Origin of the sequence: Polaribacter sp. BAL334 (genome assembly GCF_015767435.1) — a bacterium.
In the GTDB taxonomy this organism is placed as follows: domain Bacteria; phylum Bacteroidota; class Bacteroidia; order Flavobacteriales; family Flavobacteriaceae; genus Polaribacter.
The window spans coordinates 1-57,671 of record NZ_JADWOV010000268.1; the positions used below are offsets into that span (position 1 = coordinate 1).

Sequence of the window (57,671 nt, forward strand, 5' to 3'; positions counted from 1 at the left end):
ATGGCAACAATCTGGTTTTCGGTAAATTGGGTTGTCTTCATAAGTTTTCGGCTTTAAATTTAATAATTTTTACTGAACGCGCTCCTGCGTCGCTTGTCGAATTCTATTTTTAAATGGCCGAATTTTGGGGAAGCTTACACAATGTCATTAAGTTAAAGAAAACGGACACTGTTTTGTCATTCCGACGCAGGAGGAATCTCATTGTTTGTTTACAATTTGTAATTGTAAGTATTATTCAAAAAACACAAATAAGGCCTTAACTTAATGACATTATTCGTGCGGTAGCGGAGTGAAACCATCTAAAATTAAAATAATCCACGAGCATATCGATCCATTGATATATCAATCCATTGTTATATCGATACATTGGCATATTAATACATTGATATATCGTTACATTATTACATTGTTAAACTGATACATTGATATTTTTCGTAAATTCGCAATTCGTAAGTCGCATGAAGATAATGAACAATACAAGGATAGCAATCATAGGATTAGGATATGTGGGATTGCCACTCGCAAGGTTATTTGCAACAAAATATCCTGTAGTGGGGTATGACATCAAAAAGAAAAGAATCAAAGAAATAGCCAGTGGTCTTGATACCACTCTAGAAGTTGAAAGTGAATTGCTACAACAGGTTTTAGTATCAAATCCAACTGAGGAGAAAGGCTTATATCCTTCATATGAGGAAGAAGATTTAAGACAGTGCAATCATTTCATTGTGACGGTGCCTACGTCTGTGGATAAAAATAACCAGCCGGATTTACAACCCTTACTTTCCGCTAGTAAAAAAATAGCCAAGTACCTTCAAAAAGGAGATTTGGTCATCTACGAATCCACAGTGTATCCGGGAGCCACTGAGGAAGATTGCATTCCTGTGTTGGAAAAAGAATCTGGGTTGGTGTTTAATACTGATTTCTTTGTAGGATATTCTCCAGAAAGAATCAGTCCGGGTGATAAGGTAAAAACCGTTGAAAACATCCTGAAAGTAACTTCGGGTTCCACCCCTGAAATTGCGCAGCAAGTAAATAATTTATACAAATCGGTACTCACTACAGGGACTCATTTGGCATCATCTATCAAAGTGGCAGAAGCAGCGAAAATCATTGAAAATTGTCAGCGCGACATCAATATTGCTTTTGTCAACGAATTGGCGAAAATCTTCAGTTTGATGAACATCAATACGTCTGAAGTATTGGAAGCTGCCGGAACCAAATGGAATTTCCTGCCTTTCAAACCAGGGTTGGTGGGTGGACACTGCATTGGGGTAGACCCGTTTTATTTGGCACAAAAAGCGCAACAATACGGTTATTATCCTGAGATTATTTTATCAGGAAGACGTGTCAACGATAGTATGGGAACGCATGTAGCCTCCGAAGTCATTAAGCTGATGATTGACAAAGAAGTGAAAGTAAAAGGCGCAAAAGTATTGATACTCGGCATCACGTTCAAAGAAAACTGTCCTGACATCCGAAATACCAAAGTCATAGACATGATTCTTTCTTTGAATAGTTTTGGAGCCAAAACGGCGGTATTTGACCCATGGGCATCCAAGAAGGAGGTAAAACAAGAATACGGAATTGAGCTCATCAAAGAGTTGTATAAAAATAAATACGATGCCATTGTGTTGGCAGTTTCTCACAATGAATTCAAAACCATTGACATGGAGAAATTGAAAAAGAAAAAAGCAGTAGTGTATGACATTAAGAATTTTTTGGAGGTGAAGGATAAGAGTCTTTAAAAAAAATTTTTAGTGTTGAATCTTTAGTTTTTAGTTGAAAGTTGAAGAAATAAAAAAAATGAAATTTATTAAATACCTAATAGCCAACAGCTAAAAGCAAACAGCTAGAAACCATGAAAAACTTCGCACTCATAGGCGCAGCAGGATACATCGCCCCAAGGCATTTACAAGCCATCAAAGAAACGCAAAACACCCTCTTAGCGGCACTCGATAAATTTGATAGCGTTGGCATCATGGATAGCTATTTCCCGAATGCTGATTTCTTTACTGAGTTTGAACGCTTTGATCGTCATATAGAAAAACTCAAAAGAAATGGAGTTCTATTGGATTATGTGAGTATTTGTACACCTAATTACCTGCACGATGCCCACATCCGAATGGCATTGCGAAGCGGGGCTCATGCCATCTGCGAAAAACCATTGGTATTGAATCCTTGGAATGTGGATGCGCTGCAAGACATTGAAAACGAAACCGGCAAAAAAATAAATACCATCTTGCAATTGCGGTTGCATCCCAGCATCATAGCCTTGAAAGAGCGCGTGCAAAATCAACCCCAAAACACCAAACACGAAGTCGATTTGACCTATATCACCTCTCGAGGAAAATGGTACGATATTTCATGGAAAGGTGATGAGAGCAAGTCAGGGGGGGTTGCTACCAACATTGGCATTCATTTTTACGACATGCTGTCTTGGATTTTTGGAGCCGCTCAAGAAAACAAGGTGCATCTCAGAGAAAAACACAAAGCGGCTGGCTATTTAGAATTCGAAAATGCACGCGTTCGTTGGTTTTTGTCTATTGATGAAAACGACCTTCCGCAAACCATTCAAGAAAAAAAGCAACGCACCTATCGTTCGATTACGGTAAACAACCAAGAAATTGAATTTAGCAATGGCTTTACTGATTTGCACACCCTCAGTTATCAAGAAATCCTCAAAGGCAATGGTTTTGGGTTATCAGAAGCAAAAAACTCCATTAATATTGTACATGATATCCGAAATAATGGCATTGTAACTCAGGGAGAGAAACATCCGTTTTTGAATGTTTAAAGGTTTAACTGTTTAAGGGGGGAGAGGTTAACTGTTTAGGGTTTAGGGGTTAACTGTTTAGGGTTTAGGAGTTAATTGTTTAAGGGTTTCTGTTGTTTCTGTTGTTTAAGTGGTTAGCTGTTTGTCAAATAACCAATTAAGCAATACCCACCAAAGTCATAGTTTTTGGTTGATGATTTTTTGATCATCGTCTATCGATCATCGATTATCGGTAATCGATGTTTAGGGTTTAATTGATGAAATCAGTGAAACAATGTAACAATTTATCAATAAATCCCTCCCTTGGCCTTTGTCCTAAGCCTTTGCCTTCGTTTCTGTTGTTTAGAGGTTAACTGTTTAGAGGTTAGAACTTAATTCTTTATTCTTGCTACTTTATTCTTGCTTCTCTATTCTAGACATTCAATATTCAAAATTCAAAGTTGAACGGTTTAAGAATGTATGTTGCTTAAGAGTTTCTTTTGTTATAAAGATTCCGATTTATAGCCTTTGCCTTCGCCTTTTGCCTTCGTCAATTTGTTTCTATTGTTAAAGAGTTCTTACTATTACTAAGGTTATAATTTAGAGAAACCCTACATTGCTACATCAAAAAATTGCTACATTACTTCATAAAATCAAAGTCCAAAAAAACTCTTTACTTTTGATTTCTTTTCTTGTTCTACATAGCCATACCCATAGCCATACCCTCTTCCAGATTCTGTATCGTTTAATAATAAAGCCATGTTGGGTAATTTCTTTTCTTTGTATAATGTTTTGGGTACAATCAACATTCTTTTTTCTAAGTAGTTCGCTCTAGTAACATACAAAAATAGGTCAGCATAAGCAGCTATCATTAAGGTATCTGTTACCAAACTTACAGGGGCAGTATCTGCTATGATGTAATCATAGTCTTTTTTGACTTCTTCAAAAAGAGTTTGAACCTTTTCATGAAATAGCAATTCAGCCGGATTCGGTGGTATCAATCCCGAACAAATAAATTTGACATGTTCCATTTGTGGAATGGTATGGGTAATGTCGGCTATAGAAAGCTTGTCATCCAGTATATAATTTGTAATCCCTTTTTTATCTGTCATTCCTAAATATTCTGTAATCTTAGGGGCTCTTAAATCCAAACCAATCAACAGTACTTTTTTATTTGACAATGCCAACGTTGCTGCCAAATTGATGGAAACAAAAGACTTTCCTTCACCACTAATGGTTGAGGTTACAAATATTGTTTTGGCAAGTCCACCCTTATTCGTTTTGGGCAGCATGAAGTTTAAGTTGGTACGTAACAATCTGAAAGCCTCAGCAGTGCTCGTTCTAGAGTCCTTTTTGATGATCATTTTATCAGCACTCTCTGCATGTGGAATGTCACCAAGGTAGGGGATTTGTAAAGCATCTTCCAAGTCTTTGCGATAATGAATTTTAGTATCCAATTCGTGTTTTGCGTATAGAATCAAAAAAGGAGCTAACAAACCTACTAACAAGGCAATGAGATACACATATTTTTTCTTTGGAAAAACCGGAGTATCATCTGCATAGGCCACATCAATGATTTTGGCATTGGGCACTGTAATTGCTAAAGAGATGGCAATCTCTTCTTTCTTTTTTAATAGATAAGAGTATAGCTCCCCATAAATTAATTTTTGACGTTGAATATCAATCATTCCTCTTTCAATTGATGGAATTGCTGCGACCTTATAAAGTGCTTTTTTAGCCGATTGATTGGCTTCCCTCAATTGTATTTCTAGGGATTTTTGTAAGTTGTTAAAATTGGATTGCAAATTTTGTTTCATCAATTTCAGTTGCTTGATTAATGTAACCATATCAGGATTTTTGGCACCTGCATAACGCTCTAGCCGCATTTTTTCTAGAATCAAGTTGTTGTATTCTTTGACCGATGTTGCTGTAATTTCGTCCGAAAAGCCCAAATTGGCAGGTAATACCTCCAACTCTTGGGCAGTTTTATCAATTTCTTGTTGTACCCAACTTAGTAAATTTAGTTGAGTTTGTAAGTTGGCTATTTTTTTGTCACTTTCAGCAATACTTTCAATAGCGATGGCACCCTCAGCAGGATTACCACTGATGCCTAAATTCGATTTGAAGTTTTTAAGGCTGTCTTGAATTACACCCAATTGAAAACCGATATTTTGCAAACGCTCGTCAATAAAATCTTTGGTTTTGTTCGATACGATATTTTTGTCTATCACCGCATCTTGGTTGTATTGTTTGATCAACTCATCCAAAATATTTTCGGCTTTTTCTTTATTGGCATCGGTAACCGACAAGCTCAATATACTTGAATCATCATCCAAAGCAGTAATTTCAATTCGTGATTTGTAAGCACTGACGGTTCTTTTTCGAGACGAAATGACCACCAAAATATCTGGATTAGAGGTGGTTGTTTTGAATTTTTTAGGATTGTGGATGATTTTAAATTTGCCTAACTTCTCTTTTTCCAACACCTCATCAAAGGCTACCTCTTCTATAAAAACTCCTTCATTATCCTTTAAATGCAATTTATGGTCATTGATTTTTGAGAGGATGAACGTGGTGTCGGTATATTGCAATAATGAGTCTTTTTCAGTAAACTCTAAAAAATAGGGACTGTTCGCATAGGCTTCTTCATTTTTAATATCCCCTTCCCAAAAATAGCGGATGTTTAGCGATAAAGAATCTACCATTCGCCCCACAATTTTACGAGATTTAATAATAAAAATCTCGTTGTCGAGGTTGTTCGTAGAGCTGGTACCCACAATTCCCAAATCCGAAACCGCTTTTAATTCTTCAGAAATCCCTGATTTTAGGTTGTCTTTGATCATAATATAAGCACTGGCATTGTACTGCAGTTTGACAAATTTCAGATACACAAAAGCAACCCCAAGAGCGATAAGCACGCCAATTACAAACCAGCGCCAATAGTGAAGATACTTTTCAAAAAGAGCTTTAAAATCGAGGGTATCCTCGTGTTCTCCATTGCTAAAATCGAATTTTTCGTCTGTCGGGGTCATTCGTTCAAATTCAAGTTGTTCATAAATGCAGTATTATTCGGATTTTTGGCACAAAAACAGCGTACAAACCACAAAAAAAATTGGCTTTTTTTAGATGTTGTAGGCAAACCAAGTACATACTTTTCAATGTGTTTGTGCAATTTTCATTTTTAAGTTGTCAAATATATCACTCTTTTGGAAATGATTGAAAAAAAATGATTTTTTATTTGGGATTATTTTGTGTGTTGGAGAGTGTTTTCGATATGCTTGAGCTTCGCTTTGGCATTCGAACTGACAAGGGTGTTTTTTTCGATGTTCGATGTTCGATTTTTGTTTAGGGGTTAGTCTTGGGTTCAAAGTTCTAGATTCAATATTCAAGGTTGGTTTCGAGATACACCTACGCTGCGCTTCGGCACTCGAACTGAGAAGGTCTTTTAGAGTTTAAGGGTTTCTGTTGTTTTTGGGGTTCAAAATTTAATATTTAATATTCAAGGTTGGTTCTCGATACACCTTCGCTATGCTTCGGCACTTGAACTGACAAGGTCTTTTAGGGTTTAAGGGTTTCTGTTGTTTTTGTTTAAACATACAATCACACGAAAGGATTCGTGCGATTAATGACATTAAGTTAGGAAGTTATTTGTATTTTTTGACTAATACATAAAAACGCAGGATGTGAGTAAACAAATGAGATTCCTCCTTCGTCGGAATGACAAACTAGCGTATATTTTTAACCTTATGACATTGTTGGTGCGGTAGCGTAGATTCGTGCGGTGGCGGTGGAGGTAGCGGGGCAAAAAAAAAGGCCCTCAATTGAGGACCTTTTTGCGATAGGGTGCTTTTTGGTTATTGCACACTTATCAATTTTAATGCATTGTATGTTCCATTTTTTAATGGATACAGCGCTGCATTGAATTCTTGTACAAACTCTACTTTTAACAGATGCATTTCAGTGCCCGTCCCTGTAGCAGGTGTTGTGAAACTCAATGTTACGTCTGTTATGGTTTCATTGATTGCTATTGTTTCTACATTGCTTACCACCAAATCACTTTCTTCTGTTGCAAAATCGAGTTTTGCATGGGCAGCTACTACTCTTACATGTGTTGCTCCTTCTGGAGCCGCCAACATTTTGTAGGGATTGAAGCCAGTGATTGTAATTTCATTGGTTGTCGTATTCAATGCATACTTTGCTAATAAAACAGCATCTAAAGGAGCGTTCTTATTGAATTCGAAGTTTGACAATGCTGCTTTACCCTCTGGTGTTACGATGCCAATACTCACTTTACGCTCGCCCCTTATTGAGCCGGTATCAAAGCTTTTTACTTTGAAAAGCACACTCGACATTCGTGTACTTTTAGATCGGTCTTTTACGTCTGCCATTACTTCAATCAGGGAGCGTCTTAGCAACTTTCCGCTTTTTGAAACATCCGCAAATTCCTGGTTGTTTTCTCGAGTTCTTTGAAAAGCAGCGTCTTTTTGGATTCTGCTTTTGTCAACTCCTCTTTTTGCTCTTACTTGGTACACCCCGTCGGCATTCTTGTAAAACGACATCCCATCTAGGGAGCCTTCCATTTTTAATAGCGATGTTAGTTTTGCCATTTTTTTTAAATTTAAAATTAATACTTCATTTTTACCTTTAGGATGGTCTTGTTTCTCCTGTTTTTCTGCAGCAAAGCATTTGTGAATAACAAGATTGCTTCCTAATGATGGGGTAAAATTAGTGAGGGCATTTTCTTGCTATCTGTATTCTTTGGGATGGGTTTGTAAGATTTGGATTGGTTTGGTATTGTTCTCTTTTTATGCTCTTTTTTCCGTTTTTTCCTTATGTATCTATTCTCTAAGTATCGAATTATTAACGGACTACTATCGGCTTTGTATTGGCTTTGGGTTGGGGTTGTATCGGGTAGGGGTTGAGTTTAAAGTACAATGTTAGAATTACAAAGTACAAGGTACAAAGTTGAAAGAGGTTTAGAGGTAATTTGTTTAAGAGTTTAAGGGTTTCTATTATTTAAGGGTTTAAAGTTATACAGATTGCTTCAGTCGTTCCTCATTTCCCGAAACAAGTTCGGGACGGGCAGCAATGACGCTTTCACGAAGTGTCCGGAACGGGTTAAGAGTAACTACAATTGGTTTGCATTCACAACGTCTTTGCGAGGACGATAGGACGAAGCAATCTTTTTATTGCAATATACTGCATTTTGAGAGTGGGGGAGGTTTAATTGGCAGATTGCCGCGCTCGTGCCTCGCTCGCAATGACGGGAGTATAGGGAGGTTGAAAATACAGATTGCTTCACTCCTGCGTCGTTCGCAATGACGTGCTGTGATTGTACGTCGTTTCCCGAAACAAGTTCGGGACGGGCAGCAATGACGAGACAGGCTGCAATGACGGTGGAGTTTTTATAGAATTACTGTTTTTATAATCAAGTTTTTTTTATCTTGTGCCTTGAAAAGAAACTTTTATACTATTGCTATGATATTATCCATTGATTTTTATGATGAGGATCCTTTCCGTAAAGAAGCTATTTTTCGTGTAGCAGGTGCTGCTGCTATGGATAAAGATAATTTGTATGCGCTTTTTTTAAAGAATTTTATTGCTTTTGTGGATCAGTATACCAATTGTACGGATTGTATTGATGAACAGTATGGAATATTGTATGAGTTTGAAATTGATCAACCTTTTCTTTTTAAAAATTATTTGAATGGTTCTTTGAAGACAATGTATGAATTTCCTGATTGCAGCTCTCATGTTTATTCTTATTGTGAGCGTGAAATTGAGGATTTGTATTTTATTGAACATGAAGATTGCCAAAGCTATTTATCATTTCTCACTACAAATACGGATGTTTTTAAACGAATTGATGCTTTGGTAAATAAAGAATATGATCCTTCTGCAGGTACCTCATTTATGACTTATTTGAGTACTTATGGGTTGATTTTGCCTCATTCAAATATTTTACAAGTAGGTATCGAATTGGATCATTATTTTATTGCTGTTTGCAGTGGTTTGTTACATTCCTATATACAGCAATTGGATGAGTCATTGTTTATGGAAAAAACGCATGATTCTTATTTGAAAGATATTTTTTTAGCCATGAATTATGATTTGCTGGATGAAGATGACCAGTCGCAATTGGTGAAGTTAAGCACGCGCTGGCTTACCCAACGTTTTAAAACGTTTGCAGTTACTTATGATATGTTGCATGCTATTGGGGGCTCATCAGGAGTATTTCTTTTTCAACCTTTTATAGATTTATTTTATGAAAGTTTTTCTTTCGGTACTTCTATTTCTGAGGAAAAAAGTTATCCAACCACTATTTTTTCATCCTGGGAAGGCTACCATTTGTTTGATAGCATTGCGCAAGGACTGAGCATTAAAGTTAGTGTGAGTTATGTATATCGCTTGTTGGAAGAGAAAGGACATATCATAGTGAAAGATGTTCCTTTTCGGAATTGGTATAATGCACAAGGTTATCCGTTGCAACTGAGTACTGCTACCGAAACTTTGTTGAATTCAAAAAGTGCTGATAGAGAACAATTTGTAGGTATTGTGGCAAAATTACTTGGAGTAACTCTTTGATTTTCAACTAGTAGAAAAATGGCTGAGTAAATTCAGCTATTTTACGTAAAAACTCATTTTCCTTCTTTTGCCTTTTTTTTTGATGCGTTTTATTTTTGTGGTGAACTTTAAAACGTTTTACCAATGAAAGTATTTACTACCTCTGTTGTCTTTGAAAAAGAGTTGACCCTATTTTTAAATTGTCATCGAAAAACTGGTAAAAAGTATTATCAGCAAATTTTGGCTCATTATAAAAAAGCCCCTTGGGGATTGTTGAGTTTGCAAGAGGTTGCTGCCTATTATCACTTGTCTGTAGATGATTTAACTTCCTTTGAACGCTAGGAACACCTCATGAAAAAACGACCACATCCACTTTCTCAAATCACTCCACACGAAATTGCTAGGTATCGTGAGGTATGTTATGAGACTGCTCGTAAGGAATACAATGCCATATTGCATTATTACGAACGGCCTGTGCGTTTTTTGACTTTTCGAGATTTGATTTTGTATTATGATCCTTTTGAAAAGAATACGGAGTTGTTTTGGGAGCGTTATGAGTATTTAGCAGGAAGGGGAGGTTTTTGAAAGGGTTCAAGATTCAATATTCAAAATTCAAGGTTGGGGTAGGTTTGAGGGTTTCTATTGTTTCTGTTGTTTTTGGTTTCACACTTGCCTGCGGCAGGCAGGGAGTTTCACGGTGTTTTGCACAGCTGCCTGCGGCAGACAGGGAGTATCACAGAAGTTTTGTTTAGGGGGTAGAGGTTAGCGGTTAGGTTCGTTACTACTCACCATCTTTGAGCTTGTCACCCTGAACTTGTTTCAGGGTCTTTTAGAGTTTAAGGGTTTTTGTTGTTTAGGGGTTAGAGGGTTAGAGATGGGTTCAAAGTTTTAGATTCAAGATTCAAGGTTTTATTTATGACTGAACACTGTGACTGAAAACTGTTTAAGGGTTTAACTGTTTCTCAAATAACCAATTAAACGATTACCCAACTAATCAATTCAACCAAAGAGACCATAGCAGCATTTCAATTGTTGATAGTTTTTCTGTTTTGTTACAGAGGACTAACGACCAACGATCAAACATCAATATCTAAAAATTCCCTACAATCCGTAAACCTGTAAATTCTGATGAAAATTGCGGAATGTAGTTCAAAGTAAGTCTTTGGTTTTTGTTTTTCTCCAAAATACCGCGAGCTCTCCAGCTACTGCGCACAATAGAGCGACCAATCAAAGTACCTACGACACCTCCCAAAACCATGTCACTTATCCAATGATTGTGTGCGCCAACATTAGTAAAGAATACAACAGTCATTAAACTATATGGTACCCAATAATTATCATATTCCATTTGCAATACTTTAGCCAACGCAAAATACGTAGTAACATGCATAGATGGGAATGCTGATCCTCTAGGATGAGATAAGATATATTTATCGCGACCATTAAAAAAATCCCAGTTATTATTTGTGAAACCACCATTTGGAAATTCTGGTTGAGGAGAAATGCCAGAGTTCAAGGGTTCGTCGGGTCTATTTCTACCAAATACTGTTTTTAAAGTAACTTGAGTAATTAAGGTAGAATAGGCAATCGCTTTGAAGGCATTTACTCCAACATATTGCCCTTTTTCATTATTAGCAATCAATGAGCCTATGTATACTCCTATTACAGGGTAAGTGAGATATGCATTTACTCCTTTTATCCACTCGTTTTTAGAATCTCTTAAAAAGTGAGGTGTAATATTAGGCAATCTATAATCAATAGTTTTTTCTACATTGTCCTGCCAAAATTTGGTAGTGATTTTATCAGTAGCAATCAAGCCTAAAATACCCGCTGCATAGTAGCCTGTTTTAGCCCAATCATCTGAAAATTCTTTGCCTAAATACACAAAATCACTTGGAATCGTATTGAAACTTGTTTTGACCACATGTCCAAAGGTTTGCAGGTGGTTTCTGTCTTTTGGTTGATTTTGGGAAAAACTAGCGATGGTTACAAATAGCAAGCATAGGTGTAATAATGTTTTCATAAATACAATTTTAGGTTTCTACAACAGCAATAAACTAATTGCAAATATTCATATAAAAATTCATAAATAAAATAATTTGTCCATGAATTTTGTTTATGGATGGTATAAGGGTTTTTAATTTCGATTACCGATTATCGACCATCGACTTTCGATTACCGATTACCGATTACCGATTACCGATCATCGACCATCGATTTTCGATTACCGGACAACGAAAATCGGACAACGAGATTTACTAAAACGTTTTATTAAAAAATTGCTATATTGCCCTCTATAAATTTTGGGTATCCATATTAACCTCATATATTTGCACAAAAGAAAAAAAACATGAAGAAAAAGGCAATCATTGTCTCGGGATATTTCAATCCCATTCACAAAGGGCATCTAGAATACTTTAACAATGCCAAAGCCCTCGCCGATGAACTTTTTGTGATTGTAAACAGCGACCACCAACGCGCCTTGAAAGGCTCCAAAGAATTCCAACAAGAAGACGAACGTTTATTTATCGTACAAAACATCAAAGCAGTTGACAAAGCATTTTTGTCTATTGATCAAGATCGTACCGTATGCGCCAGCATTGCCGACATTCATCAACAATTTGGAACTGAATATGACTTGGGCTTTGCCAATGGTGGCGACCAAAACAACCATTCCATTCCAGAAGCCCCTATTTGTAGTGAGTTGGGGATTCAGTTGATTGATGGGTTGGGGGATAAGATTCAGTCTTCATCTTGGTTGTTGAAGGGGAAGGAATAAAGTTTTAAGTTTCGAGTTTTGAGTTTTTAATGATGAGTTTAAAATAGGAGTTAGCGAATAGGAATTTGCGAAAAACAACAGAAACTATAGAAATTATAGAAACTGTGTAGAGTTCAGAGTTTAAAATTTAAAGTTCAAAGTTTAAGAATATATATAATTTGCGAAACGCTAACAGCCAAAGGCTAACAGCGAATAGCTAACAGCAAAAAGATACTAAAAATGAAAATAGGAATAACATTCAGCTCTTTTGATTTGCTCCATGCAGGGCATGTAAAAATGCTTGAGGAAGCTAAAACTCAATGCGATTATTTGATTTGTGGGTTGCAAACAGATCCAACACTAGATCGTCCTGAAAAAAACAGACCTGTACAATCGGTAGTGGAACGATATATTCAATTGAAAGGCTGCAAGTTTGTGGATGAGATTGTCCCTTATGCCACTGAACAAGATTTGGAAGACATTTTACGCTCTTTTAAAATCGATGTACGAATCATTGGAGACGAATACATGAATAAGCCCTTTACGGGTCGTGAATATTGCGAAAAAGCGGGTATTGCTTTTTTTTTCAACAAAAGAGAACACCGATTTTCTAGTAGTGGACTAAGAAAAGAGGTTCAGGAGAAGGAGAATTTGAAGATGAAAAATAGATAGTATATAACTTATTATTAGAATACCTAAAAAACGTTTTAATAAATAATTATAATTGACATTTTTCTCTTTAGTCTTTTTTAAAATAAAATTTACAATCTACTAGTTTTAAATTTTAACTAAATATTCTAAATTGTTAGGAAAGAAAACAACAAATAAGAAATAATTATGAAAATACTCGTAACAGGTGCTGCCGGGTTTATTGGTTTTCATTTATGTGAAAAATTAATAACACAGGGTCATTTTGTAATAGGCATTGATAATATCAATGACTATTACGATGTAAATTTAAAATTTGCTCGATTGAAAGAGTTGGGCATTGATAGAACACAAGCAGAAGTGTTTTTAAATTTATCTTATAGTGAAAGATATTTTGATTCATTTAAATTTGTAAGAATGAATTTAGAAGACCGTTTCAATTTGCCTATTCTCTTTAAAGAGAATGAATTCGATTTGGTTTGTCATTTAGGGGCTCAAGCAGGAGTACGTTATAGTATTGAGAATCCTGAAACTTACATTGATAGCAATATTGTTGGTTTTTTAAATGTTTTAGAATGTTGTAGACATCATAAAATTAAGCATTTGATTTATGCGAGTAGCTCAAGCGTTTATGGAGAGAACAAAAAAATTCCTTTTTCTACAACAGATAGTGTTGATCATCCAATAAGTTTATATGCTGCTACTAAAAAGAGTAATGAATTAATGGCTTATACATACAGTCACCTTTTTGGAATACCAACAACAGGTTTAAGATTTTTCACTGTATATGGACCTTGGGGAAGACCTGATATGGCACCAATTTTATTTGCAAATTCCATTTCTAAAAACGAACCAATTAAAGTATTTAACAATGGAGATATGAGTAGGGATTTTACATATATAGATGATATTGTAAATGGTATTCAAATCATTGTAAATTTTCCAAAAAATATTATACCCAAAAATGAATTATATAAAATCTTTAATATAGGTAATGGAAGCCCAGAATCACTAGGAAATTTTATAAAAGAAATTGAAAATAGTTTTGGAGTAGATGCAAAAAAAATCTTTTTACCGATGCAAGCAGGAGATGTACCCCGAACTTGGGCAGATATAAAGGAAATTGAAAAATTAGGCTATAAAAGTACTACTAAAATCAATGAAGGAGTTAGTAAATTTGTTGATTGGTATAAAAAATATTACAATTGCTAATGGATTTATCAACAAAAATATACATCGCAGGCCACAAAGGCATGGTAGGCTCCGCAGTTTGGAGAGCACTGACTAAGCAAGGATACACCAATTTGATAGGGAAAACTAGTAAGGAGTTGGATTTGCGCAATCAACAAGCCGTTACCGATTTTTACGCTATTGAACGACCGGACGTAGTCATTGATGCGGCTGCCAAAGTAGGAGGTATCTTGGCAAACAACGATTATCCCTACCAATTTTTAATGGAAAACATGCAAATACAAAATAACTTGATTGATGGGGCCTACCAAGCTGGAATCAACAAGTTTATTTTTTTAGGGAGCTCTTGCATCTACCCCAAGTTTGCACCACAACCTTTAAAAGAGGAATATTTGTTAACAGATTCGTTAGAGCCTACCAACGAATGGTATGCCATTGCTAAAATCACGGGCGTCAAAGCCTGTCAGGCCATTCGCAAACAGTTTGGCAAAGACTATGTCAGTTTGATGCCCACCAATTTGTATGGTTTTTTCGATAATTTCGATTTACAAACCTCACACGTGTTGCCAGCAATGATTCGCAAGTTTCACGAAGCCAAATTGAATGGCAACACCCCCGTTACCTTATGGGGAAGTGGCACACCTATGCGCGAGTTTCTATTTGTAGATGACATGGCAGAAGCGGTAGTGTATGCCTTAGAAAATATTTTACCTGAGCATTTGTACAACGTAGGTTCAGGAACTGATGTGACAATTAAGGAATTGGCAGAAACCATTCAGAAAGCGGTAGGACACCAGGGCGAAATCCTATGGGACGCTACCAAACCGGATGGTACGCCGCGTAAATTGATGGACGTCTCCAAAATGAAAGAAGTAGGGTGGCAATTTAGTACCGAATTAAACGAAGGTATTGCAAAAACCTATGAGTGGTTTTTAGAAAACATAGAGAGTTTTAAACAAGTAAAAATTTAAAAATTATTTAATTGTTAGGTATTTAATTGTTATAATAATTTACCAAAAAAATATATGAATAGTTGAATCTTAAAAAATGATAAAAATAAAAAATATTTGTTGTATTGGAGCGGGATATGTAGGAGGACCTACAATGACGGTTATCGCCGACAAATGCCCTCATATCAATGTCACAGTAGTTGACTTGAACAAAGAACGTATAGCGGCTTGGAATGATGAAAATTTGGACAACTTACCGGTGTATGAACCAGGATTAGACCAAGTAGTGGCAAGAGCACGAGGTAGAAACTTATTTTTTTCTACCAATGTGGATGAAGCCATTGCCAACGCCGATATGATTTTTATTTCTGTAAATACCCCTACCAAAACCTATGGGAAAGGAAAAGGGTTGGCTGCCGATTTAAAATATGTGGAATTGTGTGCACGCCAAATAGCAGCTGTGGCAACCACGGATAAAATCATAGTTGAAAAATCGACCTTACCTGTTCGTACAGCAGAAACCATTCTTACTATTGTTGAGAATACAGGCAATGGTGTAAATTACCAAATTTTATCCAATCCAGAGTTTTTGGCAGAAGGAACTGCGATTGAAGATTTGTTTCATCCTGACAGAGTGTTGATTGGTGGTGACACCAGTACGCCAGCCGGTAAGGAAGCCATTCAAGCATTGGTAGATATCTATGCTGCATGGATTCCGAGAGAGCGTATTTTAACTACCAATGTATGGTCATCGGAGTTGTCAAAATTAACAGCCAATGCCTTTCTAGCACAAAGAGTTTCTTCTATCAATTCCATTTCGGAATTGTGTGAGGTCACAGGGGCAGATGTAGGAGAATTGGCAAGAGCCATTGGTACTGACAGCAGAATTGGGCCAAAGTTTTTAAAAGCTTCTGTAGGTTTTGGAGGGTCCTGTTTTCAAAAAGACATTTTAAATTTGGTCTATATTGCAAAGTCTTATGGATTAGACAAAGTAGCCGATTATTGGGAGCAGGTGATTATAATGAATGATCACCAAAAGCAACGTTTTTCAGACAATATCGTAAAAACACTTTTCAATACCGTATCCGGAAAAAAAATAGTTTTTTTTGGATGGGCATTTAAGAAAGATACTAATGATACTAGAGAGTCAGCAGCCATTTATGTTGCTGATCACTTATTAGATGAGCATGCAAACATTGTGGTTTTTGATCCCAAAGTATCTGAAGAGAATATGCATAATGATCTGGCTTATCTAAACTCTCGCGATGCAGATGCTAATAAAACATTATTAAAAAAATCGAATGACCCTTATCAGGCTGTTAAAGATGCTCATGCAATTGCCATTTTAACCGATTGGGATGAATTTAAAACTTATGATTGGGAAAAGATTTATGGATTAATGAAAAAGCCTGCCTTTATTTTTGATGGTAGAAAAATACTTGATAAGGCAGCTATGAAATCGATTGGTTTTGAAATATTTAGTTTAGGAACAAGTGTACAATAAAAATACTTATATAAAACATTAATATGTAGCTATTGATTAGATGCTATATTAAACATAAAGAAATTAAAATTAAAAAAACAATAATAACGAAAAACGACTACTAAATAATTTACAACGAATATGGGAAACAAACAAAAAGTCGCACTAATTACCGGAATCACTGGCCAAGACGGTTCTTATTTAGCAGAATTATTATTACAAAAAGGATACATCGTACATGGTATCAAGAGAAGATCCTCATTATTCAATACCGACCGTATAGATCATTTATACCAAGACCCACACGACCCCAACCAACGATTGAAATTGCATTATGGGGATTTGACCGATTCGATGAATTTGACAAGAATCATTCAAGAAATTCAACCAGATGAAATATACAACTTAGGTGCGATGAGTCATGTAAAGGTATCTTTTGACATGCCGGAATATGTGGGTAATGTAGACGGATTGGGAACCTTGCGTATTTTGGAAGCAGTGCGTTTGTTGGGATTGACCGAAAAAACACGTATTTACCAAGCCTCTACATCAGAATTGTACGGAGGATTGGAAGAAAATAAAAATGAGCGTGGTTTTTATGACGAAAGTACGCCTTTTTACCCACGTTCTCCTTATGGAGTAGCCAAGATTTATGGATTTTGGATTACCAAAAACTACCGTGAAGCCTACAATATGTTTGCTTGCAACGGAATTTTATTCAATCACGAATCTCCAAGAAGAGGTGAAACTTTTGTAACACGTAAAATCACTCGTGCTGTAGCCAAAATTGCGATGGGCTTGCAAGACAAAGTATTCCTAGGAAACTTAGAAGCCAAACGTGATTGGGGACATGCCAAAGACTATGTGCGTATGATGTGGATGATTCTCCAAGCAGACAAACCTCAAGATTGGGTTATTGCGACGGGAGTAACTACCACAGTTCGTGATTTTGTTCGTATGGCATTCTCAGAAGTAGGAATTGAAGTGGAATTCAAAGGGGAAGGTGTTGATGAAAAAGCTTATGTAACTGCTTGTAATCACAAAGACTACCAAATTGAAATTGGTAAAGAAGTTTTATCCGTTGACCCTAAATATTTCCGTCCAACGGAAGTAGATTTGTTGATTGGTGACCCCACGAAAGCGAAATGCGAATTGGGTTGGGTGCCTGAGCATGATTTGGTTTCTTTGGTACACGATATGATGGAAGGAGACATTGCTTTAATGAAAAAAGATGTAGATTTGCTAAAAGCTGGACATGAAATTTTGAAACAGGCAGAATAAAAATGTTATATTTAAATAAAATAAATGAATTTTATGTTTTATTTAAAACTTTAATAAATTAAAAATTATCACTGTAAAGCAAATGCAAAAGAACATAGTTCTAAATAGTAATAAGCAAATAGTAAATAATACTATAATGCTGTATATAAGACAAATATTAGTTTTATTAGTAAGTCTATATACAGTTCGTATTACACTAGATGTTTTAGGGGTTGAAGACTTTGGTCTTTATAATGTGGTAGGTGGAATTGTACTTTTGTTATCTTTTTTAAGTGGTACTATGGCTTCGGCAACACAACGTTTTTTTTCTTTTGCTCTTGGAGAAAATGATTTTGAAAAATTAAAAAGAACTTTTAGTGTAAATCTTATATTTTACTTAGTTTTGGGTTTAATTTCGCTTGTTTTATTAGAAACTTTAGGAATCTGGTATATCAAAAACAAGTTAATTATTCCTTTTGAAAGATATGATGCTGTAATATATCTTTACCATTTTTCAACTATATCTTTTATAGCAACTTTACTTACAGCTCCTTTTACCGCAATTATTATTGCCCATGAAGATATGCGTATTTATGCTTATGTTGCAATTGTTGAGGTTCTTTTAAAATTAGGTGTTGTTTTTTTACTTATTTATGTTGTGGCAGACAAGCTTCCACTGTATGGATTTTTAATTTTTTTAGTAACATTTTTAAATTTACTGATTTACATAATAATTTGTTTGAAAAAGTATAATGAATGTCAATTTAAAAGATATTATTGGGACAAAAAACTTTTCAAACAAATACTAAATTATACTGGATGGACTCTCTTTGGACAGTTGTCTACAGTTTTTAGAACACATGCTGTAACAATACTTTTAAATCAAAGTTTTAGTCCTATAGCAGTAGCTTCCCGAGCAATTGCTACTAATATTAGTGGTCGAATAAATATGTTTGCCTCTAGTTTTAATTTAGGATTATATCCTTCTATTATAAAAAGTTATTCCTCTGGTAATAAAGATAGAATGTTTGAGTTGATTTTTAATGGATCAAAACTTACCTTTTCATTAATGTGGATATTTGCACTGCCATTACTTATTGAAATGGAAACTATTTTGGGTTTGTGGTTAAAGGAAGTTCCTGAATTTGCAATTCTATTTACGCGCCTTGCATTAATTGAATCTTTAATAGTATCAATAAGTCTTCCACTTACAACTGCTGCTAGAGCACCAGGAAACATGAAACAATATGAGTTAATACTTGGTTGTATGCAAATTTTAATTTTTTTTACATCTTGGATATTTGTAAGTATAGGTTATCCAGCTTATTCTGTATTTATAATAGCAATTATATTTAATTTTATGATGTTTATTGTACGTTTATATATTGTTTCAAATTTGATTGGTATAAATGTAAACCATTATTTAAAACAAGTATTATTTCCTGTAATAATGATAATTTTTATATCTGCTGTTTTATCATTTTGTGTTGATTTTATAATAAAAGAATCAATAATTTTGTCAATATTAAACAGTTTCATTTCTTTTTTGATAACGTCTATTTGTATTTATTTTATTGGTTTGAATAGATCACTCAGGTTGAAAGTTAATAATCAAATAAGAATTAAAGTATTCAAACTTATTAAATCAAATAATTAAATATACTTATGATATGAAAGTATTGGTTTTAGGAGGTACTGGAGCAATGGGAATTCATTTAGTAAAACTTTTAGGGGACTCTGGTAATATAGTTACTGTAACTTCAAGAAGTAAAATAAATTCTACTAAAAATGTAAATTATGTTTGTGGTAATGCACATGATGATGTTTTTTTAGCCAAACTTCTAAAGGAATCTTGGGATGTAATCGTTGATTTTATGGTATATTCCACCTCAAAATTTGAACTTAGGATTAATACTTTATTAAAAAGAACTAAACAGTATGTTTATTTAAGTTCAGCAAGAGTATATTCAAATAATGATTCTATTATCAAAGAAAATACCCCACGTCTTTTAGATGTTTCAAATGATAATGATTTTTTAGCAACTGACGAATATTCTTTGAGTAAGGCTAAACAAGAAAATATTTTAAAAGATACTGGAAAATTGAATTGGACTATTATTAGACCCTACATTACTTATGATGAGAAAAGATTACAACTTGGGTTTTTAGAAAAAGAAGCATGGTTATATCGTGCACTTAAAGGACGCACTATTGTATTTTCAAGTAGTATTGCTGAATCAATAACAACATTAACTTATGGCTTTGATGTTGCTAGAGGAATTTTCGCAGTACTTAATAAGGATAATGCATTTGGTAATACATTTCATATTACTGTTGACGATTCTAATAAATGGGAAAATATATTACAGTTATATATATCAGTTATAGAAAGGCATATTGGTTACAGACCAAAATATATTTTATTAAATGATGATGAGACTTTAAAAATGCATTCAAATGTTTATCAGATTAAATATGATAGGATGTTTAATAGAGTATTTGATAACACTAAAATTAATAGGTTTATAGATACAAAAGATTTTAAAAAAACTTTAGATGGATTAGAGATTTGTTTACAATCTTTTCTTATCAACCCAAAATTTAATAATGTATACTGGCCAGCTGAGGCAATGAAAGATAAGATTTGTAGGGAACACACATCATTTATAGAAATCAAAAACATTAAAAGTATTTTACAATACATATATTATAGATATTTAAAAAAATAAAATTTTATCATGAGAACATATTATACAGATGAAAAGAATGTACAAGTTATTATTTCTTTATTAAAACAAAACAATATAAAAAGGGTAGTTGCTTCACCGGGAAGTACAAATATAACATTTGTTGCAAGTATCCAAGACGATCCCTTCTTTGAGGTTTATTCTTCAGTTGATGAGCGTTCAGCTGCTTATATGGCTTGTGGCATAGCAGCAGAAACTGATGAGCCAGTAGTTTTAAGCTGCACTGGAGCAACTGCATCGCGAAATTACTTTCCAGGACTAACCGAAGCTTTTTATAGGAAACTACCAATTTTATCTATTACTTCTCATCAAGGTGCATCAAAAATTGGGCATAATATTGCTCAAATATTGGATGTAAGTGTTATGCCGAAAGATACTGCAAAGTTAGTAATTGATTTACCAGTTATTAAAGATGAGGATGATCTATGGGATTGTGAGATAAAAGTTAATAAAGCAATTCTTGAGCTTAAGAGACACGGAGGAGGACCAGTCCATATTAATTTGACTACTAAATATTCTTTAAATTATAATGTAAAAGAACTTCCTAACTATAGAAAAATTGACAGGGTTACATCAAAAGATATTTTTCCAGATTTACCTGTCGGGTATGTTGCAATTTTTATAAGTTCTCACAAAAAATTTAGCATTGATGAAACTCTATCAATTGAAACATTCTGTGAAAAGAATAATGCGGTTGTTTTTTGTGATCATACAAGTGGTTATTTTGGTAAATACAGTATTAATTTTTCATTGGAAGCAATTCAAGGAAGTGGCAGGGAAGATAAGCCTCAACTATTTCCTGAACTTTTAATACAGATTGGAGAAATTACAGGGGATTATTATACTTTAAACATAAAAAGTAAGAATGTTTGGAGGGTTAATGAAGATGGAGAAATTAAAGATCAATATAGAAAACTTACCCATGTATTTGAAATGCCAGAAAAGGTATTTTTTGATTATTATTCTAAAATTGGTAAAAAAACTGAAAGTTCTTACTATGAGGAATGTTTAAAGCTTTTAAAAAAGACAAGAGAATTGATTAACGAACTTCCCTTTTCTAACATTTGGATAGCGTCTAATTTAGCTAATAAAATACCTAATAATTCTGTTATACATTTCGCTATTTTAAATAGTTTACGGTCTTGGAATTTTTTTGATTTACCGAATTCCGTTCGTTCATATTCAAATGTTGGAGGATTTGGGATAGATGGATGTGTATCTTCACTTATTGGTGCATCATTAGTTAATAAAAGTAAACTATACTTCTGTATTACCGGAGATCTTGCATTTTTTTATGATATGAATGTATTAGGAAATCGTCATGTTGGAAACAACTTAAGGATATTAGTAGTTAACAATGGGAAAGGAACAGAGTTTAGACATAATAGTAATTTTGCTACTTTAGCAGGATTGGCAGAGACTGCAGATAATTTTATCGCAGCAGGTTACCATTTTGGAAATAAGTCAAGTCTATTATTAAAAAATTATTCAGAAAACTTAGGATTTGAATACCTTACAGCTTCAAACAAAGAGGAATTCATGAATGTTTATAATCGATTTGTATTTGCAGACATAACTTCAAAATCTATGTTATTTGAAGTATTTACAAACAGTGAAGAGGAATCAGATGCTTTACAAATGATAAGAACTATTTATCAAAGTAAAACTGCAAAAATGGTCAAAGATGTAATTGGAAAAAACACAATAAATATATTAAAAAAGAAATTGGGTAAGTAACACTTTAAAATTGTTAAATAAGATATAAGCATGTTAATAAAAAGAAAAATAGGTATCCTAACATATCACTATAAGGATAATTTCGGTGCTTTATTGCAGTGTTATGCACTTCAGGAGTATTTAAAACAAAAAGGTTTTGATGCAGAGGTAATAAACTTTAAACCTCAAAAAAATATAATAGTTACTATAATTAGTATTATTAAAAATCAATTAGTTTATACTTTTAAAAATTTTAAAATAAATCATTTATTAATATATTTTAAGCAATTTAAAGCACTCTATGTTCAAACTAAAAAATTTAATTTATTTAGAGAAAAATACCTAAACATATCTGAATTATTTGACGCAAATCAAAGAAATCATGATTTAAATAAATATGAAGTTATAATAACAGGAAGTGATCAAATTTGGAATTCAATTGATGGCTTTTACGACGCATATTTTTTAATTCCATTTGTAAGTTTTAATGGGAAAAGATTATCTTACGCAGCTTGCAGAGGTGTCAAAGAAGTAAAGGAAAAAGATTTAATTATACTTAAAAAAGCATTAGAGGATTATTATTGGGTTGGTGTCCGTGATAACCAGACACAAGAATTTGTGCATACTACTAGTGAACAAAAAGCTGATGTTGTTTGTGATCCGTCTATGTTAATTGATTTTAATCATCTATTAGTAACTAAATCTCCCATTAAATTTAAATATATATTTGTTTATATACTTGGCAAAGAAATAGAAGGCGGACATTTAAAAATGATTAAAGAAATCAAGAATAAATTTGGTGATTTAAAAGTTGTAGCGTGTTATTTAACAAATAAAAATCCTAATTATTTTTCTTGGGCAGATATACATTTATTTGATTCATCACCTATCGAATGGATGAATTTAATAAAATATGCTGAATTTTTTTACACAGATTCTTTTCATGGGGTTTTATTTGCGAATAAATTTGAAAGAAATTTTTTGGCTTATTATTCGGAAAAAATAAGATCATCTAGATTATTAGATATTTCAGAAAGGTTAGATTTGTCAAAAAATATCGTAAGTAGCTATGAAGAAGCAATTGAGAAAGGTTCGATTTACAACAATAATGACAGAAAAAATTACAAAATAAAATCTGAAAAGTTTGTTTCTGATTCTAAAGAACTTTTACTAAAAAAAATAGAGTCTAAAAATACTAAATTAAATTATTTTGAAAATTAAAATTTTATTTGTTATTGGTTCTATGAATGGTGGGGGAGCTGAAAGAGTTTTGTTAGAAATTCTAAAGTACTTAGATCAATCAATTTTTGAAGCTTTTTTGGCTATAGGCTCTTTATCGGGTGAATATAAGGATGAAATACCAAATCATGTTAAAGTTATTGATATGTCTTCATCATATCATATTTTTATTAAAAATATTATTGTTTTTAATAACATAATTAAAAGAAATGATATTAAACTAGTTGTTAGTTTTATGCCAAATGCTAATTTAATTGCTTTAAGGACAAAATTCTTATTTAGACCAAATTTAAAGGTTGTTTTAACAGAACATAATAATCCTCATAGAAATTACTTATCATCAAAATCCAAAATTAAAAATTTTATTAAGAAATTAGATTTATTTTATTTTTATAAATATGCGGATAAAATAGTAACAGTATCTGATGGAATTCGAAGTGAATTAATAAAAAAGTTTAACATTTTAGATCATAAAATTATTACAATATATAATCCAGCAGACATCAAAGGGATCTTAAATAAAACACAAATTATACCAAAATTTTTTACTGATAAAATTAAACTCAAAAAAAACATTATTGCTATTGGAAGGCTTGTAGAGCAAAAAGGATATTTTGATATGCTTCAAATTGTTAAAAAATTGAACGATAAGATTCCAGTACAATTAATAATCCTTGGTGAAGGTCCTTTGCGTGAGAGTATTGAAAAAAAAATAGATGAATTGGAACTTTCAAATAGTGTTTTTATGTTAGGTTTTGTTGAAAACCCTTGGTCATACATTAATAATTCAGATGTTTATCTGTCTACCTCTTTATGGGAAGGTTTTCATATGACAATTGTTGAATCTATGGCTTGTGGTGTTTATCCAATTGTTTCTGATTGTAATTACGGTCCTAATGAAATAATAATAAATAATGAGATGGGTAAATTAATTCCATTGAATGCGAATCAACAATTTGTAGATCAGCTTTATAATTTTTTGATAAAGCATGAAAAGGGTTATAAGTACAGTGCTTGTATCGAAAGATCACATTTTTTTGATTCAATAAAAATCGTAAATCAATATGTATCATTATTTAAGACTATTTAATGGATAATAAAAAAACTTTATTTTATATTAATTATATACCACCTGATTATGGAGGAGGATATTTAAGAGCTTTTAAAATGGCTGAGAGATTTAAAGAAAAAAAAAATCTTTCGGGTATTGTAACTCTTACAAAGAGAAATCGTTTTGAGAAAATTAATAGTTTTATATCTGAGTCTGATATTTTATTTTTAAGATCTAAACTTTTTATTTTATTTGATTTAATTTATCACTTAATTAAAAAGCGTAAATCTTTTGATTTAATTTATGTGGTTTCTCCTCATTGGCATTCATTATTTGCAGTAACAATTTGTAAATTGTTAAATAAAAAAGTAATTATTGGTATTACTTTGATGGGGGTTGACTCGCCAGCAAGTAAATCTAAAAATATTTTTATTAATTTATATTATAAATTTAAGAATTTACAATTTAAATTAGCGGATAAGATAATAGTAAATTCTCCCGCAGTTCTTAATGAATGTTTTGATTTTGGTTATACATCAGGAAAAGTTCAACTTTTAGTCAATCCAGTTGATATTCTTAAATTTAAACCAATAAAAAGTAAAGAGGAAAAATTATTATTAAGAAATGAACTGGAATTGCCTACCGATATTCCAATAGTTCTTTTTGTTGGCAGTGTGAATTTTAGAAAAGGTGCGGATAATTTTAAAATAATATTTGAAAAATTAAATGAAAAAATCGATATAAATTATTCTTTTGTAATATGTGGTGATTTAAACCATAAAGAATCAAATGTTATAATTAGTGATTTAAAAAAAGTTTTTGAAAATACTAATAATCAGTTCTTTTTATATGAAAATGTAACTTGTATTGAAAAATTTTTAAATGCGTCAGATATATTTATTTTTCCAACAACCAATGAAGGATTGCCAAACGTAATAATTGAAGCGATGGCAATGAAAAAAATTATAATTTCTAATACTTTACCTGATATTACAGATTTTCTTTTATCTAAAGAGTTTCTTGTTACTGATAATGACACAAATGAATATGTTTATAAACTTGAAAAGTATATAAGAGAGCCAGAATCTGTTGAACAAATTATTGAATTAAATTATTTAAGAATTAAAAATGAATTTACTTTTGAAAAGATTGATAATCAATTTCAAAAACTAATTCCTTAATATTTATGCAAAAATTTAAAAACATACTTATTGGTTTTGTTTTATTTTTTTTTATTTATTTAGAGCCTATTTATATTGGCCCTGTTAAATGGGGACAAATTTGGAAAGGTTTATTTTGTGTTTTTGCAATTTTATACGTTATTTTAAAAAAAGTTAAAGCTCCAAAATTTATTTATATATACTATTTTATTACTTTTTTGAGTCTAATCAATACTTCTATATTTTCTTATCCTATTGAAACCATATCTGTAACTCTTAAAATTTTATTATTCCCATTAACTTATCATTTTTTTCTTTCATTAAATTTACAAAGAAGTAAATATTTTAGTATGTTAAGGTATTTTGTTTTTTTTACAAGTTATTCATGTTTGATTTTTCATTTCAAAATATTATCTCCTTTGACAAAAGGATATGATGTAGCTTTGTATGGTGGTGATAGTGAGGGGTTTTCTACAATTTTTCAAACTGTTCATAGTACTGCTATTTTATTGACATTTTCTTTATGCTATTTAATCTATGAATTGTTTTATTTTAATAAAAAAATGTCATTACTCACAAAATTTCATTACATATTAAATTTACTAATTTTGTTTTATTCTGTTTATTTAACTTATGTTAGAACAGCTCTTTTAATTTTGGTAACTGGATTGTTTTTTATTTTTATTTATAAACAAAAAATAAAAAATCTAGGAAGAATTATTACTGTCTTTACGATAATTGGTTTTTTTTTCTTGTTTAAGTTTAATACTGACGAAGGATTTAGAAACAGGTTAATTGGAAAGACTATCTATGATGATAAAAAAGTAGTTGATACTAATACAATCAGTTCTGGAAGATTAAAAATATGGGAAACATCTTTTAAGAGTTGGTCTGAAAACAATAATATTTTAGAGATACTTTTAGGAATTGGAGAAAATGAATTAATGGAACGTAATAATAAATACATAGGTTTTAGAGTTTTTTCACATAATGGTTTTATTGATATTTTAGTTCAGAATGGTTTAATTTCATTTTTATTCTATATTATGTTCCTATTTAATTTCAATAAGAACATTAAACACCCATTTATAAAAGAAGGTAAACTGATAATAATAGCTTTCTTTTATATGTATTTAACTATGATGTTTGTCCAAGGTGGTCAAGAAGTTTATACTATGTTATTAATAAATTTAGTTTTATTAGCTTTTGGCATCACTAAAACTAAATATAATATAAATAAAGTTTGATATGAATATTTATGATGAATTGTATGTTTTAAGAGGCAATACAAAAGGTCTTTTTTTTATTATTTTTTTCAGAATAAGTGCATGTTTTACAAAAAATAAATTTTTAAAAATAGTTGGTTTTCCAATTAGATTGTTTTACAAAATCATTGTTCAATGGATACTAGGAATAGATATTTCAGATGAAACAAAAATTGGATATGGTTTCAGATTATATCATGGACAAGGTGTTGTTATTAACAGTAATACAATTATAGGACAAAATGTAATAATTAGGCAAAATACTACAATAGGTAATTCAACAGAGGGAAGTCCTTCTCCAATTATTGGGCACAATGTGAAAATAGGCGCAAATTCAGTTATAATTGGATCGGTTGAAATTGGCGAAAATGTTATAATTGGTGCTGGTTCAATAGTTGTAAAAAGTGTTCCTGATAATACAGTTGTTGCTGGTAATCCAGCTAAAATAATTAAAGTATTATGAAGAAAAGAATCCTAGTAATTGCAACAAGTAGAAAAACACGTGGAGGCATAACATCAGTTATTAAGGCTCATTCAACCCAATCATATTGGAAAGAATGGAATTGTAAATGGTTGGAAACACATATAGACAAAAATATTTTTTATAAACTATGGTATTTTATTAAATCATTTACAAAGTTTTTGTTTATAGTTCCTTTCTATGACATAATTCATATACATTTAAGTGAGGTTCAATCATTAAAACGTAAAACATTTTATTTTTTAATTTGTAGATTATTAAAGAAAAGAATTATCATACATTTCCATGCTTTCAGTCCGGAAACAACCATAAATAGTAAATATAAATGGTTATATAAAAGTGTATTTAATACTTCAAACTGTATTATAGTTTTATCTGATTTATGGAAAAAGTGGGTTATAGAATATCTTGATTTAAAAGAATCAAAAATATTTGTTATATACAATCCATGTCCTAAAGTTAATTTATCTCAAGAAATTAAAAAAGAGAATATAATACTCTTCGCAGGTACAATTAATGAAAGAAAAGGTTATTCAACTTTAATTAGTGCTTTCGCAAATGTGGCAAATAAATATCCTGATTGGTCACTTTTTTTTGCGGGAAATGGTGAAATAGAAAAAGCGAAAATTTTGGTTGATAAATTTAATATTTCTAGTCAGGTAAAATTTTTAGGTTGGATTAAAGATAATGAGAAGGAATCAATTTTTAATAAGGCTTCTATTTTTTGTTTGCCAAGTTATAATGAAGGTTTTCCTATGGCAGTTTTGGATGCTTGGGCTTATGGAATTCCTACAATATCCACACCAGTAGGGGGTATGCCAGATATTGGAATTCATTCTGAAAATTGTCTCTTTTTTAAGCCAGGAAACATAGATGAATTAACAGAGTGTATTGTTAAATTAATTAATGATGAAAATTTAAGAATTAAGTTAAGAAAAGAATCTATTAATTTGTCAAATACTATTTTCAATCAAGAAATAATTGGTAACAAAATAAGTCAACTGTATGCTTCGCTTTAATATTTAGTTCAATTTAAATAATTTTATATTAATGAAAATAAAATTATGCAATCTGATTTCTAAAACTTTTCAATTGGACTAAGAATTTTAGGTATATAATTTGAATTATACTATGTATTTATTTATGTTTTAGAAATGTTAATTTAAAAAAATAAAAATGGGTTTAATATTTAGTTATTTATTAACTGAGTTATCTAACAAAATTAAAATATATTAATTTTGTTTTTGAAATTAAAAAATTAATGTAAATCAATAGATTTCTAGCATTTTTTTTAATCAAAACACAAATTCTTTTGGTTAAATATAAATGAAAATCAATAATTTATGTTAACTATATTTTTTTTAAGAAATTAAAATACCAAGAATAGCAACTTGTAAAAAAGGCAAAAGAAATCTTTTAAGAAGTAAATAACTTTAATAATCTCGAAGTAAAGATTAAAAGTAATACTTCAAAAGTCATTATATAATTAAATTGTAAATTCGATCATGAATTATAGCTCAATCTCGTTGCTGGAATATCAAGTTTTTATTGATATGATTACAAAAATAGATTATAAACAGCAACAATTAATCACCACCATCAATCAATATTCCTATTGCATTGCCGAGAGTGATTATAAATTCAAAAAAGCCCTCCAAGATTCTGATATTTTATTACCTGATGGTGTGGGGATTGTCATTGCTGCCAAATTGCTCAAAAAGAAACGCATTCAAAAAATTGCAGGAGCAGACATTCATCAATACTTATTAGAGAAATTGCAAGCAGCTGCTGGGAGTTGTATGTATTTAGGGGCATCAGAACATACTTTGACTAAAATAAAAAATAGAGTAGGTGTTGAATACCCCAAAATTAGGGTGTTCACTTATTCCCCTCCTTTTAAACCGGAATTCTCTAAACAAGACATTGATGGGATGATTGCTGCCGTAAATGAAGTGCAACCCGATGTGTTATTTGTGGGAATGACAGCCCCCAAACAAGAAAAATGGGCTGCAAAAAACAAAGAGTTTTTAAACACCAAAACCATTTGTGCCATTGGAGCCGTCTTTGATTTTTATGCGGGTACTGTAGAAAGACCCAGTCAATTTTGGATTGACCTGCACTTGGAATGGTTCATTCGTTTGGTCAAAGAACCCAAACGTATGTGGCGAAGGTATCTGTATTATGGCCCTTTCTTTATTTATTTATTGTTGAAAGTTTTTTTTAAAAAAGACACTAGTAGTTCTTAGGATTTGTTTTTCGATGTTCGGTGTTCGATTTTTGTTGTACGAAGATTGATTGTCATGTAGTATAGCCAAACTATATGAGTTTTAAACAACAGGAACCTTTAAGAAACTAAAACTAAGACGAAGACTAAGACTTGGTGAGGGATTCATCGATATATGGTTACCTTGTTTCACCAATTCATCGATTAACCCCTAACCTCTTAACAAAAGTAACCCTTGCACTACTAAGCAAATCATCGATAAACAAATAACCCCAAAAATCCCATTTGCACGTATGCATTAAAATGCTATCTTTGTTTTGTCTAAAAAATCATTCATGAAAAAAGGAAGTTCGAAGTTTGTACCCCTCATATTTTCCTCGATAGATACTCTGTTACTTATTTTCTCTTTTGTCATTGCCAAATTGTGGGTGTTTCAAGGAGCCACACCAGATACGCTTTTTTATAATTTTTTGATCCTAGGAAGTGTTTTGTTGTGGATTGCTCTAAGCCTAAAGTTCGACTTGTACGAAATTCCTAGGGTGTTTTTTATACACAAAGTACTAGCAAAAAATGCCTATGTACTATTTGTCTTTACTCTAGTAATTGCAGGCCTTATTTTTTTTACCACAACCTATAAATTTTCAAGAAGTTATGTGATTGTAAGCGTCTTTTTTTTCAGTATTTTACTGATTTCTTGGCGTTTGATAGCTTTTTACAGGCTCCGAAATTACCGTAAAAAAGGATACAATGCCAACCGTATTGTATTGGTGGGCTTGAACAGAAACATGTCAAAGCTGATTGACCGGATTTATTTGAATCCCAAGTATGGTTTTCATATTGTGGGTTTGTTTACAGATGCTAGGGTCAAAAAAAGATTGCAACCCTTGTACAAAGGAGCTTTGACAGAGATTCATGGTTTTTTAGAAAAACATACCGTGGATGAAATCATCATTTCGTTGCCTCACCACCAAAGTGAGTTGATCAATGCCCTGTTTCAATATGCCGACAACCACATGATTCGAGTTCGGGTCATTCCCGAGTTTTCGGAATACCTCTCTCAAAAATTTTCAATAGACTATGTGCAGGGAATTCCTATCTTGAAGTTGCGTGATGAACCTTTAAAGAGTTTTACCAATCGAGTGATCAAAAGAGTATTTGACGTGGTTTTTTCCTCATTGGTCATCCTATTGCTATTCTCATGGTTATTTCCAATTATCGCCCTCATCATCAAACTGACGAGCAAAGGCCCCGTATTTTTTATCCAGCAACGCACAGGACAAGATGGCAAATCGTTTCCCTGTATCAAATTCCGAAGTATGACGGTCAATGAAGTATCGGATCAGTTGCAGGCCACCAAAGGCGATGCACGGATTACGCCTTTTGGTGCCTTTATGCGCAAAACCAGTATCGATGAGTTGCCCCAAATCTTCAATGTATTTTTCAACCACATGTCCTTGGTGGGTCCAAGACCTCACATGCTCAAGCATACCGAAGAATACCGCGTATTGGTAGACAAATTCATGGTGCGCCATTTTGCCAAACCAGGCGTAACTGGTTGGGCACAAATCAACGGCTATCGAGGCGAAACCAAGTTGGTAAGAGATATGAAAAACCGTGCTGCTGCCGATATTTGGTATATTGAAAATTGGAGTTTTCTATTGGATGTACGTATTGTGGTTGCCACCGCTTGGGGGATGTTTTTCAAGCAGGATGAGAATGCGTTCTAACCCTGAACTCTTGCCCCGACTAATTCGGGGTCAGGGTCTTTGGCCTATCCCCCCTGCCCCTTTCCTGAGGAAAGGGGAGCTAGATTCCGATTCATTTTAAATTTTAGTTTTTTTGTTTGTCATCCTGAATTTAATTTAGGATATAAATAATCTAGCTCTAACCACTAAACTCTAACCACTAAACAATAAAACTGCGAAACTCTGTGTAAAACTCCATGGAACCCTGTGCTCCCAAAAACAACAGAAACAATAGAAACAATAAAACTGCGAAACTCTGTGTAAAACTCCATGGAACCCCCTGCCTGCCGCAGGCAAGTGTGCTCCCCAAAAAAAACTTTTTAAAAAAAATCCCTCACTATTCCCTAAAAATCCCTATTTTCGCAAAAAATTTTCTTATGAACAAAAGGTTCAAAACCCTATTCATTGCCCTCGGAATCCTAAGTATCACTGGCTGTGTCTCTAAAAAAGACATCATCTACTTTCAAAATGACGAAATTGACCAATCGAAAGTATCCAATAGCTATAAGACCATCATCAAACCCGATGATTTGTTGCAGATCACTATTACAGCGCTGGATACAGAAGCGGTAAGAGCTTTCAATTTGGCTGCCGTTACTTATTCTACCTCTTCCAATTCGGCAATTGGAGTAGCTCAACAACAAAATTATTTGGTAGACAATAATGGAGAAATAGATTTCCCCGTAATTGGCAAATTAAAAATAGGTGGTTTGACCAGAGATGAGTTGATTTCACTATTAAAAGAGAAATTGGATCCAGATTATATCAAAAATCCAAACATTAATGTAAGATTGGCAAACTATAAAGTAAGTATTTTGGGAGATGTAAGGTTGCCTGGAAGCTATACAATACCAAACGAACGCATTACTATATTAGAAGCAATAGCCTTGGCTGGGGATTTGAATATTTCCGGAAAAAGGCAAAATATTCTTGTCATTAGAGAAGAGGAGGGAAAGAAAGTTCAATACAAAGTCGATTTGTTGTCAAAGGAATTATTTGTTTCTCCGGTTTATTATTTGCAACAAAACGACGTAATCTATGTAGAACCTAATTATGCTCGCATCCAATCAGCCTCTTCTAACTCAAATACTGGTTTGTTTATATCTATTACAGGTGTTTTAATTTCTTTATTAACATCAATTTCAATTTTAGCAAGATAAGATGGATAAAAATTTAGATTTTAGTGATAATCAGGAGACTTTCAATTTACGACAAGAATTTGAAAAATATTTATCACATTGGCGATGGTTTATAATTTCTTTATTATTTTCAATTTCGATTGCTTTTATTTATATAAGGTATTCTACCCCTCAATATATTGCAAATGCAACAATATTAATTAAGGATAATCAAAAATCAGGTATATCTGATGAATTAAGAGCGGTAGCTGATTTAGGAATTGTAGGATCTGGCTCCGCAAACAATACAGATAACGAAATTCAAGTTATAAAATCTCGAAAAATTTTGGGTCGTGTTATAGACTCATTGAATTTAAACATAACTTACTTTAGAGAGGGAAGAATTAGGGCTGTAGAATTATATAAAAATCAACTTTTTAAAATTCAATTTTTGAAAACAGATTCATTATTTCATTACATAGATACTTCATTTATAATTTCGAGTATTGATAAAAATAGGTTTGAATTAAAAAATTTGGATGATAATTTGATTACTTCTGGTAATTTTGATGAAATTATTCATAGTAAGCAATTAGGTAGCTTTAAAATTAATAACTGCCTTTCAGGTAATAATAAAAATGTTGAGCAGTTAGTAGTCATTAAACCTAAAAACAAGATAATTGATAGTTATCAAAAGAAAATTCTTGTAAATACAGTTGATAAGTTATCATCAGTATTAACGTTAAGTTTAACAGACCCAATAAAATTAAAAGCTGAAAATATTTTAGATGAGCTGGTCGAACAGTACAATCGAGATGCTATTTCGGACAAAAACATAGTCTCCAATAAAACTAAAGACTTTATTGAAGAAAGATTATTAACGGTAGGCATAGAGTTATCTGAGATTCAAGATAATTATAAAGATTACAAATCTAAATTTGGAATATCTGGATTATCTCAAGAAGGGACTTTAGCTTTAGAAGAAGTCTCCGAAAATAATCTAAAAGTAGTTGAGTTAAGAACTCAACTTAGTTTAGCTGAATGGGTACAACAAGAAATTAAAAAGTCCAATAAAATTGAAGTTTTGCCTGCCAATTTGGGTTTTTCAGACGCTATTACTTCACAATCTATTACAAAATATAATGAATTGGTATTAGAAAAATACCGTTTAGAGCCGATTGCGGGTCAAAAAAACCCTAATTTGATTGCCTTAAACAATGAAATTGCGGTATTGAAACAAAATTTACAATCCAATTTGGCAAATCTGAGAAAATCTATTGAAATACAAATTGCTAAAGTATCGAATGAAGCCAATCGAGTTCAGAATAAGGTTGCGCAATTGCCTTTGATAGAAAGAGGCATCATTGATATTGAACGCCAAAAAAATATTTATTCGGAATTGTATTCTTATTTGTTAAAGAAAAAAGAGGAAACGGCCATCTCTTTAGCGATTACCGTTCCCAATGCAAAAATTATTGATCGTGCATATAGTAATGGATTAAAGGTTTCTCCAAAAAATAATGTAATTTATTTATCCGCATTATTACTCGGATTAATTATCCCTTTTTTATTTATCTTAGTCAAAAATTCTTTTGATACCAAAATTCATTCTCGAAAAGATTTAGACCGAGAGATGAAAATTCCTTTTGTGGGAGATATTCCACATTCGGAAACCCAAGAAAAAATTGTCATTAGTAAAGAGGCCCGTACCAGTACGGCAGAGGCTTTCCGATTGTTGCGAACCAACTTGGATTTTATGTTTCCCAAAACCAGTGAAAGTGGTTTAGGTAAAACCATTTTTATCACTTCAACTTCCAGTGGGGAAGGAAAATCATTTGTGTCTATTAATTTAGCAGCATCTTTGGCTTTGACCAATAAAAGAGTTTTGTTATTGGGCTTGGATTTGCGCGCGCCCAAAATCACCGAATATTTGGGCTTGCCCGAGCAAAAAGGGATTACCAATTATATTTTAGATGATAAACTGTCCTTGGAGGATATCAAATTTACCATTCCAGAAATTAAAAATGTGGATTTTATCGCTTCTGGGGTGATACCTCCAAATCCTGCAGAGTTATTATTAAATGACAAAGTAAAAGAACTGTTCGCTATTGTTAAGAAAGACTATGATTATGTGATTGTAGACACGGCTCCTGTCAATTTGGTAACTGATACCTTATTGGTGTCTAAATATGCGGATTTATTCATTTACGTAGCAAGAGCCAACTATTTGGACAAGCGCATGCTCATCGTACCAGAGACGCTTTACAGAGAAAACAAATTGCCTAACATGGCAATGGTTTTGAATGATACCGACATGAAACGTGGCTATGGCTATGGCTATGGCTATGGCTATGGCTATGGCTATGGCTACGGAGCAGGCTATCTAGAAGTGGCTAAAAAATCTTGGTGGCAACGATTGGTGGGTAGATAATATGATTAGTTGGTAGTTTAAAGTTTTAAAAATAGCAAGGTTTATGAATTGTTAATTGATGTAATATATCATCATATAATTGTTTTTAAAAATTTATATACAATTTATTATGATTTTTTTAGGATTTATTTATTAAATTTTTTTAATAACTATTAGAATTACTGGTTTTGGTTACATCTAATCATGATATGCTCAAAATAAATATATTGTAAATTGCCTAAAGGATTTTTTTTAAAATCTTATTACGCTAGACAAAAAAAATCATGGTATACTAAGCTTTTATTAAACCTAATCTGAGATATATTTGTTGTCGCCATTTTTTATCAGTAACCCTTTTTAAAATCCACTTTCGATATTGTTTATTGGTAAAAAACTTTAAAGAAAGTTCTATTAGTTCTTTTTTTAAAATCTTTTTACTTGTTTTTTTGTTTATTTCATTTCTCAAGTCATCATTACTAATTAGCAAATAAAATAAATTTATGTAAGACTTTGTTTTTGTTGATTCATTATATTCCAAACAAGCGATATTTCCCATTGTAAAATAACAAGTAGCTAAAAAACAATTTAGTGGTTCTTTTAGTTTATTAAATACATTAGTAGCTCTTTTTGGATCTGTTTTCTTTGAAAGTAAAAAAACATCGTAAGCATTTCTTAATGAAATACTTTTAAAAGCAAAACCATTATCATTTATTTGGGAAGAAATAATTGTAAGTTTTAACTGATTTTCATAACTAATTATATTCACATCATTAAATAATTGAATACCTTTTTTTATGATTTCATAGTTAAATTCATTTTTATACTTTTCTTTAACAAGTTCTTTATGAATTTCAATAGCAGCAATAAATTTATTATTGTAAAGCCTTGGATAGTGTCTAAATATAGGGTATTGAAAGCTATCTTTATCAACTACTTCAAATCCAAAATCAATAATAATATTTATTGTTTTTAAATAGTCCTCTTTTGATACAATAAAATCAATATCCCCCACCATCCGCTCTGCGATGTCTTCGTAGAGTCCTTCCAATAAATTGCCCGTTCCTTTTAAAAAAATAGGGGTAATGTTATTGGCAAGCAATAAGGCATTGATTTCTTTGGCTTGTGCGATGATTTGTAGGTTGCGTTCTCGGTTTAAGTCGGTGATGTGTTCCATATAGGCTACCAATTCTTCTGGTAAGTAGTGTAAAAAATCAGCCCGTAGCAGATTCAAATACAGTGCAGGAAACACGTAATGTGCTGTACTCAATTTCACCACTGCCTCCCAATCCACAGTCCCCGCTGCCAATTGCGACTCAATGGCAACCTTATTTTTTTCTTCGTGATTAATGGTCAAACATTGCCCCACAAAAAAAAGGGTATCTTTATAAGTCATCGCTGTTGGGTTGTAGGTTCATTGGTCAAAAATAGGGATAAAATTTAAATTTTTGTTTCTGTTTTTTGAGGGTTTTTTTAGTTTAAGGGTTTCTGTTTTTTCTATTGTTTAAGGGTTTTTGTTGTTTAGGGGTTAGGTGGAGGTTCAAAGTTTAAGATTCAATATTCAAAGTTGGCAGAGGAAACTGTTGTTTCTAATTTTTTGGTTAATTTTTTACATTCCCCAAAACTTTGTCATTCCCCATTAAGTTTGTTATTCCGACGATAGGAGGAATCCCACACCCACCATGGTCATTCCACCAATAAAATGAACCCCACAAGTAAAAAAGATTCCTCAGTCGTACCTTCTTTCCCGAGTCAAGCTCGGGACAGGCTGGAATGACAAACTGTGCGAAAAATGACAAACTGTGCGTAAAATTCGACTGTAAAGTTGTCATTCCGACGATAGGAGGAATCTCACGATCAGTCTAAAAATCCGTACCTCACAATACAGATTAAAAAAAAACTCCCTAATCTCATTCATCTTCCTAATTTAGCTCCCCTTTCCTTGGGAAAGGGACGGGGGGATAGGCTTTAAAACCCCACATTCTTCTCCATCACCCCAGCCAACATCTTCACATTGCTTTTCGTAGCTATTTTTTGAAGTAGTTCCAAGTGCTGTTCGTGATGGGTGTCCGTACCTACAAAATCATACAATCCCTTTTCTAAGAGTTGCTGTGCTGTTTTTTGTACGGGAGTTCCGTAATGGGGTGTTAAAGAAAGTAAATTGAGTTGAAACAAACAGCCAGCCTGTTTCAGTTTATAGTATTCTTGAAAGCGGTTGTGATACGTAAAATAGCGTTCAGGATGCGCCAATAAGGGCTTGAATCCTTTTAGTTGCAATTCAAAAAGCAATTCATAGACGTTGAGTGGAGGGCTGAAGTAGGACATTTCGACCAATACCAAATTGTCTTTGAGGGTCAGTAAGTTTCCCTTTTCAAGCAAGACGGCAAACTGTTCGTCGAGCATGTATTCTGCAGCAGCTCGGATGCGGATGTGTCCCAAATCGGTAGCCGTCAATGCCTCTTGCACCAATTGTAATTTATCAAGAATGATTTCGGGCGTATTGGGGTAGAGGTCTCCCAAAATATGAGGAGTTGTCACAAAATGATGCATTCCGAAAGAAGCCATTTTACGAATCAAGGCTACGGAATTTTCCACATCTTTGGCACCATCATCAATCCCAGGCAATAGGTGAGAGTGGATGTCCGCAAATCCCTCAGGAAAAAACTCGGTAAGGGGAATCTCTTTTTTCTTTAAAAAAAACATACTTTTTTTAATTTGTAACAAAATTACACTTTTCAGAAATACTATGGAAATTAGTTTTCAGATATTAAAAGTACGATATTAGAACAGAGAATCAAGAATAAAGAATCAAGCTCTAAATATCTAACCTCTAACCCCTAACCAGCTAAACAATTAACCAGTTAAACAAAATAAACCCTTAAACAGTTTTCAGTCTCAGTGTTCAGAAATGAGTGCAACCTTGAATCTTGAATCTAAAACTTTGAACACCCCCTCTAACCCCTAACCAATTAACCAGTTAAACAAAAGAAACCCTTAAACAGTTTTCAGTCTCAGTGTTCAGTGATGAGTGCAACCTTGAATCTAGAATCTAAAACTTTGAACACCCCCTCTAACCTCTAACTTCTAATATCGTACTTCTAACCTCTAACCCCTAACCAGTTAAACAACAGAAACAACAGAAACCCTTAAACAGTTTTCAGTCTCAGTGTTCAGTGATCCTGATAATAGCTTTTTAAATTCATCAAAAAATATATAAAACGTTACAAAAACAGAATTTAAAAATAGTTACATTATTTTATGTAATTTTGAACTTGTAAATACTTTAGAATGAGTTTTATCCAAAAATATAGAAAAGAAATAAATAACCTTTGCAAATCACATAAGGTAAAATCTTTGTACGCTTTTGGTTCAGTTCTTACTGATAAATTTAATGCTGAAAGTGATATTGACTTAATTGTTGATTTTCAACAAATAGATATTCTTGATTATGGAGATAATTACTATAATTTAAAATTCTCTTTAGAAGAATTGTTTAAAAAAAATGTTGATTTGTTAGAAGAAAAAGCAATACGAAATCCATATTTTATAGAAACTTTGAATCAATCAAAAAAATTGATTTATGGATAATGATTTAAAAACTTGGCTTTATGATATATTGTGTTCCATAAATGAAATCGAGAGTTATTTTATAGAATCGCCTAAACTATTTGAAATTTATCAAAACGATTTAAGGACTAAAAGAGCGATTGAACGAAATATAGAAATTATTGGAGAAGCAATGAATCGAATACTAAAGCAAAACCAACGTATTAAGATATCTAACTCTAGAAAAATTGTTGATGTAAGAAATAGAATAATTCATGGATATGATACAGTATCCGATGCTGTAATTTGGGGAATTGTTGTTAAAAATTTACCTGTTTTACAAATGGAAGTTGAGCAATTACTCAATGAAAAATAAAGTGGTAAACTAACAAAGCTTCAAAGTCTAAAGTCTAAAGTTCAAAGTCTAAAGTTATAGGATTTCGAACATCAATAAACGAAAATTGAACATTGAACATCGATAGACGATATTACCCAAACTCTGTAAAATTATAAGGGTTAAGTTTTAAAACATCAATTAAGTTTAGTAATAAAACAACTTAAAACTAAAGACTAAGGACTAAGGACTAAAGACTAATAACTAAACCCCAAAAACTTTTGCACATCCTATTTTCTTATAATATATTTGGAAAAAATTAACAACCATGATATTAATTGCAGACGGAGGCTCAACCAAAGCAGATTGGATAGCGATCAACAAAGATAAAAAAGAAGCATTCAGAGTAAGAACTTTGGGGTTGAATCCTGAGGTAAATTCGACCAAAGAGTTAACGGACAGAATCATACACATGTTTCAGTTGATCAATATCAAAGATGATGTAGAGGAGATTTATTTTTATGGAGCAGGTTGTGGAACTCCTGTGGCGATTAAAATCTTACAAGATGTATTGGAATCCATCTTTATCAATGCCAAGGTATTTGTTGCCGAAGATATGTTAGCGGCAGTGTATGCAGCTTCTGGGAAAGAACCTGCCATTGTATGTATTTTAGGGACTGGTTCCAATAGTTGTTATTTTGACGGGAAAAACCTACACATGAAAACCGTTTCATTGGGATATATCGTGATGGATGAAGCCAGTGGCAATCACTTTGGTAAAATATTATTGAAGGAGTATTTTTATGAGAAAATGCCTAAAAGAATTGCAGAAAAATTTGAAGCTGAATTCAATTTAGAGCCAGACTTTGTAAAGAAAAATTTGTACAGAGAGCAAAACCCGAATATGTATTTGGCAACCTTTGCCCAATTTATGTTTGCCTTTAAAGATGATAAATACATCAAGCGCATCATCAAAAAAGGCTTTCAAGAGTTTTTTAAATACCGCGTATTGCCTTTTGAGAAAGGCGCCGAAACACCTCTATATTTTATAGGCTCTATTGCTTTTTACTTCAGAGACCTGTTAGAAAAAGTGGCTGAGAAAAACAATTTGAAAGTAACGGATGTGATTCAACGACCTATCGATAACTTGTTGGAGTATCATCGGAATTTGATGAAGTAGGGGTTTTGGTTAAGAGGTTAGAGGTTAGAAGTTAGAGGTTAGAAGTTAGAAGTTAGATATTAGAAGTTGCTTTGTTCTTGATTCTCTATTCTTTTTTCTTTATTCTTTTTTCTTTATTCTTGCTTCTCTGTTCTTGCTTCTCTATTCTTAGTCTTTTGAAAAGTTTCTATTCTTTAAGAGTTTAATTGTTTAGAGGTTAGTTGGATGTTCAAAATTTAAAATTCAAAATTCAAGGTTGGCAACTTACTGAAAAGGTTTAAAGGGTTAACAGTTTAGAGGTTAGAGGTTAGGGGTTAGAACTTGATTCTTTATTCTTTGTTCTTACTTCTTACTTCTTTGTTCTTTGTTCTTTATTCTTTTTTCTCTGTTCTTGCTTCTCTATTCTTAGTCTTTTGAAAAGTTTCTATTGTTTAAGGGTTTAACTGTTTAGAGGTTAGAAGTACGATATTAGAAGTTAGAGGTTAGAGGGGGTGTTCAAAGTTTTAGATTCAAGATTCAAGGTTGCACTCATCACTGAACACTGAGACTGAAAACTGTTTAAGGGTTTCTATTGTTTTTTAGTTTCGCAGTATTTCTGTTTACGAGTTCTCGATACAACGCTCCTGCGTCGCGTTACTCGAACTGACAGAAGAAAATGGTTGCTGTTGTTTAAATCTATAAATGTATAGTCAAATCAACAATAATTACTTATATTTGTATAGTTAAATAAACAAAATGGAAGTTTTATACGAAAAATTCATACAAAGATTGCGGTATATCCCTATGGGTTTTATTCGATCTATGATGGATAAAGTCAATTGGAATGCGCGACTTATAGGCATAAAAGGAGCTAGGGGTATTGGAAAAACAACCTTGCTTTTTCAATACATACAATTGAATTTGGCCAATGAATTGGAACATACACTTTATGCAAGTCTAGATTCTTTTTGGTTTACCACAAATTCTTTATCGGATTTGATAGCCACATTTGAAAAAAGAGGAGGGAAGTATTTATTCTTGGACGAAGTGCACAAATACCCCAATTGGGCGCAAGAATTAAAGAATGCCTACGATGAATATCCTCAATTGAAAATAGTGTTTACAGGCTCCTCAGCCCTTGAAATACTCAACGCACGAGCTGATTTGAGCAGAAGGGCTGTAGTGTATGAAATGCAAGGGTTTTCGTTTAGGGAGTACCTATGTGTAGAAACTGGTAGGTCCTTTGATTCGTATTCGTTGCAAGAACTACTCACGAATCACTTGCCAATTGCACAACAGATCACAACACACATCAAACCTTTACAATATTTTGATTCCTATTTGAAGTTTGGGTATTACCCTTTTTATAGGGAGCAACCTGAGTTGTACGACCATAGGTTGTCTGAAGTCATTCATATGATTTTAGAAATAGAATTGCCACAATTGCGTGGTATTGAAAATGCCTATATCATTAAATTAAAACAACTTTTGGTGGCCATAGCTACTTCTGTACCATTCATTCCCAATGTGAGTAAGTTGAGCGAAAAAATTCAGATAAATAGAACTACCTTATTGGCCTATTTGCATTATTTGGATGAAATTCGGTTGACAAACAATCTTTTTAGGGAAACCAAAGGAATCAGCAAGCTGCAAAAGCCCCTCAAAATATATTTAGAAAACACCAATTTGATTTACAATTTGGCGCCAAAAAACGCCAATGAAGGAAATTTAAGAGAGACATTTTTCAGAAATCAAGTAGGTTTTGTACATAGTATTCAATACACAGAAAAGGGAGATTTTTTGATAGATGAGATGTATACTGTAGAAATTGGAGGAAAATCAAAAACCCATAAGCAACTCAAAGATATCTCCAATTCTTTTGTAGTTGCTGATGCTATTGAGATTGGTTATCAAAACAAAATCCCTTTGTGGTTATTTGGGTTTTTATATTGAGAGGGTTTCTGTTGTTTAAGGGTTTAATTGTTTAGAGGTTAACTGTTTAGGGGTTAGCGGTTAGAAGTACGATATTAGAAGTTAGAGGTTAGAGGGGGTGTTCAAAGTTTTAGATTCAAGATTCAAGGTTGCACTCATCACTGAACACTGAGACTGAAAACTGTTTAAGGGTTTCTGTTGTTTCTTTTGTTTAAGGGTTTAGCTGGTTAGGGGTTCATCAATGTAACAATTTATTGATCTAATAATTTACCGATGAATTAATCCCTTCGCCTTCGCCTTTGTTGATTTGTTTCTATTGTTTTTTAGTTTCGCAGTATTTCTGGTTACGAGTTCTCGATACAACGCTCCTGCGTCGCGTTACTCGAACTGACAGAGGAAAATGGTTGTTGTTTTTTAATGTTTAATTGGTTAGAGGTTAGGGGTTAGAACTTGCTTCTTTATTCTTGCTTCTCTGTTCTTAGTCTTTTGAAAAGTTTCTATTCTTTAAGGGTTTAAATGTTTAGGGGTTAACTGTTTAGGGGTTAGCGGTTAGGGGTTAGATGTTTATAGTTTATATAATTAACCAATTAACCAGTTAAACAATTAACCAAATAATCAACCATACGCCTTCGCCTTAGCCTTCGTCTTCGTCTTCGTCCCACATCTTCGCCTTCATCCATTTAAATCTGTTTTTTTTATACTAGAAGATTTTTGATATAAAATTTTCTGTGTTATTTTCGTTATTCAGTTTTTAGTTTGTTTATTTGTTGTCCAATGAAATTTCTATATTCATTTTGTTGCTTTTTGTTGTTTTCTTCGGTTCAGTATGGACAAGTGGGAGGTGAGAACGTGTATCAATTTTTAAATTTGGCTACCTCTGCAAGACAAGTTGCGTTGGGTGGAGAGGTTTTGACATTGATGAATGATGTGAATCAACCTGTTTGGAATCCGTCAGTCATCAATCAAGAAATGGATAACCAACTGAGTGCGAATTATTCGAGTTATTTGGGAGGCATCCATATTGGTTCGTTGTCCTATGCACGATTGATTTCGAGGAGATTTGGAACGATTCATGGAAGTATTAGTTACTTGAATTATGGGACGTTGATTGGCGCAGACGAACAAGGAAATGAAACGGGTAATTTTAGTGCTAGTGATTTGGCTATTTCTGTGGGCTATGCACGCAATTTACCTTGGACAAACTTGTTTTTTGGTGCAAATGTGAAGCTCATCAATTCGTCCATCAGTAATTTTACTTCGTATGGAGTGGCTGTGGATGTTGGAATTTTATACTACAGTCCTTACAAACCTTATTCGTTTACTTTGGTTGTGAGAAATGCAGGAACTCAAGTCAAATCGTTTACAAACGAAATTGAACAACTTCCTTTAAAGGTGGCACTTGGAGCGTCGTATCAATTGGAGCATGTGCCCTTAAAATGGTATTTGACGGTTGATAATTTGCAGCAATGGGATATTTCTGTACCCAATCCTTCTGAACAAACTACGGATTTGGAAGGAAATGTAACGAATGAAAATATTGGTTTTTTAAGCAATGCGATGAGGCATTTTGTGATTGGTGCTGAGTTATTTCCTGAGAGTGCCATCAACCTAAGATTGGGCTATAATTTTAGAAGAGCTGCTGAATTGAAACTGCAAAATGTGCGCACTTTTGGAGGAATTTCTTTCGGATTTGGGTTGAGAATGAATACATTTACGTTTAATTATGCGTATTCAAAATTTCATACAGCCACCAATGCGAGTACTTTTAGTTTACAAATTGACTTAGATAAAAGATAAATGACACAAAAAATTACGATTGCGATTGACGGATTTTCATCCACAGGAAAAAGTACAATTGCCAAATTATTGGCTAAGAAATACAATTATATTTATGTTGATACAGGTGCTATGTACAGAGCAGTAGCCCTTTTTGCAAAGAAACAACATTTCATTGGCGAGGATTTTTTTGATGTCGAGAAACTGATTTCTTCATTGGATTCGATTTCTTTGCAATTTCGTTTTAATGAAAACTTGGGTTTTGCGGAAATGTATTTGAATGATGAAAATGTAGAAAATGAAATTCGGACTTTAGAAATTTCGCAATTGGTGAGTACAGTTGCAGCCATTTCTGAAGTACGTAAAAAACTAGTAGCAGCACAACAAGCTATGGGAAAACATGGGGGTATTGTGATGGATGGTAGAGATATTGGAACGGTTGTTTTTCCGGATGCGGAACTGAAAATCTTTATGACGGCTTCTGCAGATCAAAGAGCGATGCGTAGGTATAAAGAGTTGATTGAAAAAGGAGACGCTGTGACGTATGAAGAAATTTTGCACAATGTACAAGAACGAGATCGTGTTGATACCACTAGAGAAGATTCACCACTGATCAAGGCGGATGATGCTATTGAAATTGACAATTCTGAGTTGGGAATTCAGGAGCAATTTGAGCGAATTTGTAAGTTGATTGATGAGCGGATTAAAGGGTAGATTTTTTAGACACGGACCTGACTTCCGTCAGGCAAGTTTTTACGGATTGTTCGAATATTGGTTTACAGGTGGTTTGAGAAAGGCTTTTTGAATCGGTGGTATTTTTGCCTTCATATAGTATCGATTTGCTTTTATTCAGGCTTGATTTTTACAATTTTGTTATCACGCAAAACGACCAATTCACTGTTTTTAGCTTTTTTAAATTCTAGAAGTTTTTCATAGACTTTCTCAAGTCCTTTAAGAATTTTATGCTTTTCTTCTGTTTGAATTTCAATTTTTGTCATATTGATTTTTTAAAAGATTAAATTTTTCTTGGTGCAGAATATTTAGCAGCCCATCAATTTGTTTTTCTGCTAAAAGTTCATATTTCCCCTCTGAATTGTCAAAAATCAGGGTTCCATCTATGATTGGAAGGTAAATATCAAATAAATTTTTGATTCCTTTTTTGTATCTTCTTTCAATTACCTCAGGATCAATGTTGTGTCCGCCTTCTGAAACTCTTGTTTTTACGCGTTCCTTAGCTAATTCTATTGTTTGAAGCCAAAAAAATAACATTGTTACTCGAAACCCTTTTTCTTTTGCTTTTATTATTTTATGCTTATAACTTTTGGTGGATAAGGTCGTTTCAAAAGCGAAGTTTTCATTTTCTGAAAGCAATTCATTAATTCTATTGAGCATGATGCGTCCTGATTCAAAAGATACTTTTTCGGGTTGAAAGGGTGATAATCCTTTTGCTATTTCGTCAGCATTTACAAATTCTTTACAATCCAAAATCTCTGGCAAAATTGTAAACGATACAGTGGTTTTACCTGCACATTACAACCAGCTATGATGTAAAGTTTTTTCTCATCCATATTTGTAAATATATAAAAAAATCTTTAGAAATTTTTATTGAATTTCAGTGTTTTGGCATCAACATGTATACCAAAATACCTAAGGAATATTCAAGTATTTATGCGTTTGTAAAGAAATTTTCCATTTCGGATTTTTCATTACATAATCAACAATTTCCGAAGTCATTTTTTCTTTTTTACTCCATTCAGGTTGTAAAAAAAGTTCGCATTTTTCTGAAACTTTTGCTGCTTGTTGTTCTGCAAAATCAAAATCACTTTTGTTGTGAATGATCATTTTTAACTCATCAGCTTCTGGATATACTTCGTCCAAAGGCAATTTTGTTTTTTTGGGTGACAAGCAAAACCAATCCCATTTTCCAGAGAAAGAATAGGCTCCAGAAGTTTCAATATGTGTTTTAATGTGGTTTTCTTGTAGCAAATTCGTGATATAATCCATAGACCACATCAAAGGTTCTCCACCAGTAATCACCACTGTATTTGAGTACTTTTTGGCGTTTTCAACAATTGTTTCTGCCAACGTTGGAGGATGCAAATCTGCATTCCAACTTTCTTTTACATCACACCAATGACAACCCACATCACAACCACCAACTCTGATAAAATAAGCCGCTTTTCCTGTGTGATATCCTTCTCCTTGAATGGTGTAAAACTCCTCCATTAAAGGGAGCATCATTCCTTTGTTGACTAGTTCTTTTGTGTGTGTATCCATCTTACTTTTTTGCGGCAATCACTTCAATTTCAATTTTTGCACCTGCCACTAAATTGGCTGCAAAGGTAGTTCTTGCTGGTAAATTATCAACAAAAAAAGTAGTATATACTGCATTCATTTTTGAAAAATCGTCAATATCCGCTAAAATTACGGTGCATTTTACAACATCTTTTAAGGTCATGTTGTGATTTTTTAAAACAGCTTCAATGTTTTTGATGACTTGCGCAGTTTCCGCTTCAATGCCACCTTCCACCATTTTTCCAGTTTGATGATTTTTACCAATTTGTCCCGTTAAAAAATAGAGATTTCCCACCTGAGTTGCCTCAGAAAAAGGTGCATTTTTTCTGCTTTCGTCATGAGATTTGTGAAAATATACTTCCTGTTTTGGTGCTTTCTGACAAGAGTTTATTGCAAAAACAAAACAAATAAGTAACATTGAAAAGTTGGTTTTCATGATGAATTAAATTTCTAACAAATATAAATCATTTAATTTTTAATTTTTTTCAACTAAAATGCTAAAAATCAAGTATTTTTTATAAATTTGCACTCCTTTTTACGAGAACAGATTTGAAAAAGGAATCAAAGAAAACAATTTATAAAAACATCTCTTGTTGTTTTTATCGTTAAAAATCTGAAAAACAGGAAGATACAAATTTAATTTTCAGAAATGTCTGAAGAAACAAACACACAAACACAGCCTACAACCGTAGAAGCTGTAAACCCACAACAATTTTTAGAAAACTTCAATTGGCACAAATACGAGCAAGGAATTGATGCTGTTGACGATGAAATGTTGAAACAATTTGAAACTGCTTTAGAAGGTACTGTTGGTTTCGTAAAAGAGCGTGATGTCATTGAAGGAATTGTTATCAGAATTACTGATAGAGATGCCATTATTGACATCAATTCTAAATCAGAAGGCGTTATTTCATTGAATGAATTTCGTTACAATCAACATTTAGCTGTTGGAGACAAAGTAGAAGTATTGGTTGACAAAAGAGAAGATTCTTCTGGTCAATTGGTATTATCTCACAAAAAAGCAAGAGTTATCAAAGCTTGGGATCGTGTAAACAATGCACACGAAACAGGTGAAGTAGTAAACGGTTTTGTAAAATGCAGAACAAGAGGTGGTATGATTGTAGATGTTTTCGGAATCGAAGCATTCTTACCAGGTTCTCAAATTGATGTAAAACCAATTAGAGATTACGATCAATTCGTTGAAAAAACAATGGAATTTAAAGTGGTGAAAATCAATCATGAATTTAAAAACGTTGTAGTATCACACAAAGCATTGATTGAAGCAGATATTGAATCTCAGAAAAAAGAAATCATTGGCCAGTTAGAAAAAGGACAAGTATTAGAAGGAATCGTGAAAAACGTAACTTCTTATGGAGTATTTGTTGATTTAGGTGGTGTTGATGGATTGATTCACATTACAGATTTATCTTGGTCAAGAATCAATCATCCAAATGAAGTGGTTGAATTGGATCAAAAATTAAACGTGGTAATTTTAGATTTTGATGATAACAAATCTAGAATCCAATTAGGATTGAAACAATTGTCTGCACATCCTTGGGAAGCTTTAGACGCAAACTTAAAAGTGGGTGATAAAGTAACTGGAGAAGTTGTTGTATTGGCTGATTATGGAGCATTTGTGGAAGTAGAGCAAGGAGTTGAAGGATTGATTCACGTTTCTGAAATGTCTTGGTCAACACATTTACGTTCTGCACAAGATTTCGTAAAAGTTGGTGATAAAATTGAAGCTGTTATCTTAACGTTAGATAGAGAAGATCGTAAAATGTCATTGGGTATCAAACAATTACATCCAGATCCTTGGACAGATGTAACTGCTAAATTCCCAGTAGGTTCCACTCACACAGGAACCGTAAGAAACTATACAAACTTTGGTGTTTTTGTTGAATTAGAAGAAGGAATTGATGGATTGGTGTACATTTCAGATTTATCTTGGACTAAAAAAATCAAACATCCATCAGATTTTGTAACTGTTGGAGATACCTTAGAAGTACAAGTATTAGAATTGGATGTTGAAAACAGAAAATTAAACTTAGGTCACAAACAAACCTTGGATAATCCTTGGGATATTCACGAAGATACCTATGCAATTGGAAGTGTTCACACAGGAACTATCAAAGATAAAAACGATAAAGGTGCAGTCATCACTTTCGAAGATGGTGTGGAAGGATTTGCTCCAGTAAGATTCTTGGATAAAGAAGATGGTTCTAAACTTGGAAAAGGAGATACTGCAGAGTTTGTAGTTTTAGAGTTTTCTAAAGAATACAGAAGAGTAGTAGTTTCGCATTCCTCTATCTACAAAGAGCAAGAGAAGAAAAATGTGAAAGCTGCCGTTAAAAAAGCAACTGAAGGAGAAAAAACTACTTTAGGAGATTTGAATGACGATCTTGCTGATTTAAAGAAAAAAATGGACGCGAAAGCGAAAAAAGATAAAAAATAATCTTTTTACATTTTTATAAAATTAAAAACCACTGATTTTTCAGTGGTTTTTTTATTTTGGAGGATTCTTAAAGACCTGGCTTTTTTCTATTTCTTTCCTGTTTTAAGTAGGTTCTTTAATCTAAGTTCGATTTATAAATTACTGAATAACAATAGCCTCTTTTTTTAAATTAACAACGTTGTGTTTTTGGTACCTTCCCTGCCTGCCAAATGAAAGGGATATACAAAGTTTCTCAAAGTTCCAAAATCTCTGGACTATAAAATTAATTGTCAACCTGATTGGGTGTCATTGAATTTTAAAATGAAATTGCCACGAATTCACGGATTTTTTATGCCCAATGAATCCAATAAATTTGGATTTTCATCAAAGATGAAAACAATTCCTGTGATGAAATCCTTACAATTTGTGCATTCGTGGTAAAAAATCTATTTTCTATTGAATAAAATAATTGTACCCAACAGACAATTTTTTAATTTTTAACCTTGTGGATGTAAATTTTAAAATGAATCTGCCACTGATTCACGGATTTCATTTAAATCACCTTTTAGGTGTCATTGAATTTTAAAATGAAATTGCCACGAATTCACGGATTTTTTATGCCCAATGAATCCAATAAATTTGAATTTTCATCAAAGATGAAAACAATTATTGTGATGAAATCCTTACAATTTGTGAATTCGTGGTAAAAAATCTATTTTACTATCCAATAAAATAGTTACAATCAACAGGTTTATTATTAGGAATTTACTATAAAAATTTAAATCGAAATCAGGTCAATTACTTTTTTTCATTTAGAAATTCATCTAAACGTTCAATAGATTTAATAATTACTTTCACAGATTCAATATAAAATTTTTTATTGATGGTGGCATATTTATCTGTTGGTCTGTGGTAATCTTTGTGGTCTTCTACTCCGAAATATAAAAAAGGAATTTTTTCTTTGTAAAAAACTCTATGGTCAGAAGAAAGTGTCCAATCTGATTGTTCAATTTTTTCTGGATCGTCATGTCCAAATAAAATAGTTACTTCATTAGAGGTAACTTTCTTTAACGGTTTTTTGAAATCTGGGTGATGATATGTACCGCAGATATATAGCTCTGGATAATAATCGCTATGGGAAATCATATCCATATTGATATTTAAAGCTATATTTTTTGTATCAGAATAATTTTTAAGGAAAACTTCCGTCCCAACAGAACCAATTTCTTCACCATCAACAGCAGCAAAAATTAAATTATGTTTTAATGGTTTGTTTTTAAAATATTCGGCTATTGTAAACAAAGCAGCAACCCCTGATGCATTGTCATCAGCACCATTAAAAATTACATTTTCTCTAATTCCTAAATGATCATAATGTGCCGTAATTACAATCGTTTTGTTTGAATTGCCTTTTAAAACTCCGATGACATTTGCACCAGAAGCAATGGTATCTTTTACATTAGAAAAATTGATTCCTGGATTTTCTACAGGAAATGCTTCCTGTCTTTTTTTTCCTTTGAAGGTATAATCAAAAGCTTCTATATAGCTTCCGTTTTTATATTTTTGCAATCCAATTTCAGTAAACTTTTTCTCAATAAATTCTTGAGCTTTAACACTTCCTTTAGTAGAAAATGCCCTTCCTTCCATAGAATCACTTGCTAATATTTTCATATTCTCAAGTAACTTTTGGCTATTAATAGAAATTGGAACAGGTTTTTCGCAACTAAAAAATAGTACACACAGAATAAACCCAGAAATAAAATTTCTTTTCATTGTTGAAAGTTAAATACAAAAAATATGAGGGAATTCTGCAAATATATAAAAAGACCTTTAATTTAAAAGGTCTTTTTATACAAATAATTAAATCTCTTTTTATAGTTGATTTGCTTATCTAAAAACAATATTTACCCTCTGATTTTAATTTTTCAGCAATGATGTCTCTCAATGCAACCACATTTGGGTAATTTTGATATTTCGTAAAACGTTTCAATCCCATCAATAACATGCGTTGCTCATCACCTTCTGAAAAAGAAATAATTCCTTCTTTTCCTTTGCTGGTAATGATTTCTACAGCATTGTACAAATATAATTTTGCCATGGCAATTTGTGCTTCCTGTGATTTATCACCAAAACGTTTTGCATTTTTTTCAGTTCTTAATAGCGTGGATTCTGCCATATAAATTTCGTTCAAAATATCTGCAGCTGCCATTAATAATTGCTGATGTTGCTCTAAATCTGGCCCATATTTTTGAATTGCAGAACCAGCCACCATCAAAAATACTTTTTTCATTTTGGCAATCATCATCTTTTCTTCTGAAAATAATTCCGAAAAATCGGGAGTTTCAAAGGAAGGAATTCCCATTAATTCATCAGCAACAGCAGTTGCAGGACCCAATAAATCAACATGACCTTTCATGGCTTTTTTGATCAACATGCCCACAGAAAGCATTCTATTGATTTCGTTGGTGCCTTCATAAATTCGTGCAATACGTGCATCTCTCCAAGCAGCTTCCATGGGTGTTTCTTCTGAAAATCCCATCCCTCCAAAAATCTGAATGCCTTCATCTGCACAATTTTGAACATCTTCTGAAACGGTTACTTTCAAAATTGAACATTCAATAGCATATTCTTCCACTCCTTTTAGTTCGGCTTCTTGGTGCGAATTTCCATCAGCAATTCTCATATGAATTCTGTCTTCAATATCCTTTGCAGCTCTGTAACTTGCAGATTCTCCTGCATAGGTATTGGTTGCCATTTCTGCTAATTTTGCTTTGATAGCACCAAAATCTGCAATGGGAGTTTTGAATTGTTTGCGCTCTAAAGCATATTTTAACGCAATTTCGGTAACTCTTCTTTGAGAATCCAAACAAGCAGCAGCCAATTTAATTCTTCCAACATTCAGTGCATTTACAGCGATTTTGAAACCTCCACCTCTTTCAGAAAGCATGTTTTCAGCAGGCACAATCGTATCATTAAAAAATACTTGACGTGTAGAACTTGCTCTGATTCCTAGTTTGTGTTCTTCTTCTCCTAACGTAATTCCATTTGGATTTGCTTTGTCATATTCAACAATAAAACCAGTGATATTTTTGTCATTTTCAATACGCGCAAAAACAATCATCAAATTACAGAAACCTGCATTTGAAATCCACATTTTTTGACCATTGATTTTGTATGATTTTCCATCAGCAGAAATTTCAGCGGTTGTTTTTCCTGAATTTGCATCTGACCCAGCTCCAGGTTCCGTCAAACAATAAGAACCCATCCATTCTCCAGAAGCCAATTTTGGGACATATTTTTGTTTTTGCTCTTCAGTTCCGTACAAAGTAATTGGCATGGTTCCAATTCCAGTGTGAGCACCAAAAGCAGTACTGAATGAGCCAGTTCCACTTGAAATGTAATCGCAAGTAAGCATTGTAGAAACAAATCCCATTCCCAAGCCACCATATTCTTCAGGAACAGCAACCCCTAAAAAGCCCAATTCTCCTGCTTTTTTCATTACTTCTTCTGTCAATTTATAGTCTTTTGCTTCAAAACGGGCTTTGTGAGCAATGATTTCACGTTCATTAAATTCTTTGACAGCTTCACGCATCATAATTTGCTCTTCAGAAAAATCCTCTGGGGTAAAAATATCTTCGCAGTTTGATTCTTTCACTAAGAATTGTCCTCCTCTTAATAGGTTTTTTTGTATTGTTTCCATAATTAATATTGTTTGCTTTTTTAGTTTAAAAATTCAAAAATTCCTGCTGCACCTTGACCTGTTCCAACACACATGGTCACCATTCCATATTTGTTTTGCATATTTCTTTGACGCATTTCATCAAACAACTGAACAGATAATTTAGCACCAGTACAACCTAAAGGATGTCCTAACGCAATGGCACCTCCATTTACGTTGATGATATTTGGGTTTAAGCCCAATTCACGAATTACCGCCAAAGATTGTGAAGCAAAAGCTTCATTCAATTCAATTAATTCGATCTCTTTTTGATGCAAACCTCCTTGTTTCAATGCTTTTGGAATCGCAGCAATTGGGCCAATTCCCATAATTCTTGGAGGAACTCCTGCAGCTGCATAACTCACCAATCTTGCAATGGGTGTGATGTTCAATTCTTTGACCATATCTTCACTCATAATCAACACAAAAGCAGCACCATCACTCATTTGAGATGAATTTCCTGCAGTAACACTTCCATTGGCTGCAAAAACAGGGCGTAAACTGGACAATCCTTCTAAAGAAGTATCTTTTCTTGGACCTTCATCTTTGGTTACTGTATATTTTTTTGTGGCTTTTTTTCCGTTTTCATTGATAAAAGTTTGTTCAACTTCAATCGGAACAATTTGATTTTGAAAACGATTTTCAGCTTGTGCTTTTAGTGCTTTTAAATGTGATTGCAATGCAAATTCATCTTGATCAGCTCTTGAAATTTTAAATTCATTGGCAACAGCTTCTGCAGTATTTCCCATTCCCCAATAATATTCTTCATGACCAGCTGCAATGGTATCGTAGTTTAATTCTGGTTTGAAACCTGTCATGGGCACTGAACTCATGCTTTCTGCACCACCAGCAATGATACAATCTGCCATTCCTGATTGAATTTTAGCCACTGCCATCGCAATTGTTTCCAGTCCAGAAGAACAAAAACGGTTTACAGTTACCCCAGGAACATCTTCGATTTTTAATCCCATTAATGAAATTAAACGCGCCATGTTTAGTCCTTGCGCTCCTTCTGGCATTGCGTTTCCTACAATGACATCGTCAATTCTTTTTTTGTCAAAATCAGGCAATTCATTCATCATGTATTGAATGGTTTCTGCTGCCAATTCATCCGTTCTTTTAAATCTGAACAGTCCTTTTGGTGCTTTTCCAACAGCTGTTCTGTATGCTTTTACGATATATGCTTGTTTCATTTTTATATTTTTTAGTGTTTAGTTTTTAGTTGTTAGTGACTTAACTTATCATTTAGAACTCACAACTAATAACTTGCAATTATTAATTGCGCAATGGTTTTCCAGTTTTTAACATGTGTTGAATTCGCTCCAACGTTTTTCTTTCCGTACACAAACTTAAGAATGCTTCGCGTTCAATGTCTAGTAAATATTGTTCTGAAACTCTGGTTGGTTCTGATAAATCGCCTCCAGCCATTACATACGCCAATTTATTCGCTATTTTTTGATCGTGCGCAGAAATGTATTTACTAGCTTCCATAGAATCAGTTCCTACTAAAAACATTCCTAACGCTTGCTTTCCTAAAACCAAAATGTCATTTCGTTTTACAGGTTGCGTATATCCAGCTTCTGCCATCAAAACCGCATGTTTTTTAGCTTCTGCAATTTGTCTGTCTTTATTCACAACCACCACATCTTTTCCTTTTTGAAGCAATCCTAAATCAAAAGCTTCATACGCTGATGTAGCTACTTTTGCCATTCCAATAGTTAGAAAATGCTCTTGTAACACATTCAATTGCACATCTCCTTTGTGAAATAAATCTTGTGCTCTCAACGCCATTTCTTTGGAACCACCTCCACCAGGAATGACACCAACACCAAATTCAACCAAACCAATATAGGTTTCTGCTGCCGCAACTACTTTGTCAGCGTGTAGTGAAATTTCGCAACCACCACCCAACGCCATTCCATGAGGAGCTGCAATTGTTGGGATGGAAGAATAACGCATTCGCATCATCGTATCTTGAAAATATTTGATGGCCATGTTCAATTCATCATACTCTTGCTCTGCAGCCATCATAAAAATCATTCCGATATTGGCACCCACAGAAAAGTTTGCAGCTTGATTTCCAACTACTAATCCTTGGAAATCTTTTTCAGCCAAATCAATTGCTTTATTGATTCCGGCCAAAACATCACCACCAATGGTATTCATTTTCGAACGGAATTCTAGGTTTAAAATTCCATCACCCAAATCTTCTATAACTGTTCCAGAATTTTTCCAAACTTCATTTGATTTTCGGATATTGTCTAAAATAATAAATGAATCTTGACCTGGTTTTTTAACCTGAGATTTTGAAGGAATGTCATAATAATAGGTTGCACCATTTTTGATGGTGTAAAAAGAAGTTTCTCCGTTTGCCAACATTTCAGTAACCCAAGTTGCAGGTTCTTTTCCTTCAGCTTTCATCATTTCAACACCTTTGGCAACACCAATGGCATCCCAAATTTGAAATGGTCCATGTTCCCAACCAAAACCAGCTCTTAAACCGTCGTCAATTCTGTACAATTCATCAGAAATTTCTGGGATTCTGTTTTGAACATAGGCAAACATGGCAGCAAAACTTTTTCTGTAAAATTCACCTGCTTTGTCTTTACCAGCCACCAACACTTTGAATCTGTCAGCGACATTATCAATCGATTTCGTGAGTTCTAAAGTGGCAAATTTTGCTGATTTTTTTTGACGATATTCTAACGTTTTCAAATCCAAAGATAAAATGTCTCTGTTGCCATTGGCATCTTTCGTCATTTTGTAAAATCCTTGTTTGGTTTTACTTCCCAACCATTTGTTTTCCATCATTTTATTGACAAATTCAGGAATCACAAATTGATCTCTCATTTCGTCATTTGGGCAATTGTCTTTTACGCCATTTGCAGTGTGAATTAAGGTATCCAAACCAACTACATCAATCGTTCTAAAAGTGGCAGATTTTGGTCGACCAATTACAGGTCCAGTCAATTTATCCACTTCTTCGATGGTCAAATCCATTTCTTTCACCACGTGAAACAAGCTCATGATGCCAAAAATTCCAATTCTATTTCCAATAAATGCTGGAGTATCTTTGGCTAAAACTGAGGTTTTTCCTAAAAATTTATCACCATACATCATCAAGAAATCAGTCACTTCTTGCTTGCATTTTGGACCAGGAACAACCTCAAATAATTTCAAATATCTTGGAGGATTGAAAAAGTGTGTTACTGCAAAATGCTGCTGAAAATCTTCACTTCGTCCTTCACTCATAAATTTTATCGGAATTCCAGAAGTATTTGAAGTGATTAAGGTTCCTGGAGTTCTGAATTTTTCAATTTTTTCAAAAACACTTTTTTTGATATCCAAACGCTCCACAACCACTTCCATAATCCAATCAACCTCTTTGATTTTATGCAAATCATCTTCCATATTTCCTGTAGAAATTCTTTCAGCGAATTTTTGATTGTATATAGGAGAAGGACTTGATTTTAATGAAGTCATTAAAGCGTCATTTACCAAACGATTTCGAACTACTTTATCATTGAGTGTGAGTCCTTTTGCTTTTTCGATTTCGGAAAGTTCTCTTGGAATAATATCCAACAAAAGCACTTCAACGCCAATGTTTGCAAAGTGACAAGCAATTCCTGAACCCATAATTCCTGAGCCAATAATTGCTACTTTTTTAATTCGTCTTGTCATTAGAATAGTGTTTTAATTTTTATTTATCTTGTTGTATTGCTTCAAAAATCTTTTTCTCGGCAATTAATTTATTGATGGTGGATGTTACTTTAAAAAAGCCGTCCAATTCTTCTTCCGTTACTTGCGATTTTACAAAATCATTAAATTGATACACATGTCCTTTTGAAATTTCTCTCATTTCTTTGCCATACGCTGTCAATTTGATCATGACACTTCTTCCATCTTCAGGATTTTTTTCTCTATAAATGGCTCCTTTATCTTCCATCGATTTTAAAATTCTTGAAAGACTGGTGGGTTCCATTCCCATCATGGGTCCTAAAGCTGTTGAAGGTGTGCCATTTTCTTTGTGGATGCTTAATAAAACAAATGCCATAGCCATCGTGCTTCCATGATTTGCAGCTTGCTCATTGTACATTTTTGCAACTGCTTGCCATGTAGCTCTTAATTGATGATCGATTGTTTTATTTCTGTCCATGGAGTCCAAAGATATAAAAATTTATTATGCACGCATAGTAAATATAAAAAAAGTTATGCATGCATAATAAATTTTAACATTTTATTATCGTGTAACGAATCCATACTTTCTGTGTCTAATCTCAATAAAATATGTAGTTTTGTACAAAAGCGACTTAAAAAATTCTCTATGAATCATTTACTCGAAATAAACAATGTTGTAAAAACCTATGGCGATTATACTGCGCTCAACAACGTTTCTTTACAAATACCAAAAGGGAGTGTCTTTGGATTGTTAGGTCCAAATGGCGCTGGAAAAACTTCGTTGATCAGAATTATCAATCAAATTACGATGCCAGATTCAGGAACCGTTTTTTTAGATGGAGAACCATTGTCACCAAAACACATTGCTGATATTGGGTATTTACCCGAAGAAAGAGGGTTGTATAAATCTATGAAAGTTGGGGAACAAGCCTTGTATTTGGCCCAATTGAAAGGTTTGTCAAAAGAAGAAGCCAAGAAAAGATTGAAATACTGGTTTGAAAAATTTGATATTGCTTCTTGGTGGGATAAAAAAATAGAGGAACTTTCTAAAGGAATGGCGCAAAAAGTACAATTTATTGTTACGGTAATGCATCAACCAAAATTATTGATTTTTGATGAACCTTTTTCTGGTTTTGATCCTATCAATGCCCATTTGATTGCCAAAGAAATTTTGCAATTGCGCGATGAAGGCGCTACCATTATTTTTTCAACACACAGAATGGAATCTGTAGAAGAATTGTGTGATGACATTGCTTTGATTCATAAATCTAATAAAATATTAGACGGAAAATTGATAGATATCAAACGAAAATTCAGAACCAATACTTTTGAAATAGGCATTACCACTGAACATAAAGAACAAGTTTTGCAATTGATGAAAGAAAAATTTGAAGTTTCTCCTGCAGATTTTAAATTGTTTGGAGATGAACTTATTTGCAATGTCAAGCTTTCCAATAATCAATCTTCCAATGATTTATTATCGGTAATATCAAAACAGGGAGAAGTGAGACATTTTGTGGAGAAAATTCCAAGTGCTAACGATATTTTTATTGAAGCCGTAAGTAAAAACAATTCATTATGAGCAAGTTACAACTAATTATAAAAAGAGAATTTATTGCAAAAGTGCGCAATAAATCATTCATTGTAATGACTTTTTTGAGTCCATTAATTACAGTTGCCATGGGTGCTTTGGTTTATTTTTTGATGAAAAAAAATGACGAAAAAGTTAAAAAAATCGTGTATGTAGATGAATCAAGATTGTTTTCTAAAGAGGATTTTTCAGATTCAAAAACAGTTCATTTTGTCGATTTTTCATCCATGGGAATTGAGGAAACCAAAAAAAGAGTAGAAGCAGGGGATTATTATGGTGCGTTGTTTATTCCAGCCATAGATAGCCTAGAAATTTTAGCAAATTCCATTGAGTTTTATTCCAAAGAATCTCCAGGAATTTCAGTTATGAATGCTTTGGAATCAAAAATTGAAACCAAACTTCGAAATAGTAAACTCACAAATTTGGGCATTGATTTGGATAAAATTGCTTCTTCAAAAATCAAAACCGAT

The 57,671-nt window shown here is 33.0% G+C and carries 46 protein-coding genes and 1 pseudogene (1 of these 47 running past the window's edge); 33 read left to right on the top strand and 14 right to left on the bottom strand.

Features of this window, described 5'->3' with window-relative positions:
* The first annotated feature begins 467 nt into the window (after positions 1-467).
* Positions 468-1,745 (top strand): nucleotide sugar dehydrogenase, encoded by a 1,278-nt coding sequence (locus tag IU405_RS05515; RefSeq protein ID WP_317193351.1) that lies wholly within the window; start codon positions 468-470, stop codon positions 1,743-1,745.
* Positions 1,746-1,858: 113 nt separating this feature from the next.
* Entirely contained in the window at positions 1,859-2,794 is a 936-nt protein-coding gene (locus IU405_RS05520) for a Gfo/Idh/MocA family oxidoreductase (RefSeq protein ID WP_197437616.1), read from the top strand.
* Positions 2,795-3,405: 611 nt separating this feature from the next.
* On the opposite strand, the gene IU405_RS05525 is transcribed toward IU405_RS05520, so the two are convergent.
* Both IU405_RS05525 and IU405_RS05530 read right to left on the bottom strand, forming a co-directional pair.
* Positions 3,406-5,784, bottom strand: a complete 2,379-nt coding sequence (locus IU405_RS05525) for a GumC family protein (RefSeq protein ID WP_197437617.1) — start codon at positions 5,782-5,784, stop codon at positions 3,406-3,408.
* Positions 5,785-6,606: 822 nt separating this feature from the next.
* A complete protein-coding gene (locus IU405_RS05530; protein ID WP_197437618.1) occupies positions 6,607-7,359 on the bottom strand; it encodes a hypothetical protein in 753 nt (250 codons plus the stop codon).
* An 871-nt stretch (positions 7,360-8,230) separates the two neighbouring features.
* On the opposite strand from IU405_RS05530, the gene IU405_RS05535 reads away from it, so the two are divergent.
* The 3 genes from IU405_RS05535 to IU405_RS05545 all read left to right on the top strand — a co-directional run bounded on the left by IU405_RS05535 (position 8,231) and on the right by IU405_RS05545 (position 9,901).
* On the top strand, positions 8,231-9,337 hold the full coding sequence (locus IU405_RS05535) for a hypothetical protein (RefSeq protein ID WP_197437619.1): 1,107 nt from the start codon (positions 8,231-8,233) through the stop codon (positions 9,335-9,337).
* A gap of 123 nt (positions 9,338-9,460) precedes the next feature.
* Positions 9,461-9,658 (top strand): hypothetical protein, encoded by a 198-nt coding sequence (locus tag IU405_RS05540; protein WP_197437620.1) that lies wholly within the window; start codon positions 9,461-9,463, stop codon positions 9,656-9,658.
* 9 nt (positions 9,659-9,667) lie between these two features.
* Positions 9,668-9,901 (top strand): hypothetical protein, encoded by a 234-nt coding sequence (locus IU405_RS05545; RefSeq protein ID WP_197437621.1) that lies wholly within the window; start codon positions 9,668-9,670, stop codon positions 9,899-9,901.
* A gap of 505 nt (positions 9,902-10,406) precedes the next feature.
* Here the strand turns inward: IU405_RS05545 and IU405_RS05550 are convergent.
* Complete coding sequence (locus tag IU405_RS05550; protein ID WP_197437622.1) at positions 10,407-11,339, bottom strand: phosphatase PAP2 family protein; 933 nt, start codon at positions 11,337-11,339, stop codon at positions 10,407-10,409.
* 327 nt (positions 11,340-11,666) lie between these two features.
* Here IU405_RS05550 and IU405_RS05555 point away from each other — a divergent pair, with 327 nt between their 5' ends.
* The 19 genes from IU405_RS05555 (at position 11,667) to IU405_RS05645 (ending at position 34,783) form a co-directional block, all read left to right on the top strand.
* Positions 11,667-12,095, top strand: a complete 429-nt coding sequence (locus IU405_RS05555) for an adenylyltransferase/cytidyltransferase family protein (RefSeq protein WP_197437623.1) — start codon at positions 11,667-11,669, stop codon at positions 12,093-12,095.
* Positions 12,096-12,314: 219 nt separating this feature from the next.
* A complete protein-coding gene (locus IU405_RS05560; protein WP_197437624.1) occupies positions 12,315-12,746 on the top strand; it encodes an adenylyltransferase/cytidyltransferase family protein in 432 nt (143 codons plus the stop codon).
* 165 nt (positions 12,747-12,911) lie between these two features.
* On the top strand, positions 12,912-13,934 hold the full coding sequence (locus IU405_RS05565) for an NAD-dependent epimerase (protein ID WP_197437625.1): 1,023 nt from the start codon (positions 12,912-12,914) through the stop codon (positions 13,932-13,934).
* Positions 13,934-14,884 (top strand): GDP-L-fucose synthase family protein, encoded by a 951-nt coding sequence (locus tag IU405_RS05570; protein ID WP_197437626.1) that lies wholly within the window; start codon positions 13,934-13,936, stop codon positions 14,882-14,884. Before IU405_RS05565 ends, IU405_RS05570 begins: the two co-directional genes overlap by 1 nt.
* A gap of 76 nt (positions 14,885-14,960) precedes the next feature.
* On the top strand, positions 14,961-16,367 hold the full coding sequence (locus tag IU405_RS05575; protein WP_197437627.1) for a nucleotide sugar dehydrogenase: 1,407 nt from the start codon (positions 14,961-14,963) through the stop codon (positions 16,365-16,367).
* Positions 16,368-16,487: 120 nt separating this feature from the next.
* Positions 16,488-17,627, top strand: coding sequence for a GDP-mannose 4,6-dehydratase (gmd, locus tag IU405_RS05580; RefSeq protein WP_197437628.1), 1,140 nt, complete (start codon positions 16,488-16,490; stop codon positions 17,625-17,627).
* An 82-nt stretch (positions 17,628-17,709) separates the two neighbouring features.
* Positions 17,710-19,263, top strand: a complete 1,554-nt coding sequence (locus IU405_RS05585) for an MATE family efflux transporter (RefSeq protein WP_197437629.1) — start codon at positions 17,710-17,712, stop codon at positions 19,261-19,263.
* 13 nt (positions 19,264-19,276) lie between these two features.
* On the top strand, positions 19,277-20,335 hold the full coding sequence (locus IU405_RS05590; protein ID WP_197437630.1) for an NAD-dependent epimerase/dehydratase family protein: 1,059 nt from the start codon (positions 19,277-19,279) through the stop codon (positions 20,333-20,335).
* Between the two features lie 9 nt (positions 20,336-20,344).
* Positions 20,345-22,090 (top strand): thiamine pyrophosphate-binding protein, encoded by a 1,746-nt coding sequence (locus IU405_RS05595; RefSeq protein WP_197437631.1) that lies wholly within the window; start codon positions 20,345-20,347, stop codon positions 22,088-22,090.
* A gap of 30 nt (positions 22,091-22,120) precedes the next feature.
* Positions 22,121-23,290, top strand: coding sequence for a polysaccharide pyruvyl transferase family protein (locus IU405_RS05600; protein WP_197437632.1), 1,170 nt, complete (start codon positions 22,121-22,123; stop codon positions 23,288-23,290).
* Entirely contained in the window at positions 23,280-24,398 is a 1,119-nt protein-coding gene (locus tag IU405_RS05605; protein WP_197437633.1) for a glycosyltransferase, read from the top strand. The genes IU405_RS05600 and IU405_RS05605 overlap by 11 nt, the downstream gene beginning before the upstream one ends.
* Positions 24,398-25,540 (top strand): glycosyltransferase family 4 protein, encoded by a 1,143-nt coding sequence (locus IU405_RS05610; RefSeq protein WP_197437634.1) that lies wholly within the window; start codon positions 24,398-24,400, stop codon positions 25,538-25,540. Before IU405_RS05605 ends, IU405_RS05610 begins: the two co-directional genes overlap by 1 nt.
* Positions 25,541-25,545: 5 nt before the next feature.
* A complete protein-coding gene (locus tag IU405_RS05615; RefSeq protein ID WP_197437635.1) occupies positions 25,546-26,766 on the top strand; it encodes an O-antigen ligase family protein in 1,221 nt (406 codons plus the stop codon).
* Position 26,767: 1 nt separating this feature from the next.
* Complete coding sequence (locus IU405_RS15765) at positions 26,768-27,247, top strand: serine O-acetyltransferase (protein WP_262894634.1); 480 nt, start codon at positions 26,768-26,770, stop codon at positions 27,245-27,247.
* Positions 27,244-28,284, top strand: coding sequence for a glycosyltransferase family 4 protein (locus IU405_RS05625; RefSeq protein WP_197437636.1), 1,041 nt, complete (start codon positions 27,244-27,246; stop codon positions 28,282-28,284). The genes IU405_RS15765 and IU405_RS05625 overlap by 4 nt, the downstream gene beginning before the upstream one ends.
* A gap of 486 nt (positions 28,285-28,770) precedes the next feature.
* Positions 28,771-29,511, top strand: a complete 741-nt coding sequence (locus IU405_RS05630) for a WecB/TagA/CpsF family glycosyltransferase (protein WP_197437637.1) — start codon at positions 28,771-28,773, stop codon at positions 29,509-29,511.
* Between the two features lie 313 nt (positions 29,512-29,824).
* Positions 29,825-31,216, top strand: coding sequence for an undecaprenyl-phosphate glucose phosphotransferase (locus IU405_RS05635; protein WP_197437638.1), 1,392 nt, complete (start codon positions 29,825-29,827; stop codon positions 31,214-31,216).
* Between the two features lie 395 nt (positions 31,217-31,611).
* A complete protein-coding gene (locus tag IU405_RS05640) occupies positions 31,612-32,394 on the top strand; it encodes a polysaccharide biosynthesis/export family protein (protein WP_197437639.1) in 783 nt (260 codons plus the stop codon).
* 1 nt (position 32,395) lies between these two features.
* The gene (locus tag IU405_RS05645) at positions 32,396-34,783 is read left to right on the top strand and encodes a GumC family protein (protein ID WP_197437640.1); all 2,388 of its coding nucleotides are present in this window, start codon (positions 32,396-32,398) and stop codon (positions 34,781-34,783) included.
* Positions 34,784-35,054: 271 nt separating this feature from the next.
* Here IU405_RS05645 and IU405_RS05650 read toward each other — a convergent pair whose 3' ends face one another.
* Together IU405_RS05650 and IU405_RS05655 are read right to left on the bottom strand one after the other, a co-directional pair.
* Complete coding sequence (locus tag IU405_RS05650) at positions 35,055-36,155, bottom strand: nucleotidyltransferase family protein (RefSeq protein WP_197437641.1); 1,101 nt, start codon at positions 36,153-36,155, stop codon at positions 35,055-35,057.
* Positions 36,156-36,727: 572 nt separating this feature from the next.
* Positions 36,728-37,483: a tyrosine-protein phosphatase gene (locus tag IU405_RS05655; RefSeq protein ID WP_231749566.1), complete on the bottom strand. Its 756-nt coding sequence runs from the start codon at positions 37,481-37,483 to the stop codon at positions 36,728-36,730.
* Positions 37,484-38,047: 564 nt separating this feature from the next.
* On the opposite strand from IU405_RS05655, the gene IU405_RS05660 reads away from it, so the two are divergent.
* The 6 genes from IU405_RS05660 to cmk all read left to right on the top strand — a co-directional run bounded on the left by IU405_RS05660 (position 38,048) and on the right by cmk (position 44,199).
* Positions 38,048-38,347 (top strand): nucleotidyltransferase family protein, encoded by a 300-nt coding sequence (locus IU405_RS05660; RefSeq protein WP_197437642.1) that lies wholly within the window; start codon positions 38,048-38,050, stop codon positions 38,345-38,347.
* Positions 38,340-38,681 (top strand): DUF86 domain-containing protein, encoded by a 342-nt coding sequence (locus tag IU405_RS05665; protein WP_197437643.1) that lies wholly within the window; start codon positions 38,340-38,342, stop codon positions 38,679-38,681. Before IU405_RS05660 ends, IU405_RS05665 begins: the two co-directional genes overlap by 8 nt.
* Before the next feature lie 286 nt (positions 38,682-38,967).
* Positions 38,968-39,819 carry an N-acetylglucosamine kinase gene (locus IU405_RS05670; RefSeq protein WP_197437644.1) on the top strand — a complete coding sequence of 284 codons (852 nt, stop codon included), beginning with the start codon at positions 38,968-38,970 and terminating at the stop codon, positions 39,817-39,819.
* 714 nt (positions 39,820-40,533) lie between these two features.
* Positions 40,534-41,730: an ATP-binding protein gene (locus tag IU405_RS05675; RefSeq protein WP_197437645.1), complete on the top strand. Its 1,197-nt coding sequence runs from the start codon at positions 40,534-40,536 to the stop codon at positions 41,728-41,730.
* A gap of 753 nt (positions 41,731-42,483) precedes the next feature.
* Entirely contained in the window at positions 42,484-43,506 is a 1,023-nt protein-coding gene (gene porQ / locus IU405_RS05680) for a type IX secretion system protein PorQ (RefSeq protein WP_197437646.1), read from the top strand.
* The gene (cmk, locus tag IU405_RS05685) at positions 43,507-44,199 is read left to right on the top strand and encodes a (d)CMP kinase (protein WP_197437647.1); all 693 of its coding nucleotides are present in this window, start codon (positions 43,507-43,509) and stop codon (positions 44,197-44,199) included.
* Positions 44,200-44,330: 131 nt separating this feature from the next.
* Here the strand turns inward: cmk and IU405_RS05690 are convergent, their stop codons facing one another.
* The 4 genes and pseudogenes from IU405_RS05690 to IU405_RS05705 form a co-directional block, all read right to left on the bottom strand.
* On the bottom strand, positions 44,331-44,483 hold the full coding sequence (locus IU405_RS05690; RefSeq protein WP_197437648.1) for a hypothetical protein: 153 nt from the start codon (positions 44,481-44,483) through the stop codon (positions 44,331-44,333).
* A pseudogene (locus tag IU405_RS05695) lies at positions 44,470-45,053 on the bottom strand (zeta toxin family protein). The gene IU405_RS05690 and the pseudogene IU405_RS05695 overlap by 14 nt, the downstream one beginning before the upstream one ends.
* A 79-nt stretch (positions 45,054-45,132) precedes the next feature.
* Positions 45,133-45,762, bottom strand: coding sequence for a 7-carboxy-7-deazaguanine synthase QueE (locus tag IU405_RS05700; RefSeq protein ID WP_197437649.1), 630 nt, complete (start codon positions 45,760-45,762; stop codon positions 45,133-45,135).
* A gap of 1 nt (position 45,763) precedes the next feature.
* Complete coding sequence (locus IU405_RS05705) at positions 45,764-46,216, bottom strand: RidA family protein (RefSeq protein ID WP_197437650.1); 453 nt, start codon at positions 46,214-46,216, stop codon at positions 45,764-45,766.
* A gap of 213 nt (positions 46,217-46,429) precedes the next feature.
* On the opposite strand from IU405_RS05705, the gene rpsA reads away from it, so the two are divergent.
* Positions 46,430-48,235: a 30S ribosomal protein S1 gene (gene rpsA, locus IU405_RS05710; RefSeq protein WP_197437651.1), complete on the top strand. Its 1,806-nt coding sequence runs from the start codon at positions 46,430-46,432 to the stop codon at positions 48,233-48,235.
* Between the two features lie 777 nt (positions 48,236-49,012).
* Here the strand turns inward: rpsA and IU405_RS05715 are convergent.
* From IU405_RS05715 to IU405_RS05735, 5 genes are all read right to left on the bottom strand, one after another.
* A complete protein-coding gene (locus tag IU405_RS05715) occupies positions 49,013-49,885 on the bottom strand; it encodes a M28 family peptidase (protein ID WP_197437652.1) in 873 nt (290 codons plus the stop codon).
* A gap of 220 nt (positions 49,886-50,105) precedes the next feature.
* Positions 50,106-51,914, bottom strand: coding sequence for an acyl-CoA dehydrogenase family protein (locus IU405_RS05720; RefSeq protein WP_197437653.1), 1,809 nt, complete (start codon positions 51,912-51,914; stop codon positions 50,106-50,108).
* Between the two features lie 20 nt (positions 51,915-51,934).
* A complete protein-coding gene (locus IU405_RS05725; RefSeq protein ID WP_197437654.1) occupies positions 51,935-53,125 on the bottom strand; it encodes an acetyl-CoA C-acyltransferase in 1,191 nt (396 codons plus the stop codon).
* Between the two features lie 82 nt (positions 53,126-53,207).
* Complete coding sequence (locus tag IU405_RS05730; RefSeq protein WP_197437655.1) at positions 53,208-55,613, bottom strand: 3-hydroxyacyl-CoA dehydrogenase/enoyl-CoA hydratase family protein; 2,406 nt, start codon at positions 55,611-55,613, stop codon at positions 53,208-53,210.
* A 19-nt stretch (positions 55,614-55,632) separates the two neighbouring features.
* Complete coding sequence (locus IU405_RS05735; RefSeq protein ID WP_197437656.1) at positions 55,633-56,088, bottom strand: MarR family winged helix-turn-helix transcriptional regulator; 456 nt, start codon at positions 56,086-56,088, stop codon at positions 55,633-55,635.
* 168 nt (positions 56,089-56,256) lie between these two features.
* Here IU405_RS05735 and IU405_RS05740 point away from each other — a divergent pair, with 168 nt between their 5' ends.
* Positions 56,257-57,192, top strand: a complete 936-nt coding sequence (locus IU405_RS05740; protein WP_197437657.1) for an ABC transporter ATP-binding protein — start codon at positions 56,257-56,259, stop codon at positions 57,190-57,192.
* Positions 57,189-57,671, top strand: the start of a protein-coding gene (locus IU405_RS05745) for an ABC transporter permease (RefSeq protein ID WP_197437658.1). 843 nt of this gene lie beyond the right edge of the window; 483 of the gene's 1,326 nt are visible here — the first part of the coding sequence; it begins with the start codon at positions 57,189-57,191; the stop codon falls past the right edge of the window. The genes IU405_RS05740 and IU405_RS05745 overlap by 4 nt, the downstream gene beginning before the upstream one ends.

Excerpts from the sequence above, each read along its gene's own strand:
- IU405_RS05740 (WP_197437657.1), top strand. The coding sequence starts at position 56,257 with ATGAATCATTTACTCGAAATAAACAATGTTGTAAAAACCTATGGCGAT.
- IU405_RS05705 (WP_197437650.1), bottom strand. The coding sequence starts at position 46,216 with ATGAAAACCAACTTTTCAATGTTACTTATTTGTTTTGTTTTTGCAATA.
- IU405_RS05525 (WP_197437617.1), bottom strand. The coding sequence starts at position 5,784 with ATGACCCCGACAGACGAAAAATTCGATTTTAGCAATGGAGAACACGAG.
- IU405_RS15765 (WP_262894634.1), top strand. The coding sequence starts at position 26,768 with ATGAATATTTATGATGAATTGTATGTTTTAAGAGGCAATACAAAAGGT.
- IU405_RS05735 (WP_197437656.1), bottom strand. The coding sequence starts at position 56,088 with ATGGACAGAAATAAAACAATCGATCATCAATTAAGAGCTACATGGCAA.
- IU405_RS05670 (WP_197437644.1), top strand. The coding sequence starts at position 38,968 with ATGATATTAATTGCAGACGGAGGCTCAACCAAAGCAGATTGGATAGCG.
- rpsA (WP_197437651.1), top strand. The coding sequence starts at position 46,430 with ATGTCTGAAGAAACAAACACACAAACACAGCCTACAACCGTAGAAGCT.
- IU405_RS05540 (WP_197437620.1), top strand. The coding sequence starts at position 9,461 with ATGAAAGTATTTACTACCTCTGTTGTCTTTGAAAAAGAGTTGACCCTA.
- gmd (WP_197437628.1), top strand. The coding sequence starts at position 16,488 with ATGGGAAACAAACAAAAAGTCGCACTAATTACCGGAATCACTGGCCAA.
- IU405_RS05700 (WP_197437649.1), bottom strand. The coding sequence starts at position 45,762 with ATGGATACACACACAAAAGAACTAGTCAACAAAGGAATGATGCTCCCT.
- IU405_RS05570 (WP_197437626.1), top strand. The coding sequence starts at position 13,934 with ATGGATTTATCAACAAAAATATACATCGCAGGCCACAAAGGCATGGTA.
- IU405_RS05610 (WP_197437634.1), top strand. The coding sequence starts at position 24,398 with ATGGATAATAAAAAAACTTTATTTTATATTAATTATATACCACCTGAT.
- IU405_RS05625 (WP_197437636.1), top strand. The coding sequence starts at position 27,244 with ATGAAGAAAAGAATCCTAGTAATTGCAACAAGTAGAAAAACACGTGGA.
- IU405_RS05555 (WP_197437623.1), top strand. The coding sequence starts at position 11,667 with ATGAAGAAAAAGGCAATCATTGTCTCGGGATATTTCAATCCCATTCAC.
- IU405_RS05615 (WP_197437635.1), top strand. The coding sequence starts at position 25,546 with ATGCAAAAATTTAAAAACATACTTATTGGTTTTGTTTTATTTTTTTTT.
- IU405_RS05630 (WP_197437637.1), top strand. The coding sequence starts at position 28,771 with ATGAATTATAGCTCAATCTCGTTGCTGGAATATCAAGTTTTTATTGAT.
- IU405_RS05730 (WP_197437655.1), bottom strand. The coding sequence starts at position 55,613 with ATGACAAGACGAATTAAAAAAGTAGCAATTATTGGCTCAGGAATTATG.
- IU405_RS05575 (WP_197437627.1), top strand. The coding sequence starts at position 14,961 with ATGATAAAAATAAAAAATATTTGTTGTATTGGAGCGGGATATGTAGGA.
- IU405_RS05595 (WP_197437631.1), top strand. The coding sequence starts at position 20,345 with ATGAGAACATATTATACAGATGAAAAGAATGTACAAGTTATTATTTCT.
- IU405_RS05660 (WP_197437642.1), top strand. The coding sequence starts at position 38,048 with ATGAGTTTTATCCAAAAATATAGAAAAGAAATAAATAACCTTTGCAAA.
- IU405_RS05650 (WP_197437641.1), bottom strand. The coding sequence starts at position 36,155 with ATGACTTATAAAGATACCCTTTTTTTTGTGGGGCAATGTTTGACCATT.
- porQ (WP_197437646.1), top strand. The coding sequence starts at position 42,484 with ATGAAATTTCTATATTCATTTTGTTGCTTTTTGTTGTTTTCTTCGGTT.
- IU405_RS05590 (WP_197437630.1), top strand. The coding sequence starts at position 19,277 with ATGAAAGTATTGGTTTTAGGAGGTACTGGAGCAATGGGAATTCATTTA.
- IU405_RS05600 (WP_197437632.1), top strand. The coding sequence starts at position 22,121 with ATGTTAATAAAAAGAAAAATAGGTATCCTAACATATCACTATAAGGAT.
- IU405_RS05645 (WP_197437640.1), top strand. The coding sequence starts at position 32,396 with ATGGATAAAAATTTAGATTTTAGTGATAATCAGGAGACTTTCAATTTA.
- IU405_RS05550 (WP_197437622.1), bottom strand. The coding sequence starts at position 11,339 with ATGAAAACATTATTACACCTATGCTTGCTATTTGTAACCATCGCTAGT.
- IU405_RS05635 (WP_197437638.1), top strand. The coding sequence starts at position 29,825 with ATGAAAAAAGGAAGTTCGAAGTTTGTACCCCTCATATTTTCCTCGATA.
- IU405_RS05715 (WP_197437652.1), bottom strand. The coding sequence starts at position 49,885 with ATGAAAATATTAGCAAGTGATTCTATGGAAGGAAGGGCATTTTCTACT.
- IU405_RS05565 (WP_197437625.1), top strand. The coding sequence starts at position 12,912 with ATGAAAATACTCGTAACAGGTGCTGCCGGGTTTATTGGTTTTCATTTA.
- IU405_RS05640 (WP_197437639.1), top strand. The coding sequence starts at position 31,612 with ATGAACAAAAGGTTCAAAACCCTATTCATTGCCCTCGGAATCCTAAGT.
- cmk (WP_197437647.1), top strand. The coding sequence starts at position 43,507 with ATGACACAAAAAATTACGATTGCGATTGACGGATTTTCATCCACAGGA.
- IU405_RS05530 (WP_197437618.1), bottom strand. The coding sequence starts at position 7,359 with ATGGCAAAACTAACATCGCTATTAAAAATGGAAGGCTCCCTAGATGGG.
- IU405_RS05515 (WP_317193351.1), top strand. The coding sequence starts at position 468 with ATGAACAATACAAGGATAGCAATCATAGGATTAGGATATGTGGGATTG.
- IU405_RS05690 (WP_197437648.1), bottom strand. The coding sequence starts at position 44,483 with ATGACAAAAATTGAAATTCAAACAGAAGAAAAGCATAAAATTCTTAAA.
- IU405_RS05720 (WP_197437653.1), bottom strand. The coding sequence starts at position 51,914 with ATGGAAACAATACAAAAAAACCTATTAAGAGGAGGACAATTCTTAGTG.
- IU405_RS05545 (WP_197437621.1), top strand. The coding sequence starts at position 9,668 with ATGAAAAAACGACCACATCCACTTTCTCAAATCACTCCACACGAAATT.
- IU405_RS05535 (WP_197437619.1), top strand. The coding sequence starts at position 8,231 with ATGATATTATCCATTGATTTTTATGATGAGGATCCTTTCCGTAAAGAA.
- IU405_RS05520 (WP_197437616.1), top strand. The coding sequence starts at position 1,859 with ATGAAAAACTTCGCACTCATAGGCGCAGCAGGATACATCGCCCCAAGG.
- IU405_RS05675 (WP_197437645.1), top strand. The coding sequence starts at position 40,534 with ATGGAAGTTTTATACGAAAAATTCATACAAAGATTGCGGTATATCCCT.
- IU405_RS05585 (WP_197437629.1), top strand. The coding sequence starts at position 17,710 with ATGCAAAAGAACATAGTTCTAAATAGTAATAAGCAAATAGTAAATAAT.
- IU405_RS05725 (WP_197437654.1), bottom strand. The coding sequence starts at position 53,125 with ATGAAACAAGCATATATCGTAAAAGCATACAGAACAGCTGTTGGAAAA.
- IU405_RS05560 (WP_197437624.1), top strand. The coding sequence starts at position 12,315 with ATGAAAATAGGAATAACATTCAGCTCTTTTGATTTGCTCCATGCAGGG.
- IU405_RS05665 (WP_197437643.1), top strand. The coding sequence starts at position 38,340 with ATGGATAATGATTTAAAAACTTGGCTTTATGATATATTGTGTTCCATA.